Here is a 51458-nt window from a genome sequence, read left to right as displayed (position 1 = left end):
CTTATGAAAATAAGCATCTTTTTTTATATATGTTTTGAAAAAAAGGTCATTAATTGAGATAATAGAGATAAATCGAAATGAACGAGGGATAAAAGTGAAAATCTATTTTATTAGACATGGTAAGACTGAATGGAATCTTGAAAGTCGATATCAAGGAGCTGGTGGTGACTCTAAGTTACTACCAGAGAGTTACCAACAAATGAACCAGTTAGGTGAGTATTTAAAAGATATTGAATTTAACCATGCTTATTCAAGTCCCATTAAAAGAGCAAGAATAACAGCTAATCGAGTTTTACAACATTCTAAGAAAAGACCACCACTGTCTTTATGGAACCGTTTGGAAGAATTCCATTTAGGTAAAATGGAAGGACAAAAATTCGAGGATGTAAAAAAACAATTCCCTGAAAGTTATGATAACTTTAGAAATCATCCGGAAAAATATGATGCAACAGAAATCGGCGGAGAAAGCTTTAGCGATGTAATTGATAGAATGCAATATGCAATAAATACCATTGTTAACGCTAATCCTAATGATAGTAATGTTGTCATTTTTAGCCATGGAGCGGCTCTGAATGCTTTAATTAACTCATTATTAGGAGTTGAAATTAAGGATTTACGAAAACGTGGTGGATTGGCCAATACTAGTACAACTATTATAGAAACAAATGATAATGGTAAAACATTTGATTTAGTTAAGTGGAATGATACTGAATATTTATCAAAAGAAATTGATCAAACAGACGTAATTTAATTTGTAGGTGATTATTATGGATCAAAAGTCCGAAGAAATAAAAAATAGACAACAAGCAATTGAAAAGGAACATGAAGAAAAGCAAAGAAAAGCTGACGAGACTTTACATAAGTTAGTTGAAGATATAGATAATCATCCAGACGACTATCGTACTTATTATGATTTATGTAGTTTTTTAGTTCAATTGCATAACTATACTCAAGCTGAAGAATTAATGATGAAAGCTTTAGGATTATTTGCTGACAGAAGTAAAAAGGCTAAAGAAACTTTAACCTATGGACTAGGAAACGTATATTACGCTGCCGGTGAATATGATAAGGCAATCCAACAATTTAATAGCTTATCTGACGGTGATATGAAGACAGACGCATATATTATGCTCGCACAAAGTTATATGGCTAAAGAGGATTATAAGAAAGCAGTAGTATTCGCTTTAACAGCACAAGGATTTAGAAGACAAGATCCAGAAATAAACTATCTCTTAGCAAGTAGTTTATTAGCACTAGGTAACTTTAAAGAATCAGCCGAATTCTATGATAAAGTGCTTGCAGCTAAGCCTAATGATGGTAAAGCTAACTTTGATCGTGGAATCGTTGCAATGGTGTTAGAAGAAGATTTTAGTACTTATTTTGACAAGGCTAAATCAAACGATCCTAAATACTTTGAAAAAGGTCAAAAACGATTGGCTGATATTGAAAAATTTATTCAGGTCAAAAATAAAAAGTAAGGAAGTGAACTGCCGTGACCGAATCGATAGATTTATTTTCAATGGAAAATAATAATGAACAAAATGAAAAGTTATTCATAAATGGAAAAGTTGCGGCTACTTTCTTTGAAAGCAACGACAGTTTTTTTAAGGTGCTTTTAGTAAAAATTAGCGAAACCAATATCTCAGATTGGCATGAAGATGAAATCGTCATTACTGGTAATTTTGCAGATATTGCTGAAGAAAATGAATACCAATTTTTCGGAGTGTTGGTAGATCATCCAAAATACGGAAAACAATTTAAAGCTGATAATTATCATAGTACAGTACCTACCTCTAAAGAAGGATTAGTTGAATATCTTTCAGGAGATAACTTTGCCGGGGTAGGGAAGCAAACTGCCAAAAAAATGGTTGATATTTTGGGTGTTAATTTAATTACGGATGTTTTGGATAATGAATCCTTACTAGACAAGGTAGGACTATCAAGTAAGCAGCGCAAAACAGTAATTGATACGCTCCAAAAAAATAATGGAATGGAACAAGTTATTATTGGCCTTAATAGTTATGGCTTTGGAAGTAGCTTATCTTCTGCCATTTATAATAAGTATAAGGGAGACACCTTAAAAGTAATCGAAGAAAACCCATATCAATTAGTTGAAGATATCGATGGAATTGGTTTTAAGAAGGCTGATGATATCGCTAAACAAATGGGGATGTCAGCCAATAATCCTGGAAGAATTAGAGCGGGGCTAATTTCAGCACTACAGTCACTATCATTAAAGAATGGTGATACTTATACTCAAACCGGACCAATTTTAGATGAAACTTTAAAGTTATTAAATAATGGAAATTCAGAAAATATAACAGGTGATGATTTATCTGAACAATTTTTGGAGTTAGCTAAAACTCAAAAGATTGTTGGAGAAGAAGATAGAGTTTATTTAAAAGATTTATATGATGATGAATGGCGAATTGCTGAACATATCAATCGTATAATCAAAAATCCAAATACAAAGACATTTGATGATGAAACTATCGATAAGAAGATTAGATTGATTGAGAAAAAATTAAATATTTCTTACGATGAGTCACAAACAAATGCTTTAAAACAAGCGATAAAATCACAAATGTTCTTACTAACAGGTGGACCTGGAACTGGAAAAACAACGATTATTAAAGGGATTATTTATTTATATGCGTATTTAAATGATTATTCTTTAGACATAAATAAATATAAAGAACATGAATTTCCAATTTTACTAGCGGCACCAACAGGACGCGCCGCTAAGAGAATGCAAGAAACATCAGGGATTCCTGCTAGTACAATTCACCGATTATTAGGTCTAAGTGGTTATGATGATAACAATGAAGGCACCAAAGATTTAGAAGGTGGATTACTAATTGTTGATGAAATGTCTATGGTTGATACCTACTTATTTAAGGCACTTATGCGAGCGGTTCCTAATCAAATGAAGGTTATTTTAGTAGGTGATAAAGATCAACTACCATCAGTAGGACCGGGACAAGTATTCACTGATTTATTAAGATCACAAAGAATAAATAGCATGCAATTAAGTACTATTTATAGACAAGATAGTAATTCTACAATTATTCCATTGGCACATAGCATTCAACAAGGGCGATTACCAGAAGATTTCAATGAAAAACAGTCAGATAGAAGCTTTATTCCATGTGGTGCTAATCAAATGAGTTCAGTGATTGAACAGATTGTGAAAAGAGCTAAACAAAAAGGATTTAGTGCCACTGATATTCAAGTATTATCACCAATGTACAGAGGGATGTCAGGAGTTAATCATTTGAACGATGTTATTCAAGAAATTATGAATCCTGGTAATAAGGAAGACCAATTAGAATATAGAGGAATTCATTTTAGATTGGGTGATAAAGTTCTTCAATTAGTTAACAGCCCTGAAGATAATGTGTTTAACGGTGACATTGGTCAAATTATAGAAGTCATCCATGGAGAAAAATCTACACAAGATAAAATCAAAGTGGCTTTTGATCAAAGTGAGGTCACATACCAAAGAAAAGATTGGATTCAAATAACGTTAGCATACTGTACAACAATTCATAAGGCACAGGGTAGTGAGTTCAAGATGGTAATTTTACCAATTGTGCCACAGTTTACTAAAATGTTGAAAAAGAATCTTTTATACACTGCGATTACCCGTGCCAGTGATACGTTAATTATGATTGGTGACTATGATTCATTTTTAAGCTGTGCACAAAGCGAGTCTGATAACAGAAATACGAGTTTAATGCAGAGAATTCAGTCATTATTAAATGGTGAGATAAAACCATCTAATACTGAACTATTAACTGATAAGAAACAAACTGTTGAAACAAATAATGAAAAAGATAAGCCTGTAGATACAAATAAAAATGATCAAGTAGAAGAGAAAGTATCTACTGAAGAAGATACCGATAATACAATTAAATCCTATCGTTTGACCTCAAGTCTAATCAATTCAGATCAAATTGATCCAATGATTGGAATGGAAGGGATTAAACCTTAAAATACAAGTAAAAATTTGAAGTTTATGGTAAAATCTAATTATCAATTACTTCGAGAGGGGCATTATTCATAGTGGAATCATTGAGTAATAAAAATATGAAAATATTTTCTTTGAGTTCCAATAGACCGTTGGCTGAAAAAATAGCTGAGGTTTGCGGAATCAAATTGGGAGAAGCAACCATTAATCGTTTTAGTGATGGTGAAATTCAAATCAAAATTGATGAAAGTATTAGAGGAGATTCAGTTTACATTATTCAATCATTAACGGATCCAATTAACGCTAATATTATGGAATTATTTATTATGATTGATGCTGTAAGAAGAACCAGTGCCAAATCAATCAACGTTGTCATTCCTTACTATGGATATGCTAGACATTCTGCTAAAAAGAGAGAAAGAAAAGCAATTATTGCTAAATTAATTGCTAGAATTCTCGAAAATACTGGGATTGATAGAGTGCTTACTTTAGATTTACATGCTGCTCAAATCCAAGGATTCTTTAATAAACCAGTAGACAATCTAAAAGCAGACAAACTAATGGCAAAACACATGCTAGATAATTATGATTTAGAAAATGCTGTGGTGGTATCACCAGACCATGGTGGTGTTGGTCGCGCTCGTGGGTTTGCTGGACTAATCGATGCTCCAATTGCGATTATTGATAATCGTGATCCAGAAAATGAAGAACATATGCCAACATTTATTATTGGGGATGTTAAAGATAAGGTTGCAATCGTTGCAGACGACATGATTGATACCGCTTCTAGAGCTGTGAAAGCAGCCAATGTATTAGCCAATAATGGTGTAAAAGCTGTATATTTAGTTACTACTCATGGTGTTTTTGCAGGGGATGCAATCAATAAGATTAGCAATGCGCCGATTAAAAAGGTGATTGTTTCTGATTCTGTTTATATTGCACCAGAAAAGCAAATCGATAAACTAGATATTGTTTCAGTAGCCGATTTAATGGGTAATGCAATTTTAAGAATTCATAACAATAAATCAGTTGGAAAATTATTTAGATAATATCCAAAGTCCTAATGAAAATTAGGACTTTTTTATTAATTGATTTCTTGATTTCATAATTCAGAAAACTTAAAATGAAACTATAATAATAGAAATTGAGGTGTAATCATGTATAAAGCTTCAGATGAAAGATACGATAACATGAAAGTTAGAAGAGCAGGGAACTCTGGTCTTCAATTACCCGCTCTATCATTTGGAATGTGGCATAGTTTTGGTGATGATGCTAATTTTCAAGATAGTAGAGAAGTAATGTTAAATGCCTTTGATAAAGGAATCTTCAGTTTTGATTTGGCAAACAACTATGGACCTGGATCAGGTGCCGCAGAAAGAATGTTTGGCCAAGTATATAATCAAGATTTAAAACCATATCGTGATGAATTAATTATTACTACTAAAGCTGGATACCACATGTGGCCTGGACCATACGGTTCATTTTCTTCTAGAAAAACACTTGTTGCTGCTTTGGACATCTCTTTAAAGAGAATGGGATTAGATTATGTAGATATTTATTACAGTCACCGTTTTGATCCTAACACTAGCTTAGAAGAAACTGCTGAAGCACTAGACAGTACTGTTAGATCTGGAAAAGCGTTGTATGTTGGTATTTCTAATTACAATGGTGAACAAACAAGAGAAATCATTAAGTACTTTAAAGAACTTCACACACCTTTTGTTGTGAACCAAGCTTCATATAACATGTTGAATCGCTCAGCTGAAGAAGATGGCACAATTGATGCATTGAAAGAAAATAACGATGGATTAGTTGCATACGGTCCTTTAGCTGAAGGGATTTTAACAGATAAATATCTAAACGGATTACCTGATGATTTAAAACTACACTTTACCAATAGCTTTATGATGGAAAATAAGGATGAAGTAGTAAAACGATTAAACCAATTAAATGACTTAGCCAAGAATAGAGATCAAACATTAGCACAAATGAGTTTAGCTTGGTTACTTCATGATCCAGTTGTTACCAGTGTTGTTACTGGAGCATCAGATCCAAAACATCTAGAATCTAACTTAAAAGCATTAGATAACTTAGAATTTTCACCAGATGAATTAGCTAAGATTAACGAAATTTTGAAGAAATAAAAAAGAAGCGACTTAAAGAGTCGCTTCTTTTTATATGACAAAAGGGGGCTAAATACGGTATAATATTTAATTGTTTTAAAAATATATTAAAGGAGAGATATAATGAATAATTCCGCTAAAAAGCTTAATTTAACGGAACTAATTGGTTTAGTAATTGGTTCAATCATTGGTGGAGGTATTTTTAACCTTATGCACGATATGGCATCACAAGCTGGTGTAGGTGCAGTCATTATTGGTTGGATCATTACAGCGATTGGGATGCTCTCTTTGGCTTTCACATTTCAAAATTTAACTAACAAAAGACCTGACCTACAGGCTGGAATTTATAGTTTCGCAGATGCAGGGTTTGGTCACTATATTGGATTCAATTCCGCATGGGGATACTGGTTATCAGTATGGTTAGGTAATATCAGTTATGCAATCTTATTGATGAGTGCACTAACATATTTCTTTCCTATTTTTGATAATGGTCACAACTTAGTTTCATTTATTGCCTCATCAATTATTTTATGGGGTGGTCACTACCTAGTATCACGTGGAATTCATTCTGCTTCATTCATTAACACAATTATTACAATTACCAAATTAATTCCAATACTATTATTTATCTTAATAGTATTTCTATCATTTAAATTAAATGTTTTCACAAGCGACTTTTGGTTAACCGGAAATAAACCATTTAATTTTTCTGACGTTTTATCTCAAGTGAAAAGTACAATGTTAGTTACTGTATTTGTTTTCTCTGGGATTGAAGGGGCGGTTATCTTTTCTGGATATGCTAAAAAAAGAAAAGATATTGGAAGAGCTACAATTCTAGGAATTATCACGGTGACTTTAATTTACATGTTAATTACTTTGCTTTCATTTGGTGTTATGCATCAAGCACAACTTGCTAGTTTAGGACAACCAGCAATGGCTGATTTACTTCAACACCTTGTAGGTAAATGGGGAGCAGTAGTAGTTAATGTTGGTTTAATTATTGCTGTTTTAGGTGCCTGGTTGTCATGGACAATGTTTGCTGCGGAAGTTCCTTATGAAGCAGCTAAGGTCGGATCATTTCCTAAGATATTTGCGAAAGAAAATAAGAATGGAACACCAATTAATTCACTGATTTTTACTAACGTATTAGTTGAATTATTTATGATTTCATTCTTCGTTGCATCTAGTGCTTATAACCTATTCCTATCTATTTCTAGTGCAGCGGTATTAATTCCGTATGCTTTCTCAGCATTTTATCAAGTTAAGTATTCATACTTAAACAAAGATTTAAATGATCGAAAGAGAAATATCTTTTTAGGAATTGTTTCCAGTATTTATGCTTGTTGGTTATTATATGCTGCTGGATTAAACTATATTTTAATGACAACAATATTATTCGCACTAGGAATCCCAGTATATTATTACCTACAAAAATACGATAATAAAAATAAACATGTCTTTACAAAGATTGAAGCAGTAATTGCTTTTATTCTTCTAATTTTAGCTATTTTAGCTATTTATGAGATTGCTACAGGTAAAATAACGTTTTAAAAAAAGAGTGATAAATATCACTCTTTTTTTAAACTAAAAATGGGTATCTAAATTTATAATATTCTAAATCATAGAATCTACTACCTAATGTTTCACCATCTGCATGACCGTATTCTAGAGAAGGGATTTCAATTCTAATATTAGAACTGTGTATCTTAAAAGCTGACTTAACAGTTAAATGATGCTTAAATATAACTTTCATTAATACGAAAAATAGTTGAAAAATATTTTTTCTCTTTAGAACCATTAGATCAATTTCACGTGTAGCATCATTATTAGTTGCAGAAACCATAAAAACTTTCTTTAATTCATATTTTTTCTCATTTGCTTTAATAACAACTGGGAACGTACTTAGGTTGTATATAGTTGGAATGATTGATAAGTAGTATTGAAAACGAGTTTTTAAATTTATTTTATGAGTTCTAAAATTATTTTTTAAACTAAAAACATTGGCGTCTAATCCAATTCCTAAATTGGTTAAAAAGAGGCCTTTTTGTTTCTTAATATGCTCTGTGAATAGTCCGACATCATGCATTAAAATTTTAGGATCATCCATAGTATCTTCAATGTTAGCTTTAACATTAAATTCTTTTTTCAAATGATTAAAGAAATTATTGTTAGAACCAGAAGGGATAATTGCAATTGGAATATCTACAATACCTTCATCAACTTCTTGTGCTTTTCTAACTCCCTGAATAGTTTCATGAACAGTTCCATCGCCACCGATAACGATAATAGCATTAGGGAGATTATTAATACGTTCGTTTGTAATAAGGTGATGAGATACAATTGAAACTAAGTGAAGAGGGTGCCTTGATATTTTTAATTTATAATTAAGGCCTAGGTTGTCTAATTGTTTTTTTATTTCTGGCCATTGATTTTTTGCTTTTCTTCTATTAGCAACAGGATTTAAAACAACTAGAAAGTAATTACTCAATTAACATTCTCCTTTCTTTTAAATAAAAAAACGAATTCTACTAAGAATTCGTTTTTTTAATAATTATCAATTGCAAATTATTTTTTGTTCATAATTAACATTGGTAAAATTAGAGGGTGTCTTTCAGTCTTATTGTATAAGAATTCTTGTAAGTCATCGATTATAGCATTTCTAATGCTAGATTCGTTAGCGTTTTTGTTACGCATAGCTCTTCTAATTGTTCTGAAAACTAATCTTCTACCTTCATCTAGTAATTGACCTGACTCTCTCATGTAAACAAAACCTCGGGATAGTAGGTCAGGACCTGATTGAATTTCTTGATCTTTTAGATTTATTGTTGCAACAACAACAACTAAACCCTCTTCAGATAGTAACTGACGATCTCTAAGAACAACGTTACCAATGTCACCAATTCCGTTACCATCAATGTAAACATCTCCAGCAGCGAAGTGACCAGCAATTCTTGCAGAGTCTTTGGTAAGAGCCAAAACATCACCATTCTTCATGATGAAGCTGTTTTCCATTGGCACACCACATTGTTCTGCTAACTCGGTGTGAATCTTAAGCATCCTAAATTCACCGTGAATAGGCATGAAATACTTAGGTTTCATTAAACTAAGCATTAGTTTTTGTTCTTCTTGACCACCATGTCCAGATGTATGAATCTTATTGATTTTACCATGAATTACTTTAGCACCAGCTTCTTCTAATTCATTGATAACACGATTAACACTAACGGTGTTACCTGGAATAGGGTTACTTGAGAAAACAACAGTATCATTTGGTTGAATAGCAATTTGTCTGTGAGTACCGTTAGCTATTCTAGATAGTGCAGCCATAGTTTCACCTTGAGAACCAGTACATAGAATCAATGTTTTTTCAGCTGGTAGTGATTGTAGTTCAGAAGCATCAACGAAGGTACCTTCAGGAACGTTTAAGTATCCTAATTCTTGTCCATTGACAATGGCAGCTTCCATACTTCTACCAAACACTGCAATTTTTCTGTCATGCTTAATAGCAGCATCACAGGCGGTTTTGATTCTAGAAATATTAGATGCGAAAGTGGCAAAAATGATTCTACCAGTTTCTTCATCGAAGATATGTTCAACAGCTGAACTAATCCAACTTTCTGATTTAGTCCAGACAGGTCTTTCAGCATTAGTACTGTCAGACATTAAACAAAGGACACCTTCTTGACCTAATCTAGCCATTTCTTGTAAATCAGGCGGCTGTCTCGTTACTGGTGTTAAGTCAAACTTGTAATCACCAGTTTCGACGATGACTCCAGAAGGGGTATGCACTGCAATTCCTAAAGTATCTGGAATTGAGTGGGTAGTTCTGAAGAATGATACCTTTGTTTTGTTAAATTTTAGAACTGTTTTTGGATTAATTTCGTGAATTTCAGTACTTCTTAATAATCCATGTTCTTCCAATTTATTTTTGATAAGTGCTGACGCCAATGGACCAGCGTAAATAGGAACATTTAAATCGCGAATTAAGTAAGGAACACCACCGATATGATCTTCATGTCCGTGGGTAATTACTAAAGCTTTGATTTTGTCCTTGTTTTTTACTAGATATTGGTAATCAGGGATAACGTAATCTACCCCTAACAAATCATCTTCTGGGAACTTAATTCCAGCATCTATTAGAATGATTTCATCTTGAAATTGAACACCATAAGTGTTTTTTCCAATTTCACCAAGTCCACCAACGCCATAAATAGCAGTTTCGTTATTTTTGACGTTTAGTTTGTTCATAATTATTTAAACTCCGTAATTTTAAAATCTGGGCTCTTTTGTTCGTAAGCCAAGTGGTTTCCTTCTAGAGGTTCGATAAATTCGATGTTGTGATCAGTGTTTTGGTCAACAAGTTCTCTTGCTTCAACTTCTGTATCACATTCCACATATAGTGCTTTAGTGAACTCTCTCTTAGGATTTGCTTTGTTATCTTCTTGGTATAAAACTTTAAATATCATAAAAAATACAATCTCCTTCTATGTTTTTTAACCGTGCGATTGTGTGGTACACAACTAATTGTTTTAATTTTATCATATTAATATTGATAAGTATAGTAACCAATAATGGAACATAAATGATAGAATTAAAAGAAATAAAGGGTAGGGGAGGTAAATATGATGGAGTTATTTCTGGAAATATTATTTGGATTTATCATCGCCGTTGTTGGTTATAACGTGATACATTATTTTTTTATAACAAAACCTAAAGATGCGGGTAAAAGTGAAACAATATCAGTGTTAAATGACTTAATGGAATCCGCAGGAAAAAAATCTAAAATCAAAATTTTTAAAATTAACGATTTATCTGAAATATGGGAAAGAAATATTTATGTTTTTGAATATGTGATTGAATCAGACAATCAATTAGTTCGGACAATTACTGATGAAATCGATTTAATAAATAAGTCGGGGAGATGGAATCATAAAATTGTTATGACTGATTATTATATTCGTGACAATTATATTCATATTGATTTAGCATATTTATTAAACCTGGCTACTTACGAATATGTTTTGGATATGGAAAAATTAAAAGATGTAAATTAAAAAGCACAGACATATTGTCCGTGCTTTTTTATTATTCAATGAATAAGTCGTTATCAACTTTTGAGAATGGATTTTCTTTATCAACATGATCATAGAATAAAGTACCATGTAAATGATCGATTTCGTGTTGGCAAACAATTGCAGGGTAGTTTTTCAAACGAATTGTATGTTCTTCACCATTAACATCTTGGTATTTTAATGTAATTCTTGCTGCACGATGAATAAATCCAGGGACATCTTCATCAACTGACAAACAGCCTTCACCTTCAGTGATAGCACATCTTTGAACAGAACTAGATAAAATAACAGGATTAATAATAACATCTTTAAAGATTGGTTCTCCGTCACCTTCAAAGTCGTTAGGAACAAGAACAGATGCCATCATTTTTGAAACACCAACTTGTGGTGCGGCAAGACCAACACCAGCTCTTAGTTTATATTTTTCACAAAGAACAGGATCTTGACTTACTTCTAAGTATTCCATCATGTCTTCAGCTAATTTTTTATCTTCATCGCTAAGCGGAAACTCAACCTTATCGGCTTGTTTTCTAAGTACTTTATTACCATCACGAACGATGTCTTTCATTAATATCACGTGAATGACCTCCCAGTTATTTATTAATCTATTATAACATAATATATCAAAACCAATTTATTAAACGGAAGATAATAAGGATGACTTTTTTGACTCATGGTATAATTACAGTACTTATTATTTCGGAGGCAGATTATGAATACTAATTTAGTAGTTGATGGAGATCAAGATAGAATAAAAGCGTTAGTTGAATGCATGCTTTTTATAGACTATCCAGTCCAATTAACGATTCTTAATCATAATATGGATGATTTTATAACTAATATAGAATCTCGTTTATTGTGCGAAAATTTTGACGTTTCAATAGATGATGATAATGCTGATTACCATGATTTTGATGGATTTATGTATTTATATCCATTTCCGGAAGATGATTTAGATGACAAAGAAGACATTGTTAATTTTCTTTCTCCATATTTAGATCAGTTCAGAACCTCACTAAACCTAGCTATCAAAGGTGGTTTTAGCGGTAAAATTCTAATTAATGGTTACTATGATGAAATTCTTAACTATTTTGCCACTAAGTTTTCTGGTAAAGATCCAAATACTGTTATTTCAACAGGATTACTAGGAAAAACACTTTTATTGAAACATCTATTAAGAAGATATTTTAATATTAGTTTGTCAGATATTAATGTCAGCGTTGTGGGAAATCAATCAACTAACTTAATTACCTGGAGTAGAGCGTACATTGGACAATCGCCAATTCTTTCGTATTTAGCAAATCCAAATAATTTATTTAGTACAGAAATATTTGCCAAGGCAGAAGAAATTCTAAGTCAAAATCATTTTGATGAAGTTGTTCAGATGAAGGCGATTTTGATGATTTTGGATGCAATATTTATGGAAAAGCCATGCCTAGCAAGTGTAGGCCACGTCGTTAATTTTCATGATGAGGTTACTGCCGTTAGTGAACCGGTGATGTTAAACCATACAGGGATGGTATCCACTGTAGAAATGGTTCTTTCTGATAAAGAAAATCACATCTATTTAGAATCTAAACAAGAAGTTATCGACATAATTAATTTAATAGTAGAAGGTAGTAGAGAACAAAATGAATAATTACTCATATCCAATTTTTGAAGATTGGAGTAAAGAAGAATTAATGATTATGATGCAATTATATAATTCAGTTGAGGAAGCATATGAAAATCCAAATGGTTCTAATGCTCAAAAAATTATCGACCTTTATATTCAATTTCAAAGTATTAATCCATCTAAGATGGAGCAAAAACAAATTGATCGTGATTTTCAAAGTATTTCCGGATATAGCCTTTTTAAAACTTATAAGGCAGCTCAATCTGTTAAAAGAACTAATATAAAAATGGATTAAATTAGTTTTTTATAATGTATAAATATTAATCAAATTAGAATAGTAAACAAACGTTAATAATTAAGCATTGCATTAAGGTTGCTAATATTGACGTAGTTACTTTTTGTGTGGTATCATCAGTAACTGTATTGGTAGCGACGAAGATTGCACAAAAGAACTTTTCTAACATTTGGTTAAGTTCCGACTGTGACTATTGTCACAGTTTTTTTATGCAAATTTAATTATTTAACGTAATAAACTCGGTCCGAGTTGCTAAGTATTATAGAAACAAATATTTATGCTTCGAAGGGAAGGAAACTCATAATGAAGACAAGAGACGATATTAGAAATATTGCTATTATTGCCCACGTTGACCACGGTAAGACAACTTTGGTTAACGAATTACTAAAGCAATCAGATACTTTAGATGAACACGTTCAAATTGAAGATCGTGCCATGGATACTAATGATATTGAAAAGGAACGTGGTATCACAATCCTTTCAAAGAATACTGCTGTTAGATACCAAGATAAACAAATTAACATCTTGGATACACCAGGACATGCTGACTTCGGTGGAGAAGTTGAACGTATTATGAGAATGGTTGACGGTGTTCTTTTGGTTGTTGACGCTTTTGAAGGTACTATGCCACAAACTCGTTTTGTTTTGAAAAAAGCCCTAGACCAACATTTGACACCTGTTGTTGTTATTAACAAGGTTGACCGTCCAGGTTCACGTCCTAGCGAAGTTGTTGATGAAGTATTAGATCTATTTATTGAATTAGGTGCTGATGATGATCAACTAGACTTCCCAGTTATTTACACTTCTGCTATGAACGGTACTTCAAGTTACGACGAAGACCTATCAACTCAAGAACACACTATGAAGCCAATCTTTGACACAATTGTTAAAGCTATCCCAGCTCCAGAAGACAACTCAGACGAACCACTACAATTCCAAGTTGCTATGCTTGATTATGATGATTTCGTTGGTCGTATCGGTATTGGTCGTATCTTTAGAGGTACAATCAAGGTTGGTGACAACGTTACAGTTATGAAACTTGATGGTTCTACACAAAACTTCCGTGTTACTAAGCTTATGGGATTCTTTGGTCTTAAGAAGTTGGATATCGAAGAAGCCAAAGCCGGTGACTTAATTGCCATTTCTGGTATGGAAGAAATCAACGTTGGGGAATCTGTAGTTGATCCTTCAGCTCAAGAAGCACTTCCAATTCTAAGAATTGACGAACCAACTCTACAAATGACATTCGGTACAAACACTTCACCATTTGCTGGTAAAGAAGGTAAGTTTGTTACTGCTCGTCAATTACAAGACCGTCTAGAAAGAGAATTACACACTGATGTTTCTCTACGTGTTGACGAAACTGACCAACCAGGTTCATGGACTGTATCTGGTCGTGGTGAACTTCATTTATCAATCTTAATTGAAAACTTAAGACGTGAAGGATACGAATTACAAGTATCACGTCCACAAGTTATCATTAGAGAAATTGATGGACAACAATGTGAACCATTTGAATCAGTTCAAATCGATACTCCAGATGAATACTCTGGTACTATCATTCAAACATTATCAGAAAGAAAAGGTAACATGCAAAACATGGAAAGTGTTGGAAACGGTCAAACTCGTTTGACATTCCTTGCACCTTCACGTGGTTTGATTGGTTACTCAACTGAATTCCTTTCAATCACTCGTGGTTACGGAATTATGAACCATACTTTTGATAGTTACCAACCAGTTATCAAGAACTGGAACCCAGGTAGAAGAAATGGTGCCTTAGTTTCAATTAACGAAGGTAAGACAACCACTTACGCTACTATGGGTATTGAAGATCGTGGTACTATCTTCGTAGATCCAGGTACTGAAGTTTACGAAGGTATGATTGTTGGTAAGAACAGTCGTGACAACGATATCTCAGTTAACATCACTAAAGGTAAGCAAATGACTAACGTTCGTGCTTCTGCTAAGGATGAAACTGCTAAGATTAAGGAACCACAACACTTAACTCTTGAAGAATCTCTAGAATTCTTAAATGAAGATGAACTTTGTGAAGTTACACCTGAAAACATTCGTTTAAGAAAAGAAATTCTAAACACTAACGAACGTGAAAAACAAGCTAAGCGTAGACGTCATAACAGCTAATACGCTTAAAAGGATGAACATTAATGTTCATCCTTTTTTTGTGCATTGAAATTATGATAAGCTCACAAACAGGTATGCTATAATATTAGTAATATTCAAATGGGTAATATGGAGATGTACTTATGCTTAAGGCTGCTTTTCAAATCGTTATAAATTTTTTTAAAAACATAAATTTAAATAAACACTTAAAAATTTTAAAATCCAATATAGATGCAATGGACTATTACATTTTTATTCCTTATATTATGTTGTCTGTAATTGGAATTATAATGGTGTATTCTGCAAGTTCTAATATTGCTACTCAAATAGGGGGAACACCAACTGGATATCTAATTAGACAAAGTATGTTTGTTGTAATTAGTTTGATCATCGTACTAATATGTTTATGTGGTCAAAATCTTTTCGTACGAAAAGGTGCGTTTTTAGGTTTATTTTGTATCGCAATGGCTGGGGGGCTAATTTGGTTAAAATTTTTTGGTCATTCAGTTAATGGTGCTGCTGGATGGATTCCGCTTGGACCATTACATATTCAACCTGCTGAAACTGCAAAAATTTATATAATTTTAGTGATGTCGAATATTTTAGCTAATCATGAAAATGATTTAATTCATAAAATAAGAAAACCGGTATTAGTCCAAAGTGGATTTGTTTTCTTTATGCTTTGTATGATATTAATCCAACCAGATTTGGGAGGAACTATCATTAATGCATTAATTTTCGTGGTGATTATTTTTGCATCAGGAATGAACTGGAAGGGTGCTACATTAATTTCTTCCAGCATGATTCTTGGTGGTTGGATTGTTTTAAAAACAGCATTGTTTATTTTTAGAAATGGATCATCCAATTATCAAATTCAACGTATATTAGCTTATGGTAACCCATTTAAGTATGAACAAGGAATCGGACATCAACTTGTTAATTCGTATTACGCACTAAGTAATGGTGGGATTTTTGGTGTTGGATTAGGTAACAGTATTCAAAAGACAGGTTATTTGCCTGAACCCAACACGGATTTTATTATGTCAGTTATTTCCGAAGAATTAGGTTTAGTGGGAGTATTGTTGATTTTATTTTTATTATTTATCATTATCGTGAAAGCTTTCCAAATGGGAATTAGAGCAAATAATACATATGATGCGTTAGTATCATATGGAGTGGGAACTTACTTGCTCGTTCAATCATACTTCAATATTGGTGGAGTAATTGGTCTATTACCAATTACAGGGGTTACTTTCCCATTTATTAGTTATGGTGGTTCAAGTATGTTAACTCTTGCCCTTTGTATCGGAATGTTATTAGTTATTAGTGCAAAACAAAAAATTCAAAGAAAACATAAATTAAAGTAATTACACGGAGGTAATGTTTTGTCAGAAGCAATTGAAGATAGAAAAAGCCTAATTGTTTATGTATATTCAACAAAACAAGTTCGACAATTAAAAAAATATGGATTGATATATTATGTATCTCAAAAGATGCACTACGTTGTTATGTATGTGAATGCTGACAATTACGAATGGGTAAAAGAAAAGATCAGTTCATTAAGAATCGTCAAAAAAGTAGAAGAAACTCCATACGAACAAATAGCAAATGAACTTGCTGTATCTAATGACTTCGATGAAGTTGATGATGACGAAGATTACTAAGGAGTATTTATGATGAGAGTGGTATCTGGAAAATTTGGTAGCCGTAGTTTAAAACCGGTTCCCGGTAGTAAAACTAGACCAACAACCGATAAAGTAAAAGAATCTCTATTTAACATGATTGGACCATTTTTTAATGGTGGGACCTTTTTAGATTTGTATGCTGGATCAGGTTCAGTTGCAATTGAGGCGGTATCCAGAGGAATCGATAAAGCTACGTTAGTTGATCATCAATATTTAGCAATTAAAACAATTAAAGAAAATGTTGAAATGACTAAAGAAAAGGATAGCTTTCAAGTATACAAAATGGATTCTGATTTAGCGCTAGAAAAATTTTCTAATGACAATGCTAAATTTGATTTTATATTCTTAGATCCTCCATACAAGGATCAAAAAATGGTGGAACAATTAGAATACATTAAAAACAGTAGTCTTCTACAAGAAGATGGAATTGTGATTTGTGAGACTGACGATAATGTTAATCTTCAAGATGATGTAGATGGATATAGTTTAATTAAACAAAAGAAATATGGAATAACAATTATTTCTATATATAAGATCAAGGGGTGATACTAGTGACAAAAGCAATTTTTCCGGGGAGCTTTGATCCGATTACCTACGGACATTTAGATTTAATTAAAAGAGCGAGTCAAATGTTTGATGAACTTGTTGTGACTGTTGCAAAGAACACCAGCAAAAATGGTATTTTTTCTTTTGAAGAAAGAATTAATTTAATTGAAGAAAACGTTAAAGATATAGATAATGTAACTGTTACTATGGCAGAAGGATTGACCGTAGACTTAGCTAAAAAAATGAATGCAACAGTAATTGTCCGAGGATTGAGAAATTCATCTGATTTCAATAACGAAAGTGCAATTGCTACTATGAATCATAATTTAGATAAATCAATTGAGTCAGTATTTCTGATCACTAAGCCAAAGTATCAATCTGTTTCATCCAGTTTAATCAAAGAAATAGCCCATTTTAATGGAGATATATCTGAGTTTGTTCCGTCTAATGTTTCAAAATTCTTAAAAAAGAAGATGAAATAAATGTTTAAAAAACACAAAAAGCTTAAAATATTTTCCGTAATAGTGGCACTAATTGGTCTAGCTATACTAGTTAATTTACCAATACTACCGAATTATATTGAAGGTCCTGGAACGGCACCCGATTTAAAACATGTGGTTTCTATTCCAAATCATAATGATAAATATAAAGGTAAATTTATGTTTACCACCGTTAGTGAATCCCAGGCCTCTGTTGTTACATATTTATTAGCTAAATTCAATCCGCATGAAGAAATTGAAAGTATCGGTGACGTTACTGGTAATCAAGATCAGCAAAGTTACCTTAACCTTCAAACTGTTTATATGGAAAGTGCTATAAATAGCGCCGTTTATAATGCTTTTAAAGCAGCACATAAATCTGTTTCTCTTTCCTATCGTGGGATTTATGTTCTAGATGTCGATTCGAAGTCAAATTTTTATAAGCACGTTAATGTAGGTGATTTAATTGTTTCGTTAAATCATCACGAGTTTAAAAACTCAGCTGAGTTCAGAAAGTATGTTCAAACTAAAAAAATTGGCGATAAGATGACTTTAACCGTTTATAGAAATGGAAAAGAAATTCAAATCACTAAGAAGCTTTATAAATTAGCCGGAACTGATAAAGCAGGTATCGGAATTATTTTACAAGATGATAACCAAGTTTCAATGTCATTACCAATAAATGTTAACCCTGGTGCCGTTGGTGGACCATCTGCTGGATTAATGTTTACCTTACAAATTTATCAACAATTGACTGGTAAGAACATAAGAAAGTCCCAAAATATTGCCGGTACAGGTACTATTGATGACCAAGGAAATGTTGGCGAAATTGGTGGGATTGATAAGAAGATAATTGCTGCTAGAGATGCAGGGGCAAAATACTTTTTAGCACCTTATGTAAAGCCAACTAAAGATGTCTTGAAGTATGAAGATCAACATATGACAAATTATCAAATGGCAGTTAAAACTGCTCGTAAATATGCTCCTAACATGAAAGTTATTCCCGTAACATCATTTAAGGACGCACTAAATAAATTAGCTAAGATAAAAGGGATGTAAAATATTTACATCCTTTTTTCGTACATAAAAATATGGAGGGAGGAAAAGGTGAATAAGATAATAGAATATTCAACGCATTTAAAAGAAATAATTGATGAACATTTATATAAGATATTAATAGGATTGTTACTAGGTTGTTTCAGTATGGGACTATTTTTAGTAGTTGCTTTAAGTAAGCAAAATGATAGGAATATTGTACAAAACGACATATCTACTATTGATAATACAAATGTAGATAGTAGTGATATTGAATCTACAAACAGTAATAAGCAAATTTATATTGACGTTAAAGGAGAAGTCAATAATCCTGGCGTTTACAAGATGAAAGCTGGTAGTAGGGTGACTGACCTAATTAGAAACGCTGGTGGATTCAAAAAAGATGCAGACCAAACTGCGGTTAATCTTGCCAAACAGTTAGCAGATCAAGATATGATTGTTGTTTATAAAGTAGGGCAAGGACCTAAAGCTAATCAAACGGATGATGTAGAAAAAGTTAATATAAATAAAGCCGATTCTGATGAACTTCAAAAATTAGATAGAGTTGGAGAGAAAATGGCCCAAAAAATCATCGATTATCGTAATCAACACAATGGTTTTCATTCAATTGATGAAATAAAACAAATTAGTGGATTTGGTGAAAAAACTTTTGAAAGATTAAAAGATTCTTTAACAATCTAATTTTTGTTATACTATATAACAATAGATTAACAAGGGAGAGAATCTAATCATGACAAAGCATAGAATTCCATGGGATCAATATTTCATGTTACAAGCAGTCCTTTTGTCTACCAGAGGAACTTGTAATCGTCTATCTGTAGGTGCCACAATTGTAAGAGATAAGAGAATCATAGCTGGTGGATATAACGGTTCCGTTGCTGGAGATGAGCACTGTATAGATGTAGGTTGCTATATGAGGGATGGACATTGTTTAAGAACAATCCATGCTGAAATGAATGCTATATCTCAGTGTGCAAAGTTTGGAGAATCTACAGATGGAGCGGAAATTTATGTAACTGATTTTCCATGTTTGCCATGTACAAAGGTTTTACTTCAAGCAGGTATTACTAAGATTAATTACCTTAGAAACTACCATAATGATGAATATGCAGTTTCATTAATTAAACAAAATAATGTTGAATTGAACCAAGTTACCTTGGATGAAGAAACTATCAAACAAATTGAATTTGGCTCTTATTTACCAAAATAAATAGATAATTTATATATTTTTCCATCTGTAATGATGGGCATAATAAGAATTCTAAAGTTAAAAAGCATCACCGTAAGTAAAATAACCACTTTAATAGTGGTTATTTTTGTTTTTATATGCTTTTATACAAGTTTGTCATTAAAAAATAATTTTGTAGAACAACCTAAATCCATTAGTACGACTTTGATGATATACCCTGATGAAATTAAAAAAACAGACCAAGGTTATTATGGAATATTTGAATCATTAAAAGGAGGTAAAAAGTATTTAGCTTTTGGAAAAGATAAAAGATTATTAAAAAAATCTTCTGCTTGTGAAATAACTGTTGATGGACAAATTACTCAAATTGATGGGCCACGTAATTTTAATCAGTTTGATTCGAGTGATTATTATAAAAGTTTAGGGGTTATGAATAAGCTTTCTATAGATAAAATCAAAACCTTTAAAAGGTCCCATGATAATAAAATTATAGATTGGTTGCACTATATCAGAAAGAAAATGATGGATTTTTCTGATAAATTACCTAGTCCGCTAGACGTATACACCAAAAGCTTGTTTTTAGGGTCAATGGATTCATCCTTTAATGATGAGTTAATCGGAGTAAAGACGCTAGGATTAATCCATTTATTCAGTATTTCAGGCCTTCATGTTTTTTATATTGTTTCGTTAATATCATTAATATTAAAAAGGTTAAAGCTTACAAAAGAAACTAGGCTGATAATTACTTGTCTATTTTTACCAACTTATTTTATTATTGCTGGTTCTTCCGTTGGATTATTAAGATCGATTTTATCTGTGGAAATTGGAATGATTTTTGCTTTGTTTAAAAGAAGTATTACTTCTTTAGATACTTATAGTATTACTTTGATGGTTAATTTATTTCTTCAACCTATGATGCTTACTCAGTTTGGCAGTCAGTTGAGTTATGTACTTGCATTTGCATTGATATATACCAGTGGGATGAGTACTATAAAGCAAACTATTATGATGAATTTGGTCAGTTTGCCATTTGTAATTTATAAACTATATGAATGGCATCTGTTAACTATGTTTGCAAATTATTTAGTGATTCCAATTTTTTCAATAATTGTAATGCCAGCAATATTGATTGCGATAGTAACATATCCAATTACCGAAACGATTTCACAAGTCGTATCTTCTGGTTTAACACTATTTGATAACGGATTAAACTTAGTAGGTAATTTACCAGGAGAAATTGTATTTGGTAAGCCTAATATATTTGTGACAGCATGTGTTTTTTTTATAACTTTACTAGTGTTAGATAACCACAAGAGTAAAAAGACTTTATTATTAATATTATTATACGTTGGATCATTTTTATGGATTCATTATCCAATACAAGGAGAGGTATCTTTTTTTGATGTTGGACAAGGAGATAGTATTTTAGTTCGAACACCATACAATACATCAATAACAGTCATTGATACTGGCGGAAAAATAAATTTTAATGATAAAAATACTATTCATTATCAAGCGCCAAGAACGTCTATTAATTATTTAAAAAGCATTGGAATTAGTCATATCGACAATCTTGTTTTTACACATCAAGATTTTGATCATACAGGAGATGCTGGTGCTTTCTTATCGGAACTATATGTAAAAAGATTAATCATTGGATCTGGAATGCAAAATAATAAACAATTGATGGATAGAATCAAGAAGGATATGGCTAATACAAAAATGCAATTGGTTTTGGCAGAAAAAAATATTAATAATTTTCCATTTAATATATATCATCCGTTTAAACCAGGATTAGGTTCCAATGATGATTCAATCGTATTAGGGGCAACCATAAATAACAAAAAATGGCTATTTATGGGAGACTTACCTTCAACAGGGGAGTTAGATATTTTAAATAAGTATAAGAACATAAAGGCAGACTATTTAAAATTAGGTCATCATGGTAGTAAAAATTCTAGTTCTAACGAATTTCTAAAATCAATTCATCCACAAATGGCAATTATTTCAGCGGGAAGAAACAATCGATATCACCATCCAAATGTGGAAACTCTTAATAGATTAAAATTAAATCATATTGGTTACTTAAACACACAAAATCAGGGTATGATATCATATAGATATGGATTATTAGGCAACCGTTGGATAACTGAGTTGCAAGGAGAAGTACAATGAATGTTAACGAAGTAAAACAAGATATCAAAAATAATAAACTTAAACCGATATACCTAATATTAGGTCAAGAAGAATATTTAATTGAACAATTAAAAAAAGAGTTTTATAAAATTATTCCTGATGAAGAAAAGACAATGAACTTCGCTAGTTACGATATGGAAAGTCAAAATGTTGCTGTGGCTGTAGAAGATGCTGCATCTTTTCCTTTCTTTGGTGAAAAAAGACTTGTTTTCATAACTAATCCATATTTTCTAACGGGAGATAATACCAAAAATTCTGTTGATCATGATTTAGAAAGCTTTTTAGAGTATGTTAGCCATCCTGTTGACAGTACTGTTATGGTGATAATTGCTCCATATAATAAATTGGACGCTAGAAAGAAAATAACAAAAGAGTTAAAGAAAACAGCTGAGTTTATTGATTTTAGTCAGATAGATGAAAAAGCAGTCACAACATATGTAAGTAATTTTATTCAAAATGCGGGATATAAAATAGAAAATGCAACCCTACAATCATTTATTGAAAGAGTTTCAGGAGATTTATCTAAAGCGATGAATGAAATTCCTAAGCTGCTACTATATTGTCAAAATGATAAGGTGATTACTATTGATGCAATTAATAGCTTAGTTGCTAAATCGTTGGATCAAAATGTTTTTGATTTAATTAACTTAGTGATGAAAAAAAATTCAAAAGAAGCTATTGATTTGTATCGTAATTTGTTGCTGGAAGATCAAGAACCACTACAGATAAATGGAGCTTTAGTTTCACAGTTTAGCTTGTTGATTCAAGTTATGGGATTAGCTAATAAGGGGTATAGTCAAGGAAATATAGCTACCAAGTTAGGAGTTCATCCTTATCGTGCAAAACTAGCGATGCAGAACATAAGAAAGTATAGTTTTAAATCTTTAAGTGATGCATATTTAGGTTTAGTTGATTTAGAAACTAAATTGAAGTCTACTCAAGAATCTCCGGAATTATTATTCCAAATGTTTACGCTTAAATTTGTTGATAATCAAATTAATTAAACAAAAAAAGGACATCCCACAACAGGGATGTCCTTTTGAATAAAAAAAGCTCAGTATGAACTGAGTTTTTTATTTGTTTAATTTAGCTAGACGTGATTTGTTACGTGCAGCAGTATTTGCTTTGATTAAGCCTTTTGACTTAGCATGGTCTAATGCGCTAACAGCGTTGTTGAATAATTCTTCACGGTTGTCAGCATTTACATCAGCTTTTTCAAACTTCTTAACAGCAGTTCTCATCTTGCTTAGTTGAGAAGCGTTACGTTTGTTTGCTTTTTCATTAGTTTTTACACGTTCGATAGCAGATTTAATAACAGGCATGAAATTCACCTCCAAAAAAGTCGAATTTTATTTAAAATCCTTAAATTTCAACGCCTTTAATTATACAAAATACAACTTAAAAAAGCAATAGAATTATATAAATCCAAAGTTTGGTGAATAATTATATGATTGTCTTGATATTTAAAAGCAATCAGAGTACTATTAATAAAGTAGTTTAGATACTACAGTACCTATACTTAGTTTTGTCGTTATTCTCATCGACGCTTTACTCAGTATTTGGTATATTCAATTTTGAAAGGTGGGAAACATAATGGCTCTAACACAAGCTGAAAAGAACGACATCATCAAGAAGTATGCTAGACATGATGGTGATACTGGTTCTGCTGAAGTACAAATTGCTGTACTAACTGCTGACATTAATGAAATTAATGGTCACATGAAAGAACACAAGAAGGATTTTCATTCACAACGTGGTTTGTTAAAGAAAATCGGTCACCGTCGTAACTTACTAAGATACTTACGTAACACTGATGTTCAACGTTACCGTGATTTAATCAAGAGTTTAGGTCTACGTCGTTAATATCTAATGGGACTGCTTATGAGCAGCCCCATTTTTTTATACATAAACATTTAAGAGTTATAAATAAATTTAAAAGTATGATACACTGTAGTTAGTTATTTTGATCGTATTGAAATTAAACTATTTCATAATAAAAAGTACATAAATATAATATGAGGTGAATCATGAAAAATAGTGTAAAAATCATTCCCTTAGGAGGAGTAAGGGAAAGTGGTAAGAATTTGTATGCTGTTGAAATTAATGACGGCATTTATGTTTTAGATTGTGGTTTAAAATACCCAGAAAATGATATGTTAGGAATTGACGTTGTTATTCCTGATTTTTCTTACTTAAAAGAAAATAAAGATAAAATCATTGGTGTATTTCTATCAAATAGTGATATGGATTCTATTGGAGCTTTACCATATTTTGTAAGCGAATTTAACGTTCCTGTATTTGGTTCAAAGCTTACTGTGGAAATGGCTAAATATGAAGTTAAAAATAATGAAAAATCTAAAAAGTTTAATAACTTCAATGTCATTAATGAAAAAAGCGAAATTATCTTTGATGATGTGACAGTTAACTTCTTTAAAACTAGTCACTCAGTACCCGATTCAATGGGAATTGCTTTATCTGTTGAAGAAGGTCAAATTGTATACACTGGAGATTTTAAATTCGACCCAGCATTAAGAAATGGTTTTGCGACCGACTACAGTTCAATTGCTAAGGTAGGTAGCAAAAAAGTAATTGCCTTATTATCAGATTCACAAAATGCTGATAATCCTTTCCCAATGGCTAACGAAATTCAAGTTGAACAATCTATTTTAAATACATTTAAAGATAGTAAGGGCCGTGTAATTGTCGCTGCAAACTCTGCCAATTTATTACGTATTCAACAAATTTTTGATTCTGCAATGAATTCTGAAAGAAAAGTATATGTTGGTCATAGTTTAGATCCAAAGATTAAAATTGCAATGGACTTAGGATATGTAACAGCTGCTGAAGACTTACTAATTGAAGATGTAAAAGATTTGGATAATCTTGAAAGTGATGAAATTGTTGTTCTAGAAAGTAATCCTATCAGTGAACCAATCAAGGTAATTCAAAGAATGGCTGCTCAACAAGAAAAGGACATTAACATTGAACCTGGTGATGTTGTCTTAGTTGCTACTTCACCATCACCAGCAATGGATAATGCTATGGCAAAAACTGATGACATGGTATATCAAGCAGACGGAACTGTTAAAGTTATCTCTAACGAATTAAATATGTCAGATCATGCTAGTGCTGAAAACGTACAAATGCTAATTAGTTTATTAAAGCCTGAATACTTCATTCCTGTTAGTGGAGAATACATGATGATGAATGAAAGCAGAAAGGCTGCTATGAACATGGGAATTTCTGATGACAATATTTTAATTGTTAGCAAGGGTGAAGTTCTTGAATATGACGGAAGTAAGTTCCACCATGGAACTGCTGTTGAAGCAGGGAACACAATGATTGATGGTATCGGTGTTGGTGACATTGGTAATATTGTTCTTCGCGATAGAAAAGTTTTATCTGAAGATGGTATTTTTATCGTAGTTGTTACTATTGATAGAAAGAAAAAAATTATTATCTCTCGTCCGAAAATTACTTCAAGAGGATTTATTTATGTTAAATCCAATAAAGATTTAATGAATGAAGCAGCTGAAATTGTTTCTAACACAATTCAATTGAATCTTGATAATAAGGAATTTGATTGGAGTCATTTGAAACAATCAGTTAGAGAAAAAATCAGTCATTTCTTATTCGATAAGACTAAGAGAAGACCAGTAATTCTTCCAGTTATTATGGAAGTAAATCAACACCATAAAAAGAAACGTCCACAAAAATAAATCGGTATAAATTCGGAGTGATTTGATGAATGAAGATAATTCACAATTGATAAGCGAAATCACTAAAAATATTAGTGATGGAAAATATCAATTAGCAGCTAATCAAGCCAAAGATTACTTGGAAATTAAACCAAACGAAGAGATTGAAGTTTTATTAGTTCAATCTCTTTTTCAATTGAAACAGTATATTGAGGCTAAAAAAGAAGTGATTGAGTTTCCCAATGCATTTATTAAAAATGAAAAAGATTTTTCTTTAATGCTAAAAGTACTTATTAAAAATGATGAGTTTATTAAATCTAGAGAAATAGTTGTAAGTTTAAAAAATGAAGAATCGTTTTTTAATACTGGAATGAACTTAATTAAAAAAGCAGAAGAAGATATTCTAATGAATTCTGCTGAATCAGTAAGACAACAAGCACAAAAGTATTATCATATTAGTAGCAAACAGACTCTATACTGGCAAAAAGAGGCCTTTTTAGCGGGACAGCATTTACCATATGTAGAATTTGTTAAGTATAGTAGGTTTGTTCTTATGGATCCATTTGTACAGTCAATCATTAAATCAGAAGTAATTGATACGTTAAGAAAAATCGGCTGTGAAGATAGTGTTGAGATGTTGTGGATTGATAAAACAACAAGAAATGTTGAATTATCTAATGTCAAATCTTTAGATGAAATGGAATCGTATAAATACATCCATAATAAGTTAATTGAAGATTACATGAGTGATCCTGAAAAGATGATGTTATTGGGAAGCTATTTCCAACATCAATCAATATTGATGTATCCATTTAATGATGAAATAATATCTGATTACAAACGATGGTATAGACTGTCGTTAGAGTCATATTTAACACCTGAAAAATATGATTTATCGGGTGAAGATGACTATCAAAAATACATTGAAATTATTAAGCGAGAATTTAGTTTAATTAAATAAAATAAAAAGTCATTAAATGTATTTACAAATAAAAAGACAGTGGCTATAATATTAAAGGAATTCTTCTTGAGACTGATATTGTGATTTTGTCTTTTTGAGAAGATGTAGTATAATAAATCATAAAGAATACATTAGCTTTGTTAATGTAAATCTTTCGAAATTTATAGGAGGTTTTCATAAATGGCAAAAGAACATTATGAAAGAACAAAACCCCATGTAAATATTGGTACTATTGGCCATATTGATCATGGTAAGACTACTTTAACTGCAGCTATCACTAAAGTGCTTTCAGAAAAGGGTCTAGCAGACGCTTCTGATTACGCTCAAATCGATGCTGCTCCAGAAGAACGTGAACGTGGTATTACAATCAACACTGCTCACGTTGAATACTCAACTGAAAAGCGTCATTACGCTCATATTGATGCCCCAGGACATGCTGATTACGTTAAGAACATGATCACTGGTGCCGCTCAAATGGATGGTGCCATCCTTGTTGTTGCCGCAACTGATGGTCCTATGCCACAAACTCGTGAACACATTCTTCTAGCTCGCCAAGTTGGTGTTGAATACATCGTTGTATTCTTAAACAAGACTGACTTAGTTGACGATGACGAATTAGTTGACTTAGTTGAAATGGAAGTACGTGAATTACTTTCAGAATACGATTACCCTGGTGACGATATTCCAGTTGTTCGTGGTTCAGCTCTAAAAGCTCTACAAGATGACCAAGAACAAAAAGATGTTATCCTACACCTTATGGATGTTGTTGACGAATACATCCCAACTCCAGAACGTGATGCTTCAAAACCATTACTAATGCCTGTTGAAGATGTATTTACTATCACTGGTCGTGGTACTGTTGCTTCTGGTCGTATCGACCGTGGTGCAGTTGCTGTTGGTGATGAAGTTGAAATCATCGGTCTTGTTGAAGACGTTCTAAAGACTACTGTTACTGGTCTAGAAATGTTCCGTAAGACTCTTGACGAAGGTGAAGCCGGAGATAACGTTGGTATGTTACTTCGTGGTGTTAACCGTGAACAAGTTGTTCGTGGACAAGTTATTGCTGCTCCAGGTTCAATCAAGACTCACACTAAGTTCAAGGCTCAAGTATATGCTCTAAGTAAAGAAGAAGGTGGACGTCATACTCCATTCTTCTCAAACTACCGCCCACAATTCTACTTCCATACTACCGATGTTACTGGTGTTATCGAACTAGAAGCAGGTGTTGAAATGGTTATGCCTGGTGATAACGTTGAATTTAACGTTGAACTAACTAAACCAGTTGCCATCGAACAAGGAACTAAGTTCACTGTTCGTGAAGGTGGACACACTGTTGGTGCCGGTGTTGTTTCAGACATCGAAGACTAATATTTGATTAAAAAAGATTCAGATCTAATCTGAATCTTTTTTTGTACATAAAATTACGGATAAACCTTTAATTATTTACTTTTAACCTTCATTACGTTAAAATATAGAGGTGCGCAATTAGAAGAAAAATTGTAAAAATTATATTTTCATTTCGGAGGGAAAATAATGTCAGCTAAATGGGAAAAAAAAGGCACTAACGACGGAGAATTAACATTTGAAATTAGTGTTGATAAAGTAAAAGAAGGTCTAGACAAAGCCTTTAACAAAAACAAGAACAACATCACTGTTCCTGGTTTCCGTAAAGGAAAAGTTTCACGTCAAATCTTTAATGAAATGTATGGTGAAGAAGCTCTATACCAAGATGCTTTAAACATTTTATTACCAGAAGCTTACAGTGAAGCTATTAAAGAAGCTGGTATCGAACCAGTTGCTCAACCAGAAGTTGATGTTGATAGCTTAGAAAAAGACAAACCATGGGTTTTAAAAGCTAAAGTTTCAGTTAAACCTGATGTTGAATTAGGTGAATACAAAGGAATCGTAGTTGAAAAACCAAACACTCGTGTATACCAAAAAGATGTAGACGCTAAAATTGAAGACATGCGTAAAAACCAAGCAGAACTAGTTCTTAAAGAAGACAAGGCTGCTGCAAACGGTGACACTGTTGTTATCGATTTTGATGGTTACGTTGATGACAAACAATTTGATGGTGGTCAAGCTACTAACTACTCACTAGAACTAGGTTCAGGTTCATTCATTCCTGGTTTCGAAGATCAATTAGTTGGTCACAAAGCTGGTGAAGATGTTGATGTTAAGGTAACATTCCCAGAAGATTACCAAGCTAAAGAGTTAGCTGCTAAAGAAGCTATCTTCAAGACTAAGATTCACGAAGTTAAGGAAAAACAAATGCCTGAACTAGACGATGAATTTGCTAAAGACGTTGATGAAGACGTTGATAGTCTAGAAGAACTAAAGAACAAGATCAAAGAACAACTAAAAGAACAAAAGAAGGCTGAAGGCGACACTCAAGTAGAAGACGAAGCTATTAAGGGTGCTGTTGCTAACGCTACTGTTAAGGATATTCCTCAAGCTATGATTGATGAAGATATCCAACGTCAAATGGACCAATACCTTGCAAGTATGCAACAACAAGGTATTAATGCAGAAATGTACTTCCAATTAACTGGAACTAACCCAGATGATTTGAAGAAACAATTTGCTAACGGTGCTGAAGAACGTGTTAAGACTAACCTTGTATTAGAAGCAATCGTTAAGGATGCTAACATCGAACCTTCAAACGAAGAAATTGACCAACAAGTTAAGGACTTAGCTGCTCAATACGGTATGAAGGAAGAAGCTGTTCGTGGTGCATTAACTGAAGACATGTTGAAACATGATATTTCAATTCAAAATGCTGTTAAGTTAATCACTGACAATGCTAAACAAGAACCAAAGTCAAAAATTAACAAATAATTAAATTTTATTGTTAATATAGAAGGTCCAATTAACAAAATGTTAATTGGACCTTTTTGTTTTAAAGACTTTATAATTTTAAGAGCAGCTATAATATGGTATTATTTTATATAATATAGTAATTATTAGGGGTGAAGCATTTGTTTGAAGATAGTGAAGGAAAAGGCCCCATTACTTGTTCATTTTGTGGAAAATCACAAGATCAAGTAAAGAAAATCGTCGCGGGACCAGACGTGTACATTTGTAATGAATGTATTGATTTATGTAAAGATATTGTTGATGAAGAATTAGCTCAAGAAAATGCCGATACTACTTTCAAATCACTTAGTCCAAAAGAAATTGTGGCTAAGTTAAATGATTATGTTATTGGTCAAGATGAAGCTAAGAAGACATTAGCGGTGGCAGTATATAATCACTACAAACGTGTAAATAATTTAGATAGTGATGACGATACTGAACTACAAAAAAGTAATATTTCAATTATTGGACCTACGGGTTCTGGTAAAACTTATTTAGCACAATCATTGGCAAGAATTTTAAATGTACCTTTTGCAATCGCTGATGCAACTACATTAACTGAAGCTGGATATGTCGGAGAAGACGTCGAAAACATCTTATTAAAGCTGTTACAAAATGCTGATTTTGATGTTGAAAGAGCTGAAAAAGGAATCATTTATGTTGATGAAATTGATAAGATTGCTAAGAAATCCGAAAATGTTTCTATTACAAGAGATGTTTCAGGTGAAGGTGTTCAACAAGCACTTCTAAAAATCTTAGAAGGTACAGTTGCTAGTGTTCCACCTAATGGTGGTAGAAAACATCCTCAACAAGAAATGATTCAAATTGATACCAAGAATATTTTATTCATCGTAGGTGGTGCTTTTGATGGTATTCAAGATATCGTTAAGCACAGACTAGGCGATAAAACAATTGGTTTTGGCACTGATTCTAGTGAAGCTGCAAAAGTGAACGAAGATAATATTATGCAACATGTTATTCCAAGTGATTTACTTCAATTTGGTTTAATTCCAGAATTTATCGGTAGATTACCAATTTTAACAGCTCTAAACAAATTATCAGAAGATGATTTAGTTAGAATTCTTACAGAACCTAAAAATGCATTGGTTAAGCAATATGTTAAGTTGATGTCAATTGATGGCGTTGATTTAGAATTTGATGAAGACGCATTGAAGGAAATGGCACATACAGCTATCGAAAGAAAAACTGGAGCTCGTGGATTAAGATCAATCATGGAAGACACTATGAGAGACGTAATGTACGAAATTCCAAGTGAAGACGATGTGGAAAAAGTTGTTATTACTAAGGATGCCGTTCAAAAAAATGGTGAACCAAACATCATTAAAAAAGCCTAAATAATAGCGGACCTTGCAGATTAATTTCTGTAAGGTCTTTTATTATTAACATTGAAAAATAACCATAATTTAATGGGATTGTCTTTATTAAATAGTCCTGTTTTATGTTAAAATTAATGTATACAAAAAAGAAACGAGTGAATTAAATGGACGTACACAATGTTAATATTGATATCAGTGCGGTTGAGCCAAAGCAATATCCAGCTAATGGATATCCTGAAATTGCTTTAGTTGGAAGATCTAATGTTGGGAAGTCATCACTTACCAATGTTTTAATTAATCGTAATGGATATGCAAGAACATCTAACAAACCAGGAAAAACACAAACTCTTAATTTTTATAATATTGATGAAAAATTATTCTTTGTTGATATCCCAGGATATGGTTATGCCAAGATTTCTAAGGCACAACGTGCTAAGTGGGGACAAATGATTGAAACCTACTTAACCACAAGAAAACAACTAAAAGGGGTTGTTTTATTAATTGACGGTCGTCGTGAACCTAGTCAAGATGACATTCAAATGTATGAATTCTTGAAATACTATGAAATTCCAACATTATTATTAGCAACTAAAATGGATAAGACTCCAAAGAGCAAATGGAATAAAGAAATTAGTGTTTTAAACAAGACTGTTGATCTAGCAGAGGGAGACGAAATTCAATTATTCTCTGCTTTGAGTAAGTACGGTAAAGAAGAAGTTTGGAATTGGATTGAAAGTAAAACGGGGGTAAAATAAGTGGAATTTAACGAATATCAAAAAGCTGCTAATAAGACTTTACACGGTAATGAACAAGTTTTAACAAACTGTGCACTAGGTTTATCTAGTGAAACTGGTCAAGTTGTTGATTTAGTTAAAAAGTACACATTTCATGGTGATAATTTAGATCGAGAACAACTTGTGAAAGAAATGGGAGATGTTCTCTGGTATTTATCACAAATAGCAGAATGGAATAAGATTGAATTCGAAGAAATTGCTGAATTTAACATTAACCGCCTAAATAAGAAGAAATAAAAAGAGGCTTCACAATTTATATTGTGAAGCCTGCTTTACGTTTATTTATCTTTTTTCTTGTCAGATGTCTTTTTATCTTTTCTTTTAAGAAATTTATCGCGATTTTTATCGTTTGTATCAAGTTTAGCAAACTTATCAAACATTGCATTTAAATCGTTATTACGTTGAATATTTAATCCCATAATATGCATCTCCTTATTTTAGCTATATAATAGCAAATTAAGCGGAATTTGTCATATTGATTTTTGAACGAGGTGATTTAATTGGCTACATCACATATTGAGCATAAACTAACTTTACTTCCTGATTTACCTGGATGTTATTTGATGAAAGATAAATTAGGAAAAATTATTTATGTTGGAAAAGCCAAAAACTTAAAAAATAGAGTTCGTTCATATTTCAAAAGTAGTCATGAAGGAAAGACTGCAAAATTAGTTTCTGAGATTAGAGATTTTGAAACTATTATCACAACTAACGATAAAGAAGCTTTCCTTTTAGAAATTACATTGATTCAAAAGCATCGTCCTTACTACAATATCCAATTGAAACAGGGGAATGGTGGATACCCTTATATTAAGATTACTAATGAAACAGATCCACAATTAAAAATCGTGAACACAATAAAAAAAGATGGTGGATATTACTTTGGACCTTATCCAAATGTGTATGCGGCTGATGAAACACTTCATTTCCTTCAAAAAGTATATCCACTAAGAAGATGTAACGGATACCAACACCGTCCTTGTTTGTATTACCATATGGGACAATGTTTAGGGGCATGTTTTAAAAAAGTTCCTAAGTCAGAATATGATAAACAAATAAAACAAATTAAGTCATTTCTAAATGGTGACGTTAGCATTGCTAAGAAAATGTTAACCGAAAAGATGAAAGCAGCAGCTGAAGAAATGCAATACGAAAGAGCTGCTGAAATAAGAGATCAATTAAAATATATTGAAATCACTGTAGAAAAACAAAAAATCATTTCTAACGATACAACACCACGAGATGTATTTAATTACTATGTTAATCATGGATGGATTTCTATCCAAATATTCTTTATTAGACAGGCTAGGTTATTAAAAAGAGTAAAGAGAAGTTTTCCAATTGTTGATGATCCAGTTGAAACGATGGAAGATTTTATTGGTCAATTTTATTCTGAAGAAAATCATCAAACTCCTCGAGAAGTATTAGTACCGAGCTCATTAGATGTTGATTTAATATCTGAAGCCATCGATACTCCAGTAAGAGTTCCACAAAGAGGACAGAAGAAAGATTTAATTGACATGGCTGAAAAGAATGCCAAGCTAGTACTAGATGAAAAGTTTAGATTAATGGAACTGGACAATATTAAGACTAAGGGTGCAATGGATGAATTGTGTGCGGCCTTAAATATAAGTCGTGGGCATGTGATTGAAGCATTTGACCATTCACATATTCAAGGAGCAGATATTGTATCTGCAATGGTTCAATTTGTTGATGGTAAACCTAACAAAAATGCTTACCGTAAATATAAGTTGCAGAACGAAGATCATGCCGATGAAGCAGCCAGCACTAAAGAAGTTATAAGAAGAAGATATACAAGACTTTTAAAAGAGCATGCTGATATGCCAGATTTGATTTTGATGGATGGTGGAGAAATTCAGTTAAATGCGGTTAAAGATGTCTTAGAAAACGAACTAGGTTTGGAAATACCTGTTGCTGGAATGGTAAAAAATGATAAACATAAGACGGCTGATTTGTTATTTGGAGAATTAGATGAACATATCTCATTAAATCCAAAAAGCCAGGCCTTCTACCTTGTTCAAAGAGTTCAAGATGAAGTGCATAGGTTCGCGATTAATTTCCATAGACAAGTACACACTAAACACTCACTAAGTTCTGAGTTGGATAATATTGAAGGTGTTGGTCCTAAGACCAGAACTAAGTTATTAAATAAGTTTAAAACAATGAAGAAAATTGCTGATGCACCAGTTGGTGAACTAAAGGCATTAGGAATAAGTGACCAAACAGTCAAAAACATCAAATATTATCTAAATAATATTGAAAAGTAAATATGGATTGTTTACTGATGTTTAAAATAAAGTTATACTAATAGTTATAAAATAAAAGATAGAGCGGAGATAACATGTTTGTTGATCAAGTAAAAATTAACATAAAGTCAGGAAAAGGTGGTAACGGAATCGTTGCCTTTAGAAGAGAAAAATATGTTCCAAACGGTGGACCAGCTGGTGGAGATGGTGGCCGCGGTGGAAACATTATTTTTGGTGTGGACACAGGGATGAACACATTGATGGACTTTAGATATAAAAGAAAATTTGCTGCCAAAAATGGTGCTGATGGTGGTAACAAGAGAATGACAGGTAAAAGTGCTGACGATTTATATATTTACTTACCTGAAGGAACATCTGTCTATAATGACGATACCAATCAACTATTATTCGATTTAGTTAATCCTGATGATGAATATGTTGCACTAAAAGGTGGTCGTGGTGGAAGAGGAAATACTCATTTTGCTTCTGCTAAAAACTCAGCACCTGAAATTGCTGAAAACGGGGAACCAGGAGAAGAACTAAACGTTAGACTTGAACTTAAAGTGTTAGCTGATGTTGGGTTAGTTGGATTCCCATCAGTAGGTAAATCTACCTTATTATCAACCATTACTAGTTCAAAGCCTAAGGTAGCTGAATATCACTTTACGACATTAGTACCAAACTTAGGAATGGTAAGATTAGATGATGGAAGAGATTTCGTGATTGCTGATTTACCTGGTCTAATTGAAGGTGCATCATCTGGAATTGGTTTAGGTTTCCAATTCTTACGTCACGTTGAAAGAACTCGTGTCATCTTACATTTAGTTGATATGTCTGGACAAGAAGGTAGAGACCCTTATGTTGACTATCAAAAAATTAATGAAGAACTAGCTAAATATGATGAAAACCTATTAAAACGACCACAAATTGTTGTCGCTACCAAGATGGATATGCCAGATGCTGAAGAAAATCTAGAAGAATTTAAGAAACAAATTAAAGATGATGAATTAGCACATGAAGTGTTAGCAATTTCATCCGTTACCCATGCAGGTTTAACTGAACTAATTAGTAAGACTTCTGACTTATTAGAAACAACACCTAAATTCCCAATTACTGATGTCGAAGAAGTGGATGAAGAAGTCCAATACAATGCTTCTGATGAAGAAGCACCGTTCACAATTAGTAGGGATGAAGATGACGTTTGGGTATTATCTGGTAACAAGATTGAAAGATTATTCCAAATGACTGATACAACACATGATCAAAGTATGTTGCGCTTTGCAAGACAGCTTAAAGGAATGGGTGTTGATGAAGCACTTAGAGAAGCTGGAGCTAAAGACGGTGATTTAGTCGCTATTTTAGACTTTACTTTTACATTTGTTGACTAATAAAAATAGATGGGGGAATCCCGTCTTTTTTTATGTGCTACAATTTAATTAGGATTTATTGACGAAAAAGAAAAGGAAACTATTTTTATGCAATTAGAATTTTTAGGTACTGGTTCAGGAGTTCCAGGAAAATTTAGAAATGTGGCAGCAACTGCTTTAAAACTATTAGACGAATGTAATTCAGTATGGTTATTTGATTGTGGTGAGGGTACACAACAACAAATTTTGAGATCTAATCTAAAGCCAAGAAAGATTAATAAAATTTTCATTACTCATTTACATGGTGATCATATTTTTGGTTTGCCAGGACTACTAAGTTCACGATCATTTCAAGGTGGAGACACCCCGTTAACCATTTATGGACCTAAGGGTATTGCAGATTTTGTTAGAGTTAGTCTAGCGGTATCTCAATCTAAACTTTCATATAAAATTAATTTTGAAGAACTATCTACCCCAGGAACTATCTTTGAAGACGATAAGTTCAAGGTAGTGATGGGTGAATTGGATCATCAAATTAAATGTTTTGGGTTTAGAATTGAAGAAAAAGATCACCAAGGTGAATTACTCGTTGATAAGCTAAAGGAAGAAAATATTCCATCTGGACCTGTATATGGAAAAATTAAGAATGGTGAAACCGTAACTTTAGATGATGGAAGAACTATTAATGGTCAAGATTTTATTGGTCCATCTCAAAAGGGAAGAACAGTAACCATTATCGGTGATACTAGAAGCAATCCTACTAGTTACAATTTAGCTCAAGATGCTGATGTTTTAGTACATGAGAGTACGTTTGGCAAAGGTGAAAGTAGATTAGCTCATAACTATTATCATTCTACAAATATGCAAGCTGCTAAATTAGCAACTAAAGCAAATGTTGGTAAATTACTATTGACTCATGTGTCAGCAAGATACACTGGTAAGATGGCTCATGAATTACAAAATCAAGCACGTAGTGTTTTTGAAAATACAAGGGTTGTAAAAGATTTTGATATTGTAGAAATTCCGTTTAAAAAACTTAACTAAAAAGGATTGATTTAATGATTTCAGCAAATTTTGATTGGCAATATAAAAGCAGTGAAATATCTTCTGAAGCAAAAGAATTTGCGAAGGAATTATCTATTAATGATTCTATTGTTGAAATGTTAATTCAACGAGGCTATGATTCCATTGGAAAAATTAGAGATTTTTTGAATCCTAGCTTAGACCAATTAAGGGATCCTTTTTTGTTACACGATATGAAAAAAGCTTGCGAACGAATTAATCAAGCTGTTGAAAATGGTGAAAAAATCACTGTTTATGGTGATTATGATGCCGATGGAATAACAAGTACATCAGTGATGTATGAAACATTACTTAATATTGGAGCAAATGTTGAATTTTTCGTCCCTAATCGTTTTACAGATGGATATGGACCTAATCCAGAAGTTTATAAAAGAATAATCAATGAGGGAACGACTTTGATCGTTACAGTTGATAATGGAATTTCTGGAAATGATGCCATTGATTTAGCAAATTCAATGAATTGTGATGTTATTATTACTGATCATCATCAATTACCTGAAAAACTTCCTAATGCGTATGCAATTGTGCATGCCAGATATCCTGGGGATGAATATCCATTTGGGGAATTCTCTGGTGTGGGAATAGCGTTTAAAGTGGCAACCGCTCTTTTAGGAGAACTTCCAGAAGAATACTTTGATTTAGCAGCGATTGGAACTGTTACTGATATAGTTTCTTTAACTGATGAAAATAGAGTAATTGTTAAGTTTGGTCTTAAAATGATTGAAAATACAGAAAGACCAGGATTAGCCAGTTTATCAAAGCTTTCAGGTTTAAAAGGTGAACTTAATGAACAAAGTATCGGATTTGGTTTAGGTCCACGTTTGAACGCTTTAGGTAGAATGGGTAGTGCTAGATCTGGGGTAGAACTATTAACGACATTTGATGATGTTCAAGCAGAAGAACTAGCAAGAGAAACTGACGAACAAAATAAAAAACGAAAGAAATTTGTTGATGATATTAGTACCGAAGCAATAATTCAAGCTCAAACACAGCCAGACAGTAAAGTAATTGTTGTATATGGACAAAATTGGCACGAAGGGGTAGTCGGAATTGTTGCTAGTAAACTGGTAGAAAAATTCCAAAAGCCTAGTATTGTGATGAATTTAGATACTACAACTAGAATTTTAAAAGGATCTGGAAGAAGTATCGAAGGATTTAATTTATTTGAAGCTATTAACGGAATTAGAGATGAATTAGTTTCTTTTGGTGGTCACGAAATGGCGGTTGGATTAAGCGTTGAAGAATCTAAAGTTGATATATTGATTAATCATTTAGATCAATTTGCAGCAACTCATAACTTAGATCAAATCGCTAAACCAACTCTAAAAATATCTAGCGTTTTAAACTGTTCTCAAGTTAATGCAGCACTATTTAATCAATTACAGTTATTAGCACCGTTTGGAACAGATAATGAATATCCTATTTTTGAATTTAAACCTCAAATGGTGGCCAATATAAAAACCATGGGACAAGACAATAGCCATTTGCGTTTTCAAATGGTAGATAATGGCAGTAAGGTTAATGTATTAGCATTTAAAAATGGATCCTTAGCAGATGAATTAAGTGCTAATTTTGACGACATGAAGATTGCTGGACATTTAGAAAAGAATACTTGGCAGGGAAGAACCACTATTCAAGTTATGATAGATGATATGTACAGCAGTGGAGTTCAAATAATCGATAAAAGAACCCGTGTGATTGTCAAAGAGATGTTTGAACCAACCGCCGGATATGTATTTTTTAATGCAAAATTATTCGATAAATTGAACAATATCATTAATGACGAATCAGTTGCATGTTTATACCCTGATTTGTCTTCAATTGATAAATTTGATAATATAATAGTAGTTGATTGTCCTGATGAACCGGGCATTTTAGAAGATTTATTAACTAAAATTAGTAGTGAATCGATAACCTTTTATCTGTTTAAGAACAATTATATTGGTTCAAAAGGGATGCCAAATAGAGCACAATATGCTAAACTATTTAAGTTCGTTATGATGAACAATGATATTAAAATACATGATAATATCAAAGAAATTAGTAAGAAGTTGAATATTGATCTTCAAAACCTAATATTCATGATTAATGTATTTAATGAGTTAGATTTTGTTTTCATTGACAATGGAATTATGAATTATAATCCTGATCTGGTAAAAAGCGATTTATCAAATAGTCGTGCTTACCAGTCTCGAGAAAAACAAATTGAAGTTGAAAAGCAACTTTTAGCTATTAGTAGGGAAAAGTTTAAACAAGCTATTCGAATTTGTTTGGGTAAATGAAAGGAAGTTATTAACTAATGGCACTTGATTTGCATGACTATATAGCAAGTTATCAAGATTTTCCAGAACCTGGTGTATTATTTAGAGATATTTCACCATTGATGGAAGATGGACAAGCATATCATCAAGCAACTGATGAAATTGTTAAATATGCTAAAGAAAAGAAAGTTGATTTAATTGTTGGCCCTGAAGCTAGAGGATTTATTGTGGGTTGTCCAGTGGCTTATGATTTAGGAATTGGATTTGTTCCTGCTAGAAAAAAAGGTAAGCTACCAGGCGAAACTGTAAGTGCCTCATATGGACTAGAATACGGTAAATCTTCATTATACCTTCACTCTGATGCTGTTAAGCCAGGACAAAGAGTATTAATTACTGATGATTTACTTGCTACCGGTGGAACCATCGAAGCAACAATTAAGTTAGTAGAACAACTTGGCGGAATCGTTGTTGGAGCTGCTTTCATTGTAGAAATTGAAGCACTTAAAGGACGAGAAAAGATTAAGGATTACGATATCCTTAGTTTATTAAAATATTAATTATTAGGGGATTTTTCCCTTTGATATGGAGAGTTGGCAGAGCGGTAATGCATCGGACTCGAAATCCGACGACCCGGTAATACCGGCGGGCAGGTTCGACTCCTGTACTCTCCTTTAACCACAATGTCATACCGTTCAATTACTGTTAATGGTCGTTAACGTGACGGTGTTTATAAGCATTTGTGGTGTACATATCAGTCATTTATAGTTAGTTATTATTAACTATAAACTACGTCATTTTTTATGCAGTTAGAAATTTAAGTAACTACTTAATTTTTTAACTGCATTTTTATTTTGCTTAGATGTAACGTGAGTATATATGTTCATAGTTGTTTGGGCATCTTCATGACCAAGTCTCTCTTGAACTTCTTTTATCGTTGCACCTGCTGCGAATAATGCTGATGCATGGCTATGTCTAAAACCGTGAACGGTGATTTTCTTTAAATCATGATCCTTGATTATCTTATTTAACCACTTGCCAGGTTGATTTAAAGATTTGTAATTATTCTTTGAAGATGCAAATATTAATTGATTATTTTTAAAGGTATTAAAGCCAAAAGTTAGAAATAATTGTTTTTGTTTCAGTCTCCAATTCTGTAGATAATGTAACGTTGGATTATCAATAATGATAGTTCGGTTACTTTTCTGCGTCTTAGGAGGTTGGATGATTTGTTCTCCATGCATACCTTGAGTAAGATTTTTATTAATACGGATAGTACCTTTGTTAAAATCTACATCATTCCAAGTTAGTGCAAGGCATTCACCACGACGCATACCAGTGAAAGCTAATAATCTAAATAAAGTAAACTTTTCAGGATCTTTATCTTTATCTATGCAATTATCAAGCAAGCAGTCGAGAAATCGGCTGTTTTTTAATACATAAAAATTTATGGAAAGGAGTAATCAATTGAAAAATTCAGTTAATATTAAAAATCGAATTGAAAACAATATTGTTGGCCGTATTGGTAAAGCAGAGAAAGCCAAACAAGATAATTCAATAGTTAATGAACTTGTATATTATGTTCATACTTATCCTGTAGAGCGAAGGATAAAGTTATTTCGTATGGCATTACATGAATGCAGCAAAAATCATAAATAAAAAGCCCCATAAAAAAGGGCTCTTTATTATTTGCGCCTTGTAGTACGCTTATAACCAGGTTGCTTTTTAGATGGCCTTACAGTTACAGTCTTAGGACCTGGCTTATGTGGATTAGCAGGATAATTCCTGTGTTCTTGTGTCAAATTATCACCTCCATGTAAAGTGTAGTCTTAGAAAGGGATGCTAACAATTAATCTAGATGGCAAAGTGATTAATATCATGGGTATAAATTTCAAAATATTAGTGATAAATAAATTATTTGATGAAAATAATAAAGTTCTTGGATTTAGTGATTATGCAAATAGTTTAATTAAGTTAGAAGATAATCAAGATGATCAAAATAAGCTTCAAACTTTAGTACATGAAATAACACATATAATTCTTTGGAATACAGGTTATGATGATTTAAATGCCAATGAGCAATTAATTGTGGCATTCGGGAATGTTTTATACCAAGTATTAAAAGATAACGATTTGATTGAAATTATAAATCATAAATAAGCACATTATTGGTATATTGAAATGAGTTCGATTCTTGTTATGTGCGTTAAATAAAATAATAAGCGAGGTGTGATGAATGTAATAATGTATCTAGATAAATTAAAAGATGATTTTGAGAAAGGCATTAGCTATTCAAAACTAGCTAGTAAATATGGAATATCAAAAGGAACAATATCTAAATATAAGAAAAAGTATAAGTGGATTAGAAATGGTACTAAGATAAGTACTAAAAATAGTACTGTTTCCAAAATCGTTTCCAAAGCAAAATTAAGTACTCAGAAAACTGCAAATGATAAACGAAAGAAATTCTGTTTATTGTATTTAAGATATTACAATGCCACTAAAGCATATCAAGAAGCTTATCAAGTAAGTTATAAGACAGCTGCTGCGAATGCATATAAGCTTATGGAAGATAATGGAATTAAAAAGCTTCTTGCTGGGTTAAAAAAGCAACAGCAAACTGAATTATTTGCAAATGCTAATGATGTTCTGCTTCAAGATTTAAAAATTATGCATTCTAACATTTATGATTATTTGAAAATTGATACAATTGCAGAAAATCGTGTTGATATACATGACAAGCCAATGGTTGATTCTGATGGGAAACCGATTGTAGACCACTACAATGAAATTTACGTTAAAAATCCAGATGAAATGGATTGGTCGCTAGTTTCCGAAGTTCATAAAGGTAAAGATGGTCTTGTTGTTAAGCTTTTAGATAAACAAAAAGCAATGAAAGAATTACTTGACCGATTACCTGAAGCAAAAACAGATAGTAAAGACGATCCAATGATTAATGCTGTTAGAAAATCATTGAGAAATTCTTAAATATACTAGAAGATTGTGAAATAAATTCATCCTATTGTGATGTTTTTTCAACTTATCCAAAAAAGTCAATTACATATAAACAATTTTTATTATTCTATAAAAATTGTTTATATGTAATTTTGAAATTCTATTAATTTAATGATTACCAGGTAATTTAATTATAACTATAATTTTATTTAGTAAAATATATCTATCATATTAGCTTTTATTTATATTCATCTTAAACAACCGAAAATACAGTATTTTGAAATTTGTCAATATAAAATTGAAATAAAAATTAAATTTGGATTTTATTTTAATTAAATGATAATGTACTAAGTGTCATGCACATTGTGTATGATAAATTTTAATAAGGTGGTATATATTTTGAAAAATTCTCTAAAGAGAAATATGGTTAAATTAGGATTAATTTCCGCTACAGCATCAATGTTAGGAGTTACTGTGGTACCTGGAACAGCTGCTTTTGCTAGTCAAAACAACAATTCTGCTAGTTCAACACAAACTTTTAATGTTCCAAAGAACACAAATAATGGTTTTAATTTAGGTGGAAATACTTTCGGAATTCCTGGTAATAGTTCAAATAAAGATAACAGTATGGAAGGAAAGTATGTTTCATTTAATGATCAATCTTCACAATATACAGTAAGTAATGCTGCAAGTAAAAATTTATCAAAAACGGAATTATTAAACGTACAAAAACAAGTTAATATAAGTAATTCTTCTATTAAAAGCTTATCCACTAATAATACTATAACTGTTGTAAATCCTGCTAATGGTGCTTCTTATTATGTTTATAATGGAAAAGTTATTAATCCAATATTAGCTTCTTCACTAAGATATGGACATAATGGAATTTCTATCCATTGGAATTATGCTAAAATTTATTTAAGTAAGAAGACCGTTAATTCACTTATTGATGCTAGACACGCTTCAGAGGACTCAATAGGTGCAGGATTAGGTGCTGCAATAGGTGCTCCTTCTGTAGTAGGAGGAGTTTCACTTGGTGCTATTGGTGCTGGAATTGTTCAATTTATGATATCAGAATACGGTATGCAACATGTTAGCTCTGGCAGATATTATAATTATAATTATGTACTAGGTGTTACGAAATCAGGTGATCAATAATAAAATGAAAAAATTCATTATTTTACTTGTTATTTTTGTTTTAGTTTCTTTTATAATTAATTTTTTTGCTTTTTATATTTTTGGTGATAATTTTTTAGTAAAATTTGTTATTTTTGTGTTAGACGTACTCATAGTACTTGGAATATATTATCAAATTTTTAAAAGATAATTACTAAAAAAGCAATAACTTGAAAGCTTTTTTGAACTCTTATTAGAGTTCTTTTTTTATATAAAAAAGAATTTGAGATGATAATAAAATGACAGTGACAATTGCTCCACCAAGTTCAAAACAGCTATTTTCTGAATTTTGGTGGTTGTATCCAAAATATAAAAATAAAACAACGCTTATTGCTGATGGATCAATCCGTACAGGTAAAACCATGTGGATGTCATTAGGTTTCGTACAATGGGGAACACATGAATTTGATGGGCAAAACTTCATTATGGCTGGTAAAACTATCGCCTCACTACGTAGAAATGTGATTGTGCCACTTATTAATCGTTTAGTACGTTTAGGTTATAGAGTTAAAGATAAGCAATCAGATAACTGCTTAACGATTACATTTGGCAATCACACGAATTATTTCTATCTATTTGGTGGTAAAGATGAGTCAAGACAAGATTTAGTTCAAGGAATTACTGCTGCAGGTTGCTATTTTGACGAAGTAGCATTAATGCCTGAAAGCTTTGTTAATCAGGCTACAGGTCGTGCTTTAACTGTGCCTAATCATAAATATTGGTTCAATTGTAATCCGGCTGGTCCAATGCATTACTTTAAATTACATTGGATAGATGATTTAAAGGATAAAGATGCTGTTAGAGTAACTTTTAATATGTATGATAATCCAATACTTACTAATAAAGAGATTGAAGACGCTAAGAATATGTATTCTGGCGTCTTTTTTGATAGGTATATTTTAGGAAAATGGTCAAGTTCTGATGGTGTTATTTATCCTGATTTTTCTAAAGATAAAAACATGATTGATCCTGCAGATATTCCAACAGATTTAGATTACTTCTGTGGAGTTGATTGGGGATATTCTCACTATGGTTCAATCGTTTTGTGTGGATATTCTGAAAACACTAAAAAAGTATATATGTTGAATGAATATACACATCAATATAAAGAAATTGATTACTGGGTTGATGTAGCATTGAAAATTCAAGATAAATATGGTGATATTCCATTCTATTGTGATTCTGCAAGGCCTGAGCATGTTGCTAGATTTCAAGAAGAAGGATTAAATGCTATTAATGCTGATAAGTCTGTTTTGATTGGTATTGAAAAGTTAGCTGGATTAATTAAATCTAGACGATTGCTAGTTGCAAAAGATGAAGCAAAAACAACTACAGATACTGATGAAGATAGTTCAGAAACGTTTTTACATGAAATCTTCGAATATGTATGGCAAAAGGTTAAAGATGCTCCAGTAAAAGAACATGATCACGTTTTAGATGCACTTAGATATGCTATTTTTGAATACTTTAAAGAAAGAGAAAGTGCTGTTGAAAATTATAATATTTAGTTCTATGTAAAAGTTATTTCAATGTAGATTTAGAAAAATGAGGAGGTGTTGAGATGCCATTAGAGGTTGATAATCAGTTACAAAATACTATGGCGGGTAATATTCAAGTAACGCCAAGTAATACATTTGTTATGCCAAGTAATGTTGATATTACAACTTGTGATTTATTAGATGCTGTTGAATATTATCAAAATAATATGCTGCCTAAGTTTCAAATGGACAAGAATTATTATGATGGTAAGCATAAAATCTTTAATATGCCACATAAAGAGATTTACAAACCAGATAACCGTATATTAATTAATTTTCCTAAAAAAGCCATTAATGATTTTAATGGTTTCTTTATTTCTAATCCGGTTAATATTAATGTTCCAGATAACGATAATCAAATTAATAATGCGGATGGTATTAATGATTTAATTAATCGCTGGGGTAATACAGTTAATCTAGAAAAAGTTAACTTACAAGTATCAAAATTAGCTAGTATGTACGGAATTGCTTATTACTATGTTTATCAAGATGAAAATGGTGATACTCAGCTAACATATGCTAGTCCATTAAATACTTTCTTAATTTATGATGATACACCAGCTACTAATCCACTGTATGCTGTACAATTTACTAATAATTATCAAAATCAACTAGAAATTACATTGACTAGTGAACAATATTCTTGGACGTACGTAGATGATCCAAGCAATAACCAATATTTAACACAAGTAGGTAATGCAAGCATTAATCCATATGGATGCATTCCAGTGATTGAATTAGCTGAAAATGATGAAAAAATGGCAATGTGTAAAGATTTGTATACAGTATTTGATGCAATTGATAAATCAATGTCTGAGAAGGCTAATGATGTTGATTATTTTGCTGACGCATATTTGAAGTTAGTTAATGTTCGTATTCCTGGTAAAGATCAAAAGGAAAAGCAAAAGAATTTGGTTAAAATTAAATCTGATCGCACTATTAATGCAAATAGCGTTAATGGTCAACCAGCACCTGATATTGGATTTTTAGGTAAACCGGATGCAGATGCAACGCAAGAGCATTTAATTGATAGACTAGTTAATTCAGTTTATGAAATTATTGGAATTACTAATATTAATGACCAAGCATTTGCCGGGAATCCATCTGGTGTATCGTTGCAGATTAAATTTAGTGCTATGAAGAACATGGCAACTACTAAATCTATTTATATGCAGTCATCATTGAGACAAGTATTTCAATGTCTATTTAATGTTAGTGAAGGTATTGATAATGATGCTTGGCAACTATTGAATTTTAAATTTACACAAAATATTCCCCGAAATTTGACTGAAATTGGGTCATTTATTAATTCTGCATATGGTAAATTGTCGCAGAAATTATTATTGTCGGTTACTGGATTAACTAACGATATTGAGGGTGAACTTGCTGAAGAAAGTAATGAGAAACAAGCTAATATGCAATTAACTAGCAATATGGTACAAAATCAACCTAATAACGATAATAGTTCAAATGGAAATGTTGGTGATTAGCAATGGATTTATCTAAAACAGTTGATAATCGTATCAATCAGTTAATTCAAAATGATAAAAATACTAATGACACTTTGGACATGTTAAATAACAGTACAATTGGGATGATTGAACAATATCTAACACAATTTTTTAATCGTTATGCTGTTGATAATGAGCTAACAGTTAGTCAGGCCAATGCAATGATTAATAGTTGGGATAAGCAACAATTTCAGCAACTATTGAATGATTTAAATGTTAATGATTTAAGTTATGACGCACAACAGCGTGTCAAAGTTTTAGGAGTTAAAGCTGGTATGAATCATGGGGCAATGTTAAATGCAATAATCGCAATGACTTTGGTTTATTTAACCGATAAACAAAAAGATATTATTACCACTCATGAAACACAAACAGTTACATCACAAATTCAACATTTGGCTAAGGTATCATCAAAATTTAGAGATATTTCTAAGTTGATTTTTGCAAAAATAGACAATTCAGCGGATGCAGGGATTAATAATATTAGAAATTCGTTGGGATTAAATGGTTTACATTACAATACAGGAATTAATGTTAAAACAGGTAAAACTCTGGTTACTGAGGACAAAAATACTAAGTTATGGTCCAATAATTTGTGGAATAAATCGGATGAAATGACTAATGATGTTGAGAATTTAGTTAATCAGCATATTAGGCATAATATGAGTTTAGATGATTTAAAAGATATGTTGATTAAACACACTAATAAGAATCAATTTAATCCCAAAAAATCAATCGCTGACCGTATTAAGCAAACTGAATATAATGCTCAAAGGCTTATCAGAACGGAAAGCTCCAGACTAGTTAATATAGTAAACAAAATTACTTATAGAACGTCCAATATTACAACTGTTGATTTGCATCACGAACCTTCTGCTTGTGATTATTGCGTTGATTTATCTAATCAAGGGCCATGGTCCATTGATGATGCACCTGAAATTCCACAAGATACTCATCCGAACTGTTATTGTTATTTAATTCCACATGATGGTGATAGCAATTTAGCATTTGATCCAAATTAAATATATTCAAGCAATCTAATTAATATTAGGTTGCTTTTTTTGTACGCAAAATGACCAACAAAGTGATGTCATTAAAAGCTACTTAATCTAAATTGGAGGCGTAAATATGGAAACAAAAGATAAATTAGGCATGGATTTACAATATTTTGCTGATGGCTCTGAAGATAATTCAGCTGAAGATGGCAAAAATACTGATCCAAACGATGGAGCAGATGGTAAAGGTAATCCAGATTCAAGTGATAATAGTCAAAAACAAAATGACAGTAAAACTGGCTCTGGAAAAACTTATACAGAAGATGATTTGAAAAAAATTGTCGAAGATAAGAAAGCACAATGGCAAGAAAAAACTGATAATGCCAAAAAGCTTGAAAAAATGTCTGTCGATCAAAAAAATAAGTTTCTTTTAGACCAAGCTAAAAAAGAAGCTGAGGAAAGTAAAAAGGAACTTGCTAAGTATCATATGCAAGATACAGCACGCGGTATGGCTAAAGATGCTGGTATTGAATTAAATAGTTCAGATATTAAGCATATTGTAACTTCTGATGCAGATACAACTAAGTCTAATATTGATTGGTTATCTCGTTACACCAATCGTTTAAAGAAGCATTTAAAGGCAGATTTGCTTAAAGGCAACCCACCAAAGACAAATGGCTCTAAAGTACACAATAAAACAGAGTCTGTTGGTGCTCGCTTAGCTAAGCAAAACCATACTCATAAAGAAAATCATTATTTTAAATAAGGAGTGAATTAAATGTCAGTTGATATTACTAATTTAACTGTTGAAAATACAATACTTGCAAATACTGCCAACAAAGTCGGTTTAAACGTAATTATTACTGATTCAAATGTTGATTGTGCAAACGGCAAGAAAATTGTTCCTGCTGGTACACCGGTTGGCGGGCCTAACAAGTTGGCTGATGATGAAAATGCAAACTTGAATGTTGCAAATGATTCTACTGCACAAGGAATTTTATTACATGATGTTGATGTAACTGATGGTAACGGCAATGGAACCGTACTTGTTGAAGGTTACATTAATGAAAATAAGATTCCACCTATTAGTGATGATGCTAAAAAAGCATTATCAAACATTACATTTTTAAAGAAATAAGGAGGAAACATAAATGGATTCAGAAAATATTTTCAGTGATATTGATTCTTCTAACATTGTTGATCACTGGACAAATCAAGCTAATACAGGAGAACCTTTAATTGGTGAAGTATTATTTCCACAAAAAGTTCAAACAGACAGTCAAGTAGAATGGTATCGTGGCCAAAATACTGCGGTAGCACCATTAGCTTTATCCAGTTTTGATACAGAATCTCATATTAGAGACCGTTCTGGATTACAAAAAATATCCACTAATACTCAATATTCAAAAGATAGCTTTTATATTGATGAAAAAACTAGACAACAATTGTTAAGAGTGCAAGCAAGCGGTACTGATGCACAAAAAGACGCATTATTAAATCACGTATTTCAAGATACAGATAATTTAATTAAAGGTGCTCAAACCACTGCAGAATTAATGCGATTAAATATGCTAAAGACTGGTAAGATTAATCTCCGAAGCAATGGTGTTCAAATGGATGTTGATTATCAAATGAAGCAATCACATATCAACAATTCTGACACTCTTTGGACAGATGATAAATCTAACCCATATAATGATATTCAAGTAGCTATGGACACTATTAATGCTGATTCTGGTTTAACACCAACAAGAATCTTAATGAATACAGTTACTTATCGTGCATTGCAATCAAACGACAAAGTAAAACAAACAATTTTAAATCCTGCTATTAATAGTGGTGCTGTTAGTGTATCTAACTCCATGATTAATAGTTATCTAAGTGATTTAGGATTAGCAGTGCAAACATATGATAAACAATATCTTGGTTATGATGGTCAAATGCATAAGTATATTGAAGATGGTCAAGTTATTATTATGCCAGATGGTGATTTAGGTAGTACTTACTTCTCAACTACACCTGAACAAGCAGACTTACTTTCAGCACAAGATGTTGATGTATCAGTTACAGATGGTGTTGCAATTACTACTTATTTAACTAGAGATCCAGTTAATAAGAAGATTCGTGCATCACAACAATTAATTCCATCCTTTGAAATGATTGATGGCGTGTATGTAATCAATAATGTGGCTTCATTCCAAGCAAACCGTGATAAAGCCTCAAATCCAATTGATGATTCATCAAGTAACACTGGTAAAGGTTCAAATTCTAGTTCTAGTTCATCCAGTTCTGGCTCATCTGCTAAAAAATCATAATCAGGTGATTAAATGACTGTTTCAATTAATGATGTAACCGATGATATAGAAATGTTTCAAGATTTTAGTGAGAGTCATGTTAATAACGCGATAAAAAGAGCTACATTACAGACTAAAAATGATAGTGTGGTTGACATTGCTTTTGATACAGCTGTAACTGAATATGCTAAGCATCTATTATACGTTGATTACTTTATGAATTATGGTGGTGTAACTTCTAGTTCAATGTTAGGAGTTAGCGAAACCGTTTCCGATAAAACTAGCAATGATCCATATTTAAATCAATATCTAACCACCGTTCAAAATTATGGTAATGGTGGGGATGGGAGCTTTATGTTGTTATGACAACAAATATTAATCATCTTGTAAATGCAAGAAACGCCTTAAATGAGCTTAATGCACATCAAGTAATTGTTGGGATCCCAGCTGATAACGATTTTTTAAATATGATTGCTCTAGTTCAAGAAATGGGAAAGCATATTCAATCTAAAAAATATCCATATTTGGTAATTCCAACTGGCAACGCCCAAGGTCGTAAAACAAGTGAAATAGTGGGCTTATATAGGCGTGGTCATGCTCTAGGAATTGATGATGATAGTCAACCATATGGTTTCAAAGTAATGTTTGTGCTTAAAAAGAGTGTTGATATACCATCTAGACCATTTATTCGTTACACTCAAGATCATTATCAAGATAATTGGACATCTTTGTTAAATGATTGTGTAATGGATATTTTAATGGAAAGAAAAACGCCCAAAGATGTTTACAAGGTTTTAGGTGAACAAATGGTTTCTGATATGCAAAAGACGCTAGATAATTTTAGCGATCCTAAAAATGCACCACTAACTGAAAATAGGAAAGGATTTAATAATCCTTTGATTGACACAAAAAGATTACGTAATTCAATTACGTACATGGTAATAAAAAAATAGGAGGAATTTTTAATGTTAAAAGCTGCAATTGTAAATGGAGTAAAAAATGAAAATGGTGTATTTGTTGCACCTGATGTAACAAAATTTAATAAGGATAATTTATTATTCTTAGGTACAGATGCTAATGATGTTGATATCACAGGTCGTGAATCTGGTGATACTGTTGTAAATGGTGAATATTATGTAGGTAAATTCAATGAAGAAACTAATCATTTTGTTTCAACATTAGTAGCAGTTCCAGGTTTTACTGTAAATGGTGAAGCAAAAGTGGATAATGTTACTGCACAAGGAACTAATGATGGTGCTTCTGTAAAAATTAATTCCAATCAAGGTGAATAGTTATGATTCAAACATTTGGCGCATATAAATTTATGTTTAATAGACTTAAACAGCCATTAACAATTACTAAACATTCACAAAATGGTTATGATGATGCTGGTTATCCCATTAAAACCAGTCAAGAATCATTACAAGTAAATGAGCCAATTGTTAATTCACAAAATCCTAATATGACATTTCCAAGTATGGATGGTGGTCAGTATTCTACCGACACACTATATTGGATTTCAAGACATGGGGATTTTACCAAAGAAGATCAAGTAAAATCAGAAGATGGAGAATATAAAGTAACGGGACGAGCTAAGGTATTACCAAAGCTCTTTTTTTATACAATAAAAAGGATTGATGATTAATGAGTGATAGTGTTTCAACATTTGTAGCAAGAGTTTTAATTGAACAGATTAAAAAATATAAAGATATAGATGTTGTTCAAAATAATATTGCTGGTAGACGTCCTAATTATCCTTATTTTGCCATTGATGTACCTGATCCATTTATTCAAGTTGATTTTGATCCAGTATCTGACCATTTTAATTTAAAAGTACAAATTAAAGCAGTTACAGATGATCAAAAGCAATATTATAGCTTATTAAGTTATATTCAGAGATTGTTCTTTATGCAACAACCAACATATGAATTAAAAAAACAGGGTATTGGTGTAATTAATATTGAAGCTAATCCATCAACAGCATCATATATAGAAAATATGACTATTTATGATGGTGGATA

54 protein-coding genes, 1 tRNA gene and 1 pseudogene (1 of these 56 running past the window's edge) are annotated in these 51458 nt (G+C 32.0%); 48 read left to right on the top strand and 8 right to left on the bottom strand.

What is annotated here, in order from left to right; translation table 11 throughout:
* The first annotated feature begins 94 nt into the window (after positions 1 to 94).
* The 6 genes from RZ74_RS04385 (at position 95) to arcD (ending at position 7644) form a co-directional block, all read left to right on the top strand.
* Positions 95 to 751: a histidine phosphatase family protein gene (locus RZ74_RS04385; RefSeq protein ID WP_083437166.1), complete on the top strand. Its 657-nt coding sequence runs from the start codon at positions 95 to 97 to the stop codon at positions 749 to 751.
* 16 nt (positions 752 to 767) lie between these two features.
* On the top strand, positions 768 to 1478 hold the full coding sequence (locus tag RZ74_RS04380) for a tetratricopeptide repeat protein (protein WP_053950238.1): 711 nt from the start codon (positions 768 to 770) through the stop codon (positions 1476 to 1478).
* A 41-nt stretch (positions 1479 to 1519) separates the two neighbouring features.
* Positions 1520 to 3994, top strand: coding sequence for an SF1B family DNA helicase RecD2 (recD2, locus tag RZ74_RS04375; RefSeq protein ID WP_053950656.1), 2475 nt, complete (start codon positions 1520 to 1522; stop codon positions 3992 to 3994).
* A gap of 68 nt (positions 3995 to 4062) precedes the next feature.
* Positions 4063 to 5019 (top strand): ribose-phosphate diphosphokinase, encoded by a 957-nt coding sequence (locus RZ74_RS04370; protein WP_053950237.1) that lies wholly within the window; start codon positions 4063 to 4065, stop codon positions 5017 to 5019.
* 108 nt (positions 5020 to 5127) lie between these two features.
* Positions 5128 to 6114 carry an aldo/keto reductase gene (locus tag RZ74_RS04365; protein ID WP_053950236.1) on the top strand — a complete coding sequence of 329 codons (987 nt, stop codon included), beginning with the start codon at positions 5128 to 5130 and terminating at the stop codon, positions 6112 to 6114.
* Positions 6115 to 6216: 102 nt separating this feature from the next.
* On the top strand, positions 6217 to 7644 hold the full coding sequence (arcD, locus tag RZ74_RS04360; protein WP_053950235.1) for an arginine-ornithine antiporter: 1428 nt from the start codon (positions 6217 to 6219) through the stop codon (positions 7642 to 7644).
* Between the two features lie 28 nt (positions 7645 to 7672).
* Here the strand turns inward: arcD and RZ74_RS04355 are convergent, their stop codons facing one another.
* The 3 genes from RZ74_RS04355 to RZ74_RS04345 all read right to left on the bottom strand — a co-directional run bounded on the left by RZ74_RS04355 (position 7673) and on the right by RZ74_RS04345 (position 10559).
* Positions 7673 to 8581 carry a diacylglycerol/lipid kinase family protein gene (locus RZ74_RS04355; protein ID WP_053950234.1) on the bottom strand — a complete coding sequence of 303 codons (909 nt, stop codon included), beginning with the start codon at positions 8579 to 8581 and terminating at the stop codon, positions 7673 to 7675.
* A gap of 77 nt (positions 8582 to 8658) precedes the next feature.
* A complete protein-coding gene (rnjA, locus tag RZ74_RS04350; protein ID WP_053950233.1) occupies positions 8659 to 10341 on the bottom strand; it encodes a ribonuclease J1 in 1683 nt (560 codons plus the stop codon).
* A 2-nt stretch (positions 10342 to 10343) separates the two neighbouring features.
* Positions 10344 to 10559 carry a DNA-directed RNA polymerase subunit epsilon gene (locus tag RZ74_RS04345; protein ID WP_053950232.1) on the bottom strand — a complete coding sequence of 72 codons (216 nt, stop codon included), beginning with the start codon at positions 10557 to 10559 and terminating at the stop codon, positions 10344 to 10346.
* A gap of 156 nt (positions 10560 to 10715) precedes the next feature.
* Between RZ74_RS04345 and RZ74_RS04340 the strand changes: the two genes are divergently transcribed.
* Entirely contained in the window at positions 10716 to 11147 is a 432-nt protein-coding gene (locus tag RZ74_RS04340) for a hypothetical protein (RefSeq protein WP_148562077.1), read from the top strand.
* A 31-nt stretch (positions 11148 to 11178) separates the two neighbouring features.
* On the opposite strand, the gene def is transcribed toward RZ74_RS04340, so the two are convergent.
* Complete coding sequence (gene def, locus RZ74_RS04335; RefSeq protein ID WP_053950230.1) at positions 11179 to 11742, bottom strand: peptide deformylase; 564 nt, start codon at positions 11740 to 11742, stop codon at positions 11179 to 11181.
* A gap of 135 nt (positions 11743 to 11877) precedes the next feature.
* Here def and RZ74_RS04330 point away from each other — a divergent pair, with 135 nt between their 5' ends.
* Positions 11878 to 12804, top strand: a complete 927-nt coding sequence (locus RZ74_RS04330; RefSeq protein ID WP_053950229.1) for a Rossmann-fold NAD(P)-binding domain-containing protein — start codon at positions 11878 to 11880, stop codon at positions 12802 to 12804.
* Positions 12797 to 13075, top strand: a complete 279-nt coding sequence (locus tag RZ74_RS04325) for a UPF0223 family protein (RefSeq protein ID WP_053950228.1) — start codon at positions 12797 to 12799, stop codon at positions 13073 to 13075. Before RZ74_RS04330 ends, RZ74_RS04325 begins: the two co-directional genes overlap by 8 nt.
* 34 nt (positions 13076 to 13109) lie before the next feature.
* Here RZ74_RS04325 and RZ74_RS07030 read toward each other — a convergent pair whose 3' ends face one another.
* Entirely contained in the window at positions 13110 to 13244 is a 135-nt protein-coding gene (locus RZ74_RS07030) for a hypothetical protein (protein ID WP_263505212.1), read from the bottom strand.
* A gap of 134 nt (positions 13245 to 13378) precedes the next feature.
* On the opposite strand from RZ74_RS07030, the gene typA reads away from it, so the two are divergent.
* From typA to holA, 10 genes are all read left to right on the top strand, one after another.
* Complete coding sequence (typA, locus tag RZ74_RS04320; RefSeq protein WP_053950227.1) at positions 13379 to 15217, top strand: translational GTPase TypA; 1839 nt, start codon at positions 13379 to 13381, stop codon at positions 15215 to 15217.
* A gap of 215 nt (positions 15218 to 15432) precedes the next feature.
* Entirely contained in the window at positions 15433 to 16563 is a 1131-nt protein-coding gene (locus RZ74_RS04315) for an FtsW/RodA/SpoVE family cell cycle protein (protein ID WP_083437201.1), read from the top strand.
* An 18-nt stretch (positions 16564 to 16581) separates the two neighbouring features.
* Complete coding sequence (locus tag RZ74_RS04310; RefSeq protein ID WP_053950225.1) at positions 16582 to 16860, top strand: DUF2129 domain-containing protein; 279 nt, start codon at positions 16582 to 16584, stop codon at positions 16858 to 16860.
* A 12-nt stretch (positions 16861 to 16872) separates the two neighbouring features.
* Complete coding sequence (gene rsmD, locus RZ74_RS04305) at positions 16873 to 17427, top strand: 16S rRNA (guanine(966)-N(2))-methyltransferase RsmD (protein WP_053950224.1); 555 nt, start codon at positions 16873 to 16875, stop codon at positions 17425 to 17427.
* 5 nt (positions 17428 to 17432) lie between these two features.
* Complete coding sequence (coaD, locus tag RZ74_RS04300; protein WP_053950223.1) at positions 17433 to 17909, top strand: pantetheine-phosphate adenylyltransferase; 477 nt, start codon at positions 17433 to 17435, stop codon at positions 17907 to 17909.
* On the top strand, positions 17910 to 18965 hold the full coding sequence (locus tag RZ74_RS04295; RefSeq protein WP_053950222.1) for a SepM family pheromone-processing serine protease: 1056 nt from the start codon (positions 17910 to 17912) through the stop codon (positions 18963 to 18965).
* 48 nt (positions 18966 to 19013) lie between these two features.
* The gene (locus RZ74_RS04290) at positions 19014 to 19643 is read left to right on the top strand and encodes a ComEA family DNA-binding protein (protein WP_187291397.1); all 630 of its coding nucleotides are present in this window, start codon (positions 19014 to 19016) and stop codon (positions 19641 to 19643) included.
* A gap of 49 nt (positions 19644 to 19692) precedes the next feature.
* Entirely contained in the window at positions 19693 to 20172 is a 480-nt protein-coding gene (locus RZ74_RS04285; protein WP_053950220.1) for a ComE operon protein 2, read from the top strand.
* 186 nt (positions 20173 to 20358) lie between these two features.
* A complete protein-coding gene (locus RZ74_RS04280) occupies positions 20359 to 22326 on the top strand; it encodes a DNA internalization-related competence protein ComEC/Rec2 (protein ID WP_053950219.1) in 1968 nt (655 codons plus the stop codon).
* A complete protein-coding gene (gene holA / locus RZ74_RS04275) occupies positions 22323 to 23351 on the top strand; it encodes a DNA polymerase III subunit delta (RefSeq protein WP_053950218.1) in 1029 nt (342 codons plus the stop codon). Before RZ74_RS04280 ends, holA begins: the two co-directional genes overlap by 4 nt.
* A 69-nt stretch (positions 23352 to 23420) precedes the next feature.
* Here holA and rpsT read toward each other — a convergent pair whose 3' ends face one another.
* Positions 23421 to 23669 (bottom strand): 30S ribosomal protein S20, encoded by a 249-nt coding sequence (rpsT, locus tag RZ74_RS04270; protein ID WP_053950217.1) that lies wholly within the window; start codon positions 23667 to 23669, stop codon positions 23421 to 23423.
* A 271-nt stretch (positions 23670 to 23940) separates the two neighbouring features.
* Between rpsT and rpsO the strand changes: the two genes are divergently transcribed.
* The 8 genes from rpsO to RZ74_RS04230 all read left to right on the top strand — a co-directional run bounded on the left by rpsO (position 23941) and on the right by RZ74_RS04230 (position 32230).
* Entirely contained in the window at positions 23941 to 24210 is a 270-nt protein-coding gene (gene rpsO, locus RZ74_RS04265; protein ID WP_034531743.1) for a 30S ribosomal protein S15, read from the top strand.
* A 164-nt stretch (positions 24211 to 24374) separates the two neighbouring features.
* Positions 24375 to 26066, top strand: a complete 1692-nt coding sequence (locus tag RZ74_RS04260; protein WP_053950216.1) for a ribonuclease J — start codon at positions 24375 to 24377, stop codon at positions 26064 to 26066.
* A 25-nt stretch (positions 26067 to 26091) separates the two neighbouring features.
* Positions 26092 to 27006, top strand: coding sequence for a hypothetical protein (locus RZ74_RS04255; protein ID WP_053950215.1), 915 nt, complete (start codon positions 26092 to 26094; stop codon positions 27004 to 27006).
* A 180-nt stretch (positions 27007 to 27186) separates the two neighbouring features.
* On the top strand, positions 27187 to 28374 hold the full coding sequence (tuf, locus tag RZ74_RS04250) for an elongation factor Tu (RefSeq protein WP_053950214.1): 1188 nt from the start codon (positions 27187 to 27189) through the stop codon (positions 28372 to 28374).
* Positions 28375 to 28539: 165 nt separating this feature from the next.
* Positions 28540 to 29844 carry a trigger factor gene (tig, locus tag RZ74_RS04245; protein ID WP_053950213.1) on the top strand — a complete coding sequence of 435 codons (1305 nt, stop codon included), beginning with the start codon at positions 28540 to 28542 and terminating at the stop codon, positions 29842 to 29844.
* A gap of 140 nt (positions 29845 to 29984) precedes the next feature.
* The gene (gene clpX, locus RZ74_RS04240; protein WP_053950212.1) at positions 29985 to 31217 is read left to right on the top strand and encodes an ATP-dependent Clp protease ATP-binding subunit ClpX; all 1233 of its coding nucleotides are present in this window, start codon (positions 29985 to 29987) and stop codon (positions 31215 to 31217) included.
* Positions 31218 to 31363: 146 nt separating this feature from the next.
* Complete coding sequence (gene yihA / locus RZ74_RS04235) at positions 31364 to 31954, top strand: ribosome biogenesis GTP-binding protein YihA/YsxC (protein WP_053950211.1); 591 nt, start codon at positions 31364 to 31366, stop codon at positions 31952 to 31954.
* Positions 31955 to 32230 carry a nucleoside triphosphate pyrophosphohydrolase family protein gene (locus RZ74_RS04230; protein ID WP_053950210.1) on the top strand — a complete coding sequence of 92 codons (276 nt, stop codon included), beginning with the start codon at positions 31955 to 31957 and terminating at the stop codon, positions 32228 to 32230.
* A gap of 41 nt (positions 32231 to 32271) precedes the next feature.
* Here RZ74_RS04230 and RZ74_RS06960 read toward each other — a convergent pair whose 3' ends face one another.
* Complete coding sequence (locus RZ74_RS06960) at positions 32272 to 32412, bottom strand: SPJ_0845 family protein (protein ID WP_187291396.1); 141 nt, start codon at positions 32410 to 32412, stop codon at positions 32272 to 32274.
* A gap of 81 nt (positions 32413 to 32493) precedes the next feature.
* On the opposite strand from RZ74_RS06960, the gene uvrC reads away from it, so the two are divergent.
* The 6 genes from uvrC (at position 32494) to RZ74_RS04200 (ending at position 39642) form a co-directional block, all read left to right on the top strand.
* Complete coding sequence (gene uvrC, locus RZ74_RS04225) at positions 32494 to 34281, top strand: excinuclease ABC subunit UvrC (RefSeq protein ID WP_053950209.1); 1788 nt, start codon at positions 32494 to 32496, stop codon at positions 34279 to 34281.
* A 74-nt stretch (positions 34282 to 34355) separates the two neighbouring features.
* Entirely contained in the window at positions 34356 to 35648 is a 1293-nt protein-coding gene (obgE, locus tag RZ74_RS04220; RefSeq protein WP_053950208.1) for a GTPase ObgE, read from the top strand.
* Positions 35649 to 35735: 87 nt separating this feature from the next.
* Complete coding sequence (gene rnz / locus RZ74_RS04215; RefSeq protein WP_053950207.1) at positions 35736 to 36671, top strand: ribonuclease Z; 936 nt, start codon at positions 35736 to 35738, stop codon at positions 36669 to 36671.
* Between the two features lie 14 nt (positions 36672 to 36685).
* Complete coding sequence (gene recJ, locus RZ74_RS04210; RefSeq protein WP_053950206.1) at positions 36686 to 38992, top strand: single-stranded-DNA-specific exonuclease RecJ; 2307 nt, start codon at positions 36686 to 36688, stop codon at positions 38990 to 38992.
* Between the two features lie 17 nt (positions 38993 to 39009).
* Positions 39010 to 39528, top strand: a complete 519-nt coding sequence (locus tag RZ74_RS04205) for an adenine phosphoribosyltransferase (protein WP_053950205.1) — start codon at positions 39010 to 39012, stop codon at positions 39526 to 39528.
* A gap of 27 nt (positions 39529 to 39555) precedes the next feature.
* Positions 39556 to 39642: transfer RNA gene (locus tag RZ74_RS04200), tRNA-Ser, on the top strand.
* Between the two features lie 135 nt (positions 39643 to 39777).
* Here the strand turns inward: RZ74_RS04200 and RZ74_RS04195 are convergent.
* Positions 39778 to 40365: pseudogene (locus tag RZ74_RS04195) on the bottom strand (site-specific integrase); the annotation flags it as partial.
* Between the two features lie 70 nt (positions 40366 to 40435).
* Between RZ74_RS04195 and RZ74_RS04190 the strand changes: the two are divergent.
* The 15 genes from RZ74_RS04190 to RZ74_RS04120 form a co-directional block, all read left to right on the top strand.
* Positions 40436 to 40627 (top strand): hypothetical protein, encoded by a 192-nt coding sequence (locus tag RZ74_RS04190; RefSeq protein ID WP_053950203.1) that lies wholly within the window; start codon positions 40436 to 40438, stop codon positions 40625 to 40627.
* Positions 40628 to 40807: 180 nt separating this feature from the next.
* Positions 40808 to 41128, top strand: coding sequence for a hypothetical protein (locus tag RZ74_RS04185; protein ID WP_148562076.1), 321 nt, complete (start codon positions 40808 to 40810; stop codon positions 41126 to 41128).
* 84 nt (positions 41129 to 41212) lie between these two features.
* A complete protein-coding gene (locus tag RZ74_RS04180) occupies positions 41213 to 41956 on the top strand; it encodes a terminase small subunit (RefSeq protein ID WP_053950201.1) in 744 nt (247 codons plus the stop codon).
* A 366-nt stretch (positions 41957 to 42322) separates the two neighbouring features.
* Complete coding sequence (locus RZ74_RS04175) at positions 42323 to 43081, top strand: hypothetical protein (RefSeq protein WP_053950200.1); 759 nt, start codon at positions 42323 to 42325, stop codon at positions 43079 to 43081.
* Positions 43082 to 43338: 257 nt separating this feature from the next.
* Positions 43339 to 44607, top strand: a complete 1269-nt coding sequence (locus tag RZ74_RS04170; protein WP_053950199.1) for a PBSX family phage terminase large subunit — start codon at positions 43339 to 43341, stop codon at positions 44605 to 44607.
* 53 nt (positions 44608 to 44660) lie between these two features.
* Positions 44661 to 46127: a phage portal protein gene (locus RZ74_RS04165; RefSeq protein ID WP_053950198.1), complete on the top strand. Its 1467-nt coding sequence runs from the start codon at positions 44661 to 44663 to the stop codon at positions 46125 to 46127.
* Positions 46128 to 46129: 2 nt separating this feature from the next.
* Positions 46130 to 47170 carry a hypothetical protein gene (locus tag RZ74_RS04160; protein ID WP_053950197.1) on the top strand — a complete coding sequence of 347 codons (1041 nt, stop codon included), beginning with the start codon at positions 46130 to 46132 and terminating at the stop codon, positions 47168 to 47170.
* Between the two features lie 106 nt (positions 47171 to 47276).
* On the top strand, positions 47277 to 47909 hold the full coding sequence (locus tag RZ74_RS04155) for a capsid assembly scaffolding protein Gp46 family protein (protein WP_053950196.1): 633 nt from the start codon (positions 47277 to 47279) through the stop codon (positions 47907 to 47909).
* A gap of 12 nt (positions 47910 to 47921) precedes the next feature.
* Positions 47922 to 48281 (top strand): hypothetical protein, encoded by a 360-nt coding sequence (locus tag RZ74_RS04150; protein WP_053950195.1) that lies wholly within the window; start codon positions 47922 to 47924, stop codon positions 48279 to 48281.
* Positions 48282 to 48294: 13 nt separating this feature from the next.
* Positions 48295 to 49458, top strand: coding sequence for a major capsid protein (locus RZ74_RS04145; RefSeq protein ID WP_053950194.1), 1164 nt, complete (start codon positions 48295 to 48297; stop codon positions 49456 to 49458).
* A gap of 12 nt (positions 49459 to 49470) precedes the next feature.
* Positions 49471 to 49803: a hypothetical protein gene (locus RZ74_RS04140; protein WP_053950193.1), complete on the top strand. Its 333-nt coding sequence runs from the start codon at positions 49471 to 49473 to the stop codon at positions 49801 to 49803.
* Positions 49800 to 50390 carry a hypothetical protein gene (locus RZ74_RS04135; protein ID WP_053950192.1) on the top strand — a complete coding sequence of 197 codons (591 nt, stop codon included), beginning with the start codon at positions 49800 to 49802 and terminating at the stop codon, positions 50388 to 50390. The genes RZ74_RS04140 and RZ74_RS04135 overlap by 4 nt, the downstream gene beginning before the upstream one ends.
* A gap of 12 nt (positions 50391 to 50402) precedes the next feature.
* Positions 50403 to 50729, top strand: a complete 327-nt coding sequence (locus RZ74_RS04130; RefSeq protein ID WP_053950191.1) for a hypothetical protein — start codon at positions 50403 to 50405, stop codon at positions 50727 to 50729.
* A gap of 2 nt (positions 50730 to 50731) precedes the next feature.
* Complete coding sequence (locus RZ74_RS04125; protein WP_053950190.1) at positions 50732 to 51082, top strand: hypothetical protein; 351 nt, start codon at positions 50732 to 50734, stop codon at positions 51080 to 51082.
* On the top strand, positions 51082 to 51458 hold the 5' portion of the coding sequence (locus RZ74_RS04120; protein ID WP_053950189.1) for a phage neck terminator protein. Its footprint extends 91 nt past the window's final position; only the first 377 of its 468 coding nucleotides appear in the window; its start codon is at positions 51082 to 51084; its stop codon lies beyond the right edge, outside the window. Before RZ74_RS04125 ends, RZ74_RS04120 begins: the two co-directional genes overlap by 1 nt.

The sequence above is a fragment of the Apilactobacillus apinorum genome (genome assembly GCF_001281175.1).
Classification (GTDB): Bacteria; Bacillota; Bacilli; order Lactobacillales; family Lactobacillaceae; genus Apilactobacillus; species Apilactobacillus apinorum.
This window is presented reverse-complemented; position numbering and strand designations above follow the sequence as displayed.

Excerpts from the sequence above, each read along its gene's own strand:
- RZ74_RS04380 (WP_053950238.1), top strand. The coding sequence starts at position 768 with ATGGATCAAAAGTCCGAAGAAATAAAAAATAGACAACAAGCAATTGAA.
- recD2 (WP_053950656.1), top strand. The coding sequence starts at position 1,520 with ATGGAAAATAATAATGAACAAAATGAAAAGTTATTCATAAATGGAAAA.
- RZ74_RS04365 (WP_053950236.1), top strand. The coding sequence starts at position 5,128 with ATGTATAAAGCTTCAGATGAAAGATACGATAACATGAAAGTTAGAAGA.
- arcD (WP_053950235.1), top strand. The coding sequence starts at position 6,217 with ATGAATAATTCCGCTAAAAAGCTTAATTTAACGGAACTAATTGGTTTA.
- rnjA (WP_053950233.1), bottom strand. The coding sequence starts at position 10,341 with ATGAACAAACTAAACGTCAAAAATAACGAAACTGCTATTTATGGCGTT.
- RZ74_RS04345 (WP_053950232.1), bottom strand. The coding sequence starts at position 10,559 with ATGATATTTAAAGTTTTATACCAAGAAGATAACAAAGCAAATCCTAAG.
- RZ74_RS04340 (WP_148562077.1), top strand. The coding sequence starts at position 10,716 with ATGATGGAGTTATTTCTGGAAATATTATTTGGATTTATCATCGCCGTT.
- RZ74_RS04330 (WP_053950229.1), top strand. The coding sequence starts at position 11,878 with ATGAATACTAATTTAGTAGTTGATGGAGATCAAGATAGAATAAAAGCG.
- RZ74_RS04325 (WP_053950228.1), top strand. The coding sequence starts at position 12,797 with ATGAATAATTACTCATATCCAATTTTTGAAGATTGGAGTAAAGAAGAA.
- RZ74_RS07030 (WP_263505212.1), bottom strand. The coding sequence starts at position 13,244 with ATGTTAGAAAAGTTCTTTTGTGCAATCTTCGTCGCTACCAATACAGTT.
- typA (WP_053950227.1), top strand. The coding sequence starts at position 13,379 with ATGAAGACAAGAGACGATATTAGAAATATTGCTATTATTGCCCACGTT.
- RZ74_RS04315 (WP_083437201.1), top strand. The coding sequence starts at position 15,433 with ATGGACTATTACATTTTTATTCCTTATATTATGTTGTCTGTAATTGGA.
- rsmD (WP_053950224.1), top strand. The coding sequence starts at position 16,873 with ATGAGAGTGGTATCTGGAAAATTTGGTAGCCGTAGTTTAAAACCGGTT.
- RZ74_RS04295 (WP_053950222.1), top strand. The coding sequence starts at position 17,910 with ATGTTTAAAAAACACAAAAAGCTTAAAATATTTTCCGTAATAGTGGCA.
- RZ74_RS04285 (WP_053950220.1), top strand. The coding sequence starts at position 19,693 with ATGACAAAGCATAGAATTCCATGGGATCAATATTTCATGTTACAAGCA.
- RZ74_RS04280 (WP_053950219.1), top strand. The coding sequence starts at position 20,359 with ATGATATACCCTGATGAAATTAAAAAAACAGACCAAGGTTATTATGGA.
- holA (WP_053950218.1), top strand. The coding sequence starts at position 22,323 with ATGAATGTTAACGAAGTAAAACAAGATATCAAAAATAATAAACTTAAA.
- rpsT (WP_053950217.1), bottom strand. The coding sequence starts at position 23,669 with ATGCCTGTTATTAAATCTGCTATCGAACGTGTAAAAACTAATGAAAAA.
- rpsO (WP_034531743.1), top strand. The coding sequence starts at position 23,941 with ATGGCTCTAACACAAGCTGAAAAGAACGACATCATCAAGAAGTATGCT.
- RZ74_RS04260 (WP_053950216.1), top strand. The coding sequence starts at position 24,375 with ATGAAAAATAGTGTAAAAATCATTCCCTTAGGAGGAGTAAGGGAAAGT.
- RZ74_RS04255 (WP_053950215.1), top strand. The coding sequence starts at position 26,092 with ATGAATGAAGATAATTCACAATTGATAAGCGAAATCACTAAAAATATT.
- tuf (WP_053950214.1), top strand. The coding sequence starts at position 27,187 with ATGGCAAAAGAACATTATGAAAGAACAAAACCCCATGTAAATATTGGT.
- tig (WP_053950213.1), top strand. The coding sequence starts at position 28,540 with ATGTCAGCTAAATGGGAAAAAAAAGGCACTAACGACGGAGAATTAACA.
- yihA (WP_053950211.1), top strand. The coding sequence starts at position 31,364 with ATGGACGTACACAATGTTAATATTGATATCAGTGCGGTTGAGCCAAAG.
- RZ74_RS06960 (WP_187291396.1), bottom strand. The coding sequence starts at position 32,412 with ATGGGATTAAATATTCAACGTAATAACGATTTAAATGCAATGTTTGAT.
- obgE (WP_053950208.1), top strand. The coding sequence starts at position 34,356 with ATGTTTGTTGATCAAGTAAAAATTAACATAAAGTCAGGAAAAGGTGGT.
- rnz (WP_053950207.1), top strand. The coding sequence starts at position 35,736 with ATGCAATTAGAATTTTTAGGTACTGGTTCAGGAGTTCCAGGAAAATTT.
- recJ (WP_053950206.1), top strand. The coding sequence starts at position 36,686 with ATGATTTCAGCAAATTTTGATTGGCAATATAAAAGCAGTGAAATATCT.
- RZ74_RS04205 (WP_053950205.1), top strand. The coding sequence starts at position 39,010 with ATGGCACTTGATTTGCATGACTATATAGCAAGTTATCAAGATTTTCCA.
- RZ74_RS04185 (WP_148562076.1), top strand. The coding sequence starts at position 40,808 with ATGCTAACAATTAATCTAGATGGCAAAGTGATTAATATCATGGGTATA.
- RZ74_RS04180 (WP_053950201.1), top strand. The coding sequence starts at position 41,213 with ATGTATCTAGATAAATTAAAAGATGATTTTGAGAAAGGCATTAGCTAT.
- RZ74_RS04170 (WP_053950199.1), top strand. The coding sequence starts at position 43,339 with ATGACAGTGACAATTGCTCCACCAAGTTCAAAACAGCTATTTTCTGAA.
- RZ74_RS04165 (WP_053950198.1), top strand. The coding sequence starts at position 44,661 with ATGCCATTAGAGGTTGATAATCAGTTACAAAATACTATGGCGGGTAAT.
- RZ74_RS04160 (WP_053950197.1), top strand. The coding sequence starts at position 46,130 with ATGGATTTATCTAAAACAGTTGATAATCGTATCAATCAGTTAATTCAA.
- RZ74_RS04155 (WP_053950196.1), top strand. The coding sequence starts at position 47,277 with ATGGAAACAAAAGATAAATTAGGCATGGATTTACAATATTTTGCTGAT.
- RZ74_RS04150 (WP_053950195.1), top strand. The coding sequence starts at position 47,922 with ATGTCAGTTGATATTACTAATTTAACTGTTGAAAATACAATACTTGCA.
- RZ74_RS04145 (WP_053950194.1), top strand. The coding sequence starts at position 48,295 with ATGGATTCAGAAAATATTTTCAGTGATATTGATTCTTCTAACATTGTT.
- RZ74_RS04140 (WP_053950193.1), top strand. The coding sequence starts at position 49,471 with ATGACTGTTTCAATTAATGATGTAACCGATGATATAGAAATGTTTCAA.
- RZ74_RS04135 (WP_053950192.1), top strand. The coding sequence starts at position 49,800 with ATGACAACAAATATTAATCATCTTGTAAATGCAAGAAACGCCTTAAAT.
- RZ74_RS04130 (WP_053950191.1), top strand. The coding sequence starts at position 50,403 with ATGTTAAAAGCTGCAATTGTAAATGGAGTAAAAAATGAAAATGGTGTA.
- RZ74_RS04125 (WP_053950190.1), top strand. The coding sequence starts at position 50,732 with ATGATTCAAACATTTGGCGCATATAAATTTATGTTTAATAGACTTAAA.